Origin of the sequence: Streptomyces sp. DSM 15324 (genome assembly GCF_001514285.1) — a bacterium.
Classification (GTDB): domain Bacteria; phylum Actinomycetota; class Actinomycetes; order Streptomycetales; family Streptomycetaceae; genus Streptomyces.
In genome coordinates this window covers 495,464-551,281 of record NZ_KQ949026.1, presented here as the reverse complement: position 1 = coordinate 551,281, position 55,818 = coordinate 495,464, and the positions used below count along the sequence as shown (strand labels likewise).

Sequence of the window (55,818 nt, the reverse complement as noted above, 5' to 3'; positions counted from 1 at the left end):
GCCGTACGCGATGACGAGCAGCAGCCCGAACCACGCCTGCCCCAGCGCCGCGGCGCCGACCAGCACCACCACGGCGGAGGGGCTGGGGACCATGCCGCCGGCGAAACCGAGCAGGATCGTGCCGCGCAGGGTGGGGGCGACCTCGTGGGTGTGGGTGTGCCCGCCGTGGGTGTGCGTGTGACCGCCGTGCGCGTGGCTGTGGCTGTGGCCGTGCGCGTGGTCGTGCTGGTGGTCGTGGTCGTGGTCGTGGTCGTGCGTGTGTTCCGCGTGGTGGTGGTCGTGTTCGTGCTGGTGGTCGTGGTGCGCGGGGGCCTTCTCCGTGAGGCTGTGCGCGCGGGCGGCGGGGGCGCCGGCGAGGGCGAGCTCGCGGTCGGGGGCGGGGGCGTGGTCGTGCGGACCGCCGTGGCTGTGGTCATGGCTGTGGTCAGGGCCGTGGCCGTGCGCGTGGCCGCCGTCGGGGCCGTGGCTGTGGGTGTGGCCGCCGTGGCTGTGCCCGTGCCCCGGTCCCCGGTTGCGCCAGGCGCGGCGGGCGAGGGTGACGCCCGCGCAGAGCACCAGGGCGCCGCTCGCCAGACCCAGCCAGGCGATCACCGAGGGGGCCGCCGCCGAACCGGCGGTGACGAGCAGGCCGAGGGCGACGACGCCGAGGGTGTGGGTGATGGTGACCGACGCGGCCAGCGGCAGGACGTCCTTCATCCGGGCCTTGCCGCCGCGGGCGGCCGCCGTCGCGGCCATGATGGTCTTGCCGTGGCCCGGGGCGACCGCGTGCATCGCGCCGAGGACGACGGCGATCACCAGCGCCAGCGCGGCGAAGCCGACGGTGAGGTCCTGGCGGGCGACGAGGTTGTCCAGGGCGCGGGTCCAGCGGTCGGCGCCCCGGGGCAGGACGGACGCGGCGGGCGCGTCCCGGTCGTCGTCCGCGGCCAGTGCCGGGCCGCCGGGGCGTACCGTCAGCGCGGCGGTCGCGGTGTCGGCGGGCGAGGAGAGCAGCTCCTTGGGGTAGGTGGTCAGCTCCTCCGACACCGACGTCCGCGGTACGTCGGACCCGGTCAGCGTCATCCGGTCCCCGCGCGCGGTGATCTCGCGCCAGCCGGGGCCGGTCGAGGCGCCCTCGCTGTGGAAGGCGAGGGAGAACGTCCGCTTCTGGGGCAGCTCCGCGGTAAGCCGGCACTCCACCCGGAGGGTGTTCAGTCCGGCCTGGCCCGGCCGCAGCACCGCTTTGCTGCGGCCGGCCGTGAGGGGGACGGCCTCGCCGTCGACGGTGAGCCTGCTGCCGCTCGCGGCGCTCTCGCACCGCTGCCGGGCCCACTCGGTGGTGCCGAGCCGCTTCAGATCGGGCTTGGCCTGGGTCGCCGGGATCTCGGCGAGGTCCTCGACATGCTCGACGCGCAGCTGTCCGGGCGCGGCGACGAGACCGTCGTAGCGGTTGACGGTGAAGTTGCCGAGGGGGTGCGCGCTCGCGCTGGTGGAAGGAGCCAGCGCGAGCGCGACGCCGGCCGTGAACACGGCCGCGCAGGAGGCGAACAGACGACGGGTCCTCACTTGTCCGCCTCCAGCGTCTTGAGCGCGGTACGGGCCTCGCGGGCGCCCAGCGGGGAGAAGCCGGGGTTCAGCTTCAGCGCGGCGGCGAGATGGGTACGGGCGTCGTCGGGGTGAGCGGTGGCCTTCTCGATCACCCCGCGGTGGTAGAGGAAGCTCGCGTTGCGGTAGCCGGTGGCCGTGGCCTGCCGGGCGAAGGCGAGGGCTTCGGCGTCCTTGCCGTTGACGTGCAGGGCCCAGGCCAGGGCGTCCGCCGTGTGCACGGTGTGCCGGCGGGACCAGTCGTCGCGGGCCGCGCGCAGGGCGGTCGCCCGGTCCCCGTGGTCGGCGGCGGCGAGCGCGGTGTCGAGGTCGACGTTGACGCCGTTGGCGCGGGCGATCGCCGTCCAGGCGTCGACCAGGGCGTACTGGTTCTGTGCCTTCTCCTTGTCGCCCTGCGCGCCCCGGGCCTCGTACAGCTCGCCGAGGGCGACGAGCGGGCCGGGCAGCGGGTAACGGGCGACGACGGTCTCCAGCCCCTTGATCGCCTCGGCGCGCTGTCCGCTCGCGGCCTGGGCGCGGGCCCGGCCCTCCAGCGCGGGGAGGTAGGTGTCGTCGGCGGCGAGGGCGCGGGCGTAGTAGGTGAGGGCCTCCTCGTAGCGGCCCTGGTTCCAGGCGAGCTGGCCGAGCTGGGCGGCCACGTAGGAGATGTCGCCGGGGGTGGTGGACGCGGAGAGCGCCCGTTCGAGGACGCGACGGGCGGTGGTGACGTCGCCGCGGAGTTCGTGGACGTACGCGTAGCGGGTGAACACCGGTACGCCGGGGCGCCGTTGGTCCGCGAGGTTCGCGGCCTGCCCGGCGTCGTCGTAGCGGCCGAGTTCCACGAGGGCGTCGATACGGGAGCACAGGGCGCGTTCGCTGTAGGGGTTCTCCTTCAGCGCCTTGTCGGCGTACGTCAGCGCGCCCGCGAAGTCGTGGCGGGCGGCGGCCAGCGCGGCCCGGCCGGCCAGCGCCGCGTCGTTGTCCTTCTTCAGGGACAGCGAGCGCTTCAGCGCCTGTTCGGCCTGGGGGTAGCGGGAGGGGTCGCCCTTGGTGCGGGCCTGCTCGACGTAGGCGAGTCCGAGGGTGGCCCAGCTGCCGTAGTCCTTGGGCTGGGCGCGCAGATGGGTCTGGAGCGCGGCGATGGCGGCGTCGAGGTTCCCGCTCGCGAGGAGGCCGGGGGACACGGCGGCGGCGGTGGCCACGTGGGGGGCCCGACCGTCCCGCACGGCACCGATCGCGACCGCACCCGCCGTCAGTCCCACCGCCATCATGGCCGCGCAGGCGCAGAGTTGCACCCGCCGCCACCGCCGGCCGGCGGCACCGACCCGCCGCACGGCGGCCACCCGCTCGTCGACCACGTCGGCCTCGGTGCCGGTGCCGTCACCCGGGCCGGCATCGGATGCGGTACGGCCATCGGTTCCGGCGTCGGCGGTGGCGGCACTGGAGGGGACGTCGGCGGCGGTCGCGCCCCGGTCGATGTCGACCTCGGCGGCGTCCTCGGACGTGGGTCCGGATTCCGGCCGCTCGTGCTCCGGTTCGCCGTCGTTCGTACGCGGGGACATGCCCTCTCCTAGATCGCCTGGGGTGGATCGGCCTGCGGGTGTGGGGGGAGTGGGGGGAGGGGGTGGCGCGGCCCGCGCCGTGGGGGATGAGTACGCGGGCCGCGCCAGTTCGTGGGGGGAGTGGGGCGGGCCGGGGAGCGCAGGATTCTCCGCGGCCCGCCGGGCGAGGGGTCCGGCCGGTGCCTCAGTGGCGGCGGTAGGACGGACGCTGCATCCGGCGCCACCACATCAGCGCACCGCCGATGAGGAGGATGCCCGCGGCGCCGGCGCCCGCGGACGCGGCGATCAGCGGGGTGTTCTGCGAGGTGGTGGTGAGACCGTCACCGAGGGCGCTCTTGGTGTCGGCGCCGCTCTTGGCGGTCTTGCCGCGCGAACCGGCGGTCGGCAGGGCGATGTAGGGGAAGTAGTTCTCGAACCGCTTGTCGTTCTTGTCGACCGCGTCACCGAGGTCGTTCTTGGAACCGACCAGCTCACCCTCGACGACCTGGAGCGAGGCGTCGATCACGTCGTCGGTGAGGCGGCGGCCGTTCGGGAAGCCCGCGTTGTCGCCGTCGAGCACACCGAGCCGCTTGGGGGCCTTCGCCGGCGGGATCGAGGTGTTCAGGCGCAGCTCCTCCGACGGCGTCACGTACGGCGGCTGGTTGAGCCCCTTGACGCCCTTGAGGAACACGTCGACCAGGTCGTTGCGCGGCTCGGCCGGAGCCTTGATCTTGAAGATCGCCTCGATGAGCTTGGGCAGCTCGGGGTTGGTGACGTTCTTCAGGAACTGGCCGTCGTCCTTGGGCTTGGACGCGTTGAACTTGTCCTTGTCCTTGATGGGGTTGACGACCTCGTTGACCAGCGGGCTGCCGAGGCGCGAGACCTGCTCGTAGTAGCCCTGCGCGTTCTCGCGCTGGATCGTCGACCACATGCCGACGATCGGCTGGTGCTTCGACTCGGTGATCAGGTCGGTCGGCACCTGGAGGGCGATGGTGTTGACGTTGTAGCCCTTGAGGGTGTCCCGGCCGACCTCGGAGAGGTCACCGCCGTACAGCAGGTCGAAGACGCGCAGGTCGGCGAAGAACGGGTCGTCGGCCTGTCCGGCGAACGTCTTGGCGCCGTTGGACAGCTTGTAGATCGCCTGGTCGCGCAGCTTGGAGTACTTCGGCATCGAGGCCTTGCCCACGTTGGACGGCGCCACCGGCACGTCGTCCGCGAGCTTGGTCTCGTGCTCGACCCTGCCGTTCTTCTCCTTGATCAGGGTCAGGTCGTACGTCTGGGTGACGTTCAGGTCGGGGTCGTACAGGCTGTCGACCACACCGGTGTTGTAGAGGAAGGACTTCCGGTTCTTCACGTTCGTCTTGAACGTGTAGCGGAAGACCAGGTCCTCCTTCGCGTCGCCGTTGTTGTCGATGCGCAGGTCGTACTGCGCGTCCTCGGCGAACTGGTAGAAGTTCGGGCCGCCACCGGGCTCCTCGAACGGGATCACGTTCGCGATGATCGTCGTGGTGTCCGGGTGGTCCGGGCTGACGAACGCGTAGAAGTCGGTGTTGTCGTACTGCGGGGTCCCCGAGATGAGGGGAGCCTCGCGGTGGCTGGAGGCGTTCGCCGTTCCGGGAGCCAGAACGGCCACGCCGGCGGCGGTGAGCCCCCCGGCGGCGAGCGCCCCACAAATGAGAGTCGCGACGCCCTTGCGCCCCGAGCCGCTGTTGGAGATACCTGCAGTCATGCCGTCCTGCCGTCCGTCCTCTGTGCCAACTTGCCTGACGGACAGTGATACGGACCGGAGGGCCGATCGGATTGGTCGAAAACAAAAAACTTTTTTTCGCTGCCCGACCCGCGTTTCGGGCGCTCGGATCCGTATCCCAGACGGAGGTGTGTCCGTTGCGAGTGCCTGGTGTGACGGGACGGCCCGGGTGCGGCCGTGGAGAGGGGGACCGGATGGAGGCGGACGAGCTGATGGTGCTCGTCGCTGGCGGGGATCACCGGGCATTCGAGCAGTTGTACGGTCTGGTGTCCGGGCCGGTGTTCGGTCTGGTGCGCCGGGTCGTGCGGGACCCCGCCCAGTCCGAGGAGGTCGCGCAGGAGGTGCTCCTGGAGGCCTGGCGCTCCGCCGCCCGCTACGACCCCGGCCGGGGCAGCGCCCTGTCCTGGATCCTCACCCTGGCCCACCGGCGCGCCGTCGACCGGGTGCGCAGCGCCCGTGCCGCCTCCGACCGCGAGCAGCGCGAGGGCCGGCGCTACCACGACCCGGCCTTCGACCAGGTGGCGGAGGAGGTCGAGGCGGGCCTGGAGCGCCAGTTGGTGCGGCGCTGCCTGGGCCGGCTGACCAATCTCCAGCGGCAGTCGGTCACCCTCGCCTACTACGACGGCTACACGTACCGTGAGGTCGCCGACCGGCTGAAGCTGCCGCTCGGCACGGTCAAGACCCGGATGCGCGACGGACTCACGCGGCTGAGGGACTGTCTGGGAGGCGCCGCGTGAGTGTGTTCGGAAAACTGTTCGGCCGGGGTGACCTGCACTCGCTGGCCGCGCCCTATGCCCTGGACGCCCTGGAGCCGGACGAGCGCCGCCGCTTCGAGAGGCATCTCGACAAGTGCGACCACTGCGCCGCCGAGGTGCGGGCGCTGGCCGAGGACGCCGTCCGGCTGGCCTGGTCCCAGTCGGCGCCGCCGCCGGCCGCGATGCGTGACCGGGTGCTGGCCGCCGCCCGCGCCACCCCGCAGGAGCCCGGGCGTACGCCGGCGCGTGCGTACGAGCCCCAACTGCCCCCACACGTCTGGGGCACGCGGCCGGCACCGGGACGCTCCCGTGCGCCTCGCGCGCGCCGACCGGTGTTCGTGCCGTTCGCCACGGCCACCGCCGCCGCGGCGCTCGTCGTCGCCTCGCTCTTCGGGGTGCAGGCGAACCGCACCCAGGACCAGCTGAACGCCGAGCGCGCCCAGGCACGTGACATCGCCCACGTTCTCGCAGCTCCGGACGCCCGGGCGAACACCGGCACGGACGCCAAGGGCCGCAGTATCGGAGTAATCGCTTCCGCATCCGAGGGGGAGGCGATCATCACCTTGAGCGGATACGGGCAGCCGGCCGGCGGGCGGGTGCACCAGCTCTGGCTCATGCGCCCCCGTGTGCAACCGCGCTCCCTGGGGCTCTTCGAGGGCGACACGCCCTTGGTCGCGACCGGTCTCGACAAGACCGCCACATCACTCGCTGTGACGGTGGAACCCGACGGGGGCTCAGCGCAGCCCACCAGCCAGCCCATTGTCCAACTCACCCTGAAATCGGTCGGATTCGGAGAGTGATCGAAAAGGGTACGTCAACCCCCTTGCGGGGAAGGTGAATCCTGAGAGCTCGATACACGCGTGCCCGGACGGAGCGATAGGGTTACCCTGCCCGGGCCGGGTGGACTCGTACGGGTGGGGAGTGACATGGAACAGATAACGATGCCCAGCAGGGCGAGGGTCCCTGCGATCACCTGCGGGAGCAGCGCGACCAAAGCGCGGCTCGACCGCCATCTCTCGGTGCTGGCGGGTCCCGCCATACCGCAACGGGAGACGGTCGAGGCGACCTCGCTCATGCTCGAACTGACCGCACGCGAACCCGCTCACGCACGCAACAGGACGGCCCGCGTCTCGCTGTTCGCACCCCTGCGACGGCTGCGCCGCTCCCTGTTCGGCGGACACAGGCACTGAGACCCGCGCTCAGCGGACCACACCGTCCCGGCACGGCGCTGCGATCTCCTCGTCCGTCATCCCCGCGGCACGCAGCAGCGTTTCGGTGTGCTCCCCGAGCGCGGGCACGTCCCCCCATCCCCGCCTCCGACCCGCCCGGCAGTGTGATCGGAGGCAGTGGCACGGCACCCCCCGACGGCCCGCCCGGCGATCCCACTCCCCGCCGCCGCTCCCGGGTCGGTCAGACGCGGGGGTGCGCGTAGCGCCGTACGGCGAGCGGTGCGCACACCGCGAGCAGTACCGCGCACCAGAGCAGCGACCCGGCGACCGGATGCGCCACCGGCCAGGCGGCGCCCTCCGGCACGGGCGCGCCGCCGAGCTGACCGGCCGCCTCCTCGCTGCGCGGGAGCAGTCGAGGAAGATCCCGGCCCAGGTGCACGCGAACCGCAGGTGCACGCGAACCGGAAACAGCAGCACGCGCCGGCCGACCGCCGGTGGACGTCCTGCGCCGCCTGGAACACCCCGGTCATGACCCCGCTGGCGGCGGTCGCCACCAGCAGGCCCGGCACCAGGTAGGAGCAGTACGCGGCCCCCGGCATCGCCAGTCATGCCGTGCGGGTTCGGTCGCGGGGGGCCGCCCTCGACCTCACAGCAGCGCGAACTGCCCCTCGGGGCCCTCCTCCTGATGGTCCAGCACGGAGGCGGGGCGCCGGGCGGAGTCCGGCACCGGCAGCACTCCGGCCGCCCGCAGCTCCCCGGCCGTGACCTGATCCGTCACCGTCATCTCCCGCCGTTTGGCGTGCACTTCGGCGAGCAGCGCCAACACCGTGATCAGTTCCAGGAGTTCGGACGTCCACGTCTGCTGCCAGACCGCCGGACGGATCGCCGCCAGCGTGCCCGGCCCGGCGCTCTCGCCGGTCCGGGCCGTGAACCACCGCTCCAGCACCCGGACCCCCGCGCCGGTCTCGAAGTCCCAGGCCTCCGGCGGGACCGGCGAGATCCGGCCTTCGTCGAGACGGAGGGTCTCCTCCTCACGGTCGTAGAGGAGGGTCAGCGGCCGGGCCGGGAGCGGGGCGCGGACGTAGGGGCGGCGGCCGCCGGGCAGCTTGGGGCGCTCGCCGTCGCGGCGCAGCAGCCACAGCACCCGCCGGCCCGCCTCGACACCCCGGGCCCACACGTCGGGGTCCCGGGGGAGCGGGACGGTGAGATCGGGGCGGACCGCCGTCAGGGTCCAGGCCAGGAAGTCCACCGGATCGGGGGAGTGGCCCAGGTGGTCGAGGAGCCGGGGCGTCAGATTCGGCTCCCTGCCGCCCGGGCGCCGGTACAGCGGACGCACCCGGCCGGGCCGGAGCAGCGGCAGCAGGGAGGTGGCGAGGAGCGGGGCCGTCGGCAGATCGGGGGTCTCCACCACGAACACCTGCCGTTCGTCCGCCACCCGCCACAGTTCCGGGCGGGCCGCGTCGATCAGCCGGTGGTCGGGGATCAGCCACTGCTCGTCGAACGGGGCGGCCAGCACCCGCACGGGCTCCGCGCAGGGGCCGGACGCCCGGACGAGGCGTTCGGTGCCGCCGTCACCGCCGGGGAGCCGGCCGACCGCGGTGTGCAGGGTGCGCGCGCGGGTCGGCTCGAACAGGGCCTCGCGCTCCGGGCCCTGGGCCGTCATCAGGGTTTCCCAGCGGGCCTTCAGGGAAGCCGGGTCGGCGGCCGTCGGCCACCCCCGGCCGAGCCGCGGCGGTGCGACGGACCACGGCATGAGGTCCGCCAGCCGCGGAGCGTCGTCGTGCGTCACGCTGGGCATGGTACGGGGTGCTCAGGCCGTGTCGAGGGTCGCGTCGAGGGTGACCGTGAAGGAGAAACGGTCCCCCCGGTAGTGGATGACCGCCGTGTCGAGGACCCGCCCGTCGCCGTCGTAGGTGACGCCCGTGTAGTGCAGGATCGGGCTCAACAGGGGTACCTGGAGCAGCCGGGCGGTCTCCGGGTCCGCGAGCCGGGCCTCCACGGTGTCGGTGATACGGGCGATGTCCGCGCCCACGACGTCCCTGAGCACCTTGGTCATCGGCCAGCGCGCCAGGTCGTCCGGGTCGATCCGGGCGGCCACCTCGGGACGGACGTAGTTGCGGGCGTGGTTGGTGGGTTCGCCCGTCGTCTCGTCGCCGCGCAGCCGGTGGTACGTCGCCACCTCGGCCAGGTCCGGGAAGTGCTCGGCGAGTTCGGCCGGCACCGGGCCGCGTCCGTGCGCGAGGAGCCGGGTCGCCATGCCGGACTGCTGGGCCACGATCGCGTCGACCGAGCCCAGCAGCCGCACCGGCGCGCCCCGCCGCACGTCCGGCTCGATGAACGTGCCGCGCCGCCGGTGCCGGGTGATCAGCCCCTCGTCCTCCAGTTCCTTCAGCGCCTGCCGCATGGTCAGCACGCTCACCCCGTAGTGCTCGGCCAGCCGCTCCTCGGTGGGCAGCCGCAGCGGGTCGCGGGGCGAGCGGCCGAGTATCGAGGCGCGCAGCGACTGCGACACCTGGTACCAGAGCGGCAGTTTGCGGTTGAGGACGATCGAGTCCGGGGCGAAGGAGGTCACGGGCCATCCGTACCGGTCGGCTCGGGCCGGTGCAAGGGGCGGAAGTGACGTTCGAGGCCGTCCCACACGTCGTCGTAGCGCTGCTGCCGATGGTCCGCGCCGGACGCGTGCGGGGTGAGGGTGAGCGGCCACCGTGTCTCGAACATGAACGCGAGGCCGTCGTCGACCCGCTGCGGACGCAGCTCGGCGGCGCTCGCCCGGTCGAAGGTCTCCCGGTCCGGGCCGTGCGCCGACATCATGTTGTGCAGCGAGCCGCCGCCCGGCACGAAGCCGCCTTTTCCGGCCGTCTTCGCGTCGTACGCGCCCTCGATCAGCCCCATGTACTCGCTCATCACGTTCCGGTGGAAGTACGGCGGCCGGAAGGTGTCCTCGCCCACCAGCCAGCGCGGCGCGAACACCACGAAGTCGACCCCGGCCAGCCCCGGGGTGTCCGACGGGGACGTGAGCACCGTGAAGATCGACGGGTCCGGATGGTCGTACGAGATGGTGCCGATGACGTTGAAACGGCGCAGGTCGTAGACGTACGGGACGTGGTTGCCGTGCCAGGCGACCACGTCGAGCGGCGAGTGGTCGTACGTCGCGCTCCACAGGTTGCCGCAGAACTTGTTCACCACCTCCACCGGGCCCTCGACGTCCTCGTACGCGGCGACGGGCGCGCGGAAGTCGCGCGCGTTGGCCAGTCCGTTGGCGCCGATCGGGCCGAGGTCGGGGAGGTGGAAGGGGGCGCCGTAGTTCTCGCAGACGTAACCGCGCGCGGAGGCGTCGAGGAGTTCCACGCGAAAGCGCACCCCGCGCGGGATCAGCGCCACGTCGCCCGGCTCGGCGTGCAGCAGTCCGAACTCGGTGCGCAGCAGCAGCCCGCCCCGCTCGGGCACGATCAGCAGCTCCCCGTCGGAGTCGCCGAAGACGCGGTCCATGGAGGCGTTGGCGTGGTACAGGTGCACGGCCATGCCGGTGCGCTGGGCGGCGTCGCCGTTGCCGCCGAGGGTCCACAGCCCGGCGAGGAAGTCGGTGCCGTCGGCCGGCGCGGGCAGCGGGTCCCAGCGCAGCCGGTTGGGGTCGGGGACCGTCTCGGTGAACGGCCCGGTGCGCAGGTCACCGTTGTCGGAGCGGGTGAAGCGCGGGTGCGCGGCCGAGGGGCGGATCCGGTACAGCCAGGAGCGGCGGTTGCGGGCGCGCGGCTCGGTGAAGGCCGTACCGCTGAGCTGTTCCGCGTACAGGCCGAGCGGGGCGCGCTGCGGTGAGTTCCGGCCCTCGGGGAGAGCGCCCGGCACCGCCTCGGAGGCGTGCTCGTTGCCGAACCCCGAGAGGTAGGACAGTCCCTCGGCGATCTTGCGTGCGTCGTCCCCGCTGGTCATCGTCGCTCCCTTGCGTGGCGGTTCCTGGCGTGCCGGTTCCCGGCGTGGCGGTTCCTTGCCCGGGCCGATTCCTCTGCATCACCGTAGGATTGCGTTTTCGGGGACGCAAGAGGTCCGTCGCTCCTCCTCACTGAGGACGATCACACCCGGCCAGAACCAGACCCCAGGGGGATCCGCGTGTCGGACAGGTGCTCTAATCTCCCGGGCATGTCGTGGAAGCGCGCAGCCGTCGTCGCGCTCACGCTCTGTGTCCTGCCGCTGGCCGGAGCCGTGGGCTGCGGGTCCGGTGATGCCCGGGAACGGGGCACCGTGGTGTCGCCCTCGCCCGTCGGCAAGGTCCTGGACGACACGGACGACGACGGGCGCCACTACCGCGAGGTGGACAAGAAGGGGGCGCCCCGGGTGGGCGTCGAGGTCCAGCCCGACAGCGACGGCAGCTGGGACGTCCGGCTGCGGCTGACCGACTTCCGCCTCTCGCCGTCCGGCGCGCGGGCCGGGGCGGTCACCGGCCGTGGCACCGCCCGGCTCTTCGTCGACGACCAGCCCGTGGCCGAGCTGCGCACCCCGGCCTACCGCATCCCGGCCGGTTACCTCCCGCACGGCACCCACCAGGTGACCGCGCGGCTGTACGCCGACGACGGCACGGTCTGGGCCGTCGACGGGAAGCCCGTGGAGAGCACGGCCGACATCACGGTCTCGGAGCCCTCGCCGGCCCCCTCCGGGTCCCCGTGAGCACGGGTGAGCGCAGGCTTGAGCCACGCCGGCCGCACCGTGTGTGCACCACGACCGCACCGGCCACCTTTCTCCGTACCGAGGGGCGAGGTTCCACCGGGCCCCGTCGGAAAGGCATCATGAAGTCCGTGCCCCAAGCGACATCGCTCCGTCGTGCGCCGGTCCAGCGGCGCAGTGCCGAACGGCTGACCAGGATCCTGGACGCCTGCGCCGACCTGCTGGACGAGGTCGGCTACGACGCCCTGAGCACGCGTGCCGTCGCCCAGCGCGCCGGCGTGCCCATCGGCTCCGTCTACCGCTTCTTCGGCAACAAGCGGCAGATGGCCGACGCCCTCGCCCAGCGCAACCTGGAGCGCTGGTCCGAGCGGGTCACCGAGCGGTTGCAGGGGGCCCGGCACGGTGACTGGCGGGCCGCGATGGACGCCGTGCTCGACGAGTACCTGGCCATGAAGCGCACCGCGCCCGGTTTCTCCCTCGTCGACTTCGGCAACCAGATCCCGGTCGGCGTCCGCCACGCGGAACCCAACCACCGTGTCGCCGACCGCCTCGCCGACCTCCTCTCCGCCTACCTCGACCGCACCCCCGACGACGACCTGCGCCGCACCTTCCTCATCGCCGTCGAAACCGCCGACACCCTGGTCCAGCTGGCCTTCCGCGTGGACCCGGAGGGCGACGCGAAGGTGATCGCGGAGATGCGCGAACTGCTGCGGGCGTATGTGGGCCGCGTACTGGACTGACCCACCTCGGCACCGAGCACCTTGCACGCGCCGCGCCGCGCCGCGCCGCGCCGGGCCTGCGGGCCTGTGCGGCCGCTGCGCCCTGGCGGCCCGTGACGTGCCGGCCCGTGACGTGCTGGGCCGACCTGTACCGCGCTGACCCGTGCCGCCGCGCCGTTCCGCCCGAGCTGTGCCAGGCCGTGCCGCGTTGCGTTGGGCCGTGCCGCCGCCCGATCCAGCCATGCCGCGCTGGCCCGAGCCGTCCTGGGCGATGCCGTCACTGGGCTGTGCCAGGCCGGGCCGAGCCCGCCCAGCGCCACGCCACCCCGCCGGGCCGAGCCCGGGCGTCGGGCCGGCCCGGCCCGCACCGGGCTGTGTCGGCAGTGCAGCCGCTGGATCGAGCCGCGCCGCGCCGGCCCGAGCTGTCCAGGGCGATGCGCCGCAGGGCCCTGCCGGGCTGTGCCGCCGCCAGCCGGGGCCAAGCCGGGCCGTGCCGCCGCCGTGCCGTGTTGCCGCCGCGCCGGGCCCAGCCCCCACCGGGCCTGGTCGGGCGCAGCCCCCACCGGGCCTGGTCGGGCGCAGCCCCCACCGTGCCGGTCGGGGCGGCCCTACCGTGTCCGGGCCGGCCCCCACCGTGCCGGGCCGCGCCGGGTCCAGACCGGCCCGTGCCGTGGCCGGCGCCTGCCGGGTTCAGCCGTGCCCTGTCGCGTCGCGTCCGGTGGTCCCGTCCTCCCCGTGCTCCCCTCTCGGTGGGAGCGGGGCCCTCGCCGCCGCGCATACCGGTCGGTATGCTCGCCCGGGACAAGGCACCGTCGCCCCCTGGAGGACCCGTGTCCCGCACCGCCCTGCGAATCTGCCCCCTGTGCGAGGCCACCTGCGGGCTCACGCTCACCGTCGAGGGGAGCTCCGTCACCGGGGCCCGCGGTGACCGGGAGGACGTGTTCAGCAAGGGGTTCATCTGCCCGAAGGGCGCCAGCTTCGGTGCCGTGGACGGGGATCCCGACCGGCTGCGCACCCCGCTCGTCCGCCGGGACGGCGAGCTGCGCGAGGCCGGCTGGGAGGAGGCCTTCGACGCCGTCGCCGCCGGGATCCGCCGGGTCGTCGAGCAGTACGGGCCGCACTCCGTCGGGGTCGTCCTCGGCAACCCGAACGTCCACACCGTGGCCGGCGCCCTCTACCCGCCCGTGCTGCTCGCCAGGCTCGGCACCCGCAGCATCTTCACCGCCTCCACCGTGGACCAGATGCCCAAGCACGTCTCCAGCGGACTGCTCTACGGCGACGCCCTCGCCATCCCCGTGCCCGACCTGGACCGCACCGACCATCTCCTGATGATCGGCGCCAACCCCCTGGAGTCCAACGGGAGTCTGTGCACCGCCCCCGACTTCCCCGGCAAGCTCAAGGCGCTCAAGGCCCGCGGCGGCACCCTCACCGTCATCGACCCGCGCCGCACCCGCACCGCCCGACTCGCCGACCGGCACATCGAGATCAGGCCCGGCACCGACGCCCTGCTGCTCGCGGCGATGACGTACACGCTGTTCGAGGAAGGCCTCGTGGACCTGGGGGAGTTGGCTTCGCACGTCGAAGGGGTCGACGAAGTGCGGGATGCCGTGAGGGAGTTCACCCCCGAGGCGGTCGCCCTCGCCTGTGACGTCGAGGCCCCGGTCATCCGGACCCTCGCCCGGGAACTCGCCGCCGCTCCCACCGCCTCCGTGTACGCCCGCATCGGCAGCTGCACGGTCCCCTTCGGCACCCTCGGCAGCTGGCTCGTCGACGTCCTCAACATCCTCACCGGCAACCTGGACCGGCCCGGCGGTGCCCTCTTCCCGCTGGCCGCGACGGACCGGGCCCCCCGCCCGGCCGGCCCCGGCCGCGGCTTCCAGCTCGGCCGCTGGCACTCCCGCGTCAGCCGCCACCCCGAGGCGAAGGGCGAACTCCCGCTCTCCGCGCTCGCCGAGGAGATCGACACCGCCACCGACGAGGGCGAGCCGATCCGCGCGCTCATCGCGGTGGCCGCCAACCCGGTGCTCTCCGCCCCGGACGGGAACCGCCTCGACAAGGCGCTGGGCTCGCTCGACTTCATGGTCAGCGTCGACCCGTACCTCAACGAGACCTCGCGCCACGCCGACGTCGTCCTGCCGCCGCCCCCGCCCGCCCAGAGCCCGCACCACGACTTCGCGCTCAACGCCCTCGCCGTGCGCAACCAGGTCCGCTACTCGCCCCCGGCCGTCCCGCTGGAGCCCGGCCGCATGGCCGAGAGCGAGATCCTCGCCCGGCTGGTCCTCGCCGCCACCGGCATGCACGGCGCCGACCCGTCCACCGTGGACGACCTGGTCATCGGCCAGACCCTCGGCAAGGCCGTCGCGGAGGCCCACTCGCCCGTGCACGGCCGCGACCCCCGGGAACTCGCCGCGCAGCTCACCGGTGAGACCGGCCCCGAACGCCGGCTCGACCTGATGCTCCGCCTCGGCCCCTACGGCGACGGCTTCGGCGCCGACCCCGACGGACTGACCCTCGCCCGCCTCCTGGAGCACCCGCACGGCATCGACCTCGGCCCGCTGCGCCCGCGCCTGCCGCAGGGTCTGAAGACCAGGAGCGGCCGGATCGAGCTGCTGCCCCGGCCGATCGCCGACGATCTCCCCCGGCTCGCCGCCGCCCTGCGCGAGCGGCCCGACGGACTCCTCCTCGTCGGCCGCCGGCATCTGCGCTCCAACAACAGCTGGATGCACAACGTCCCCGCCCTCACCGGCGGCACCAACCGCTGCACCCTGCACATCCACCCCGAGGACGCCGAGCGGCTGGGCGTCCGGGACGGGGCCCAGGTCCGGGTGAAGGGCGCGGGGGGAGAGGTGACCGCACCGGCCGAGGTCACCGAGGGCGTGCGCCGGGGCGTGGTGAGCCTGCCGCACGGCTGGGGCCACGACCGGCCCGGCACCCGGCTCGGCCATGCCGCGACGGACCCCGGCGTCAACGTCAACCAGCTCCTCGACGGCAGCCTGCTGGACCCGCTGTCGGGCAACGCCGTCCTCAACGGCGTGCCCGTCGAGGTCACCGCGCTCGTCACAACGCCGTGACCTGGAGTTTTGCGCTTATTGCTCGCACGTCAACGTCTTGTTAACGCCAATTGAACGGACCTAACGTCAACGCACCGCCGACCCCCAGGTGGGATGTTCAAGGGCGAACGTGAGGTATCCATTCATGCTGACCATCCTCGGCTTCGTCATGATCGCGACCTTCCTGGTCCTGATCATGATGAAGAAGATGTCGCCGATCGCGGCGCTCGTACTGATCCCGGCGTTGTTCTGCGTCTTCGTCGGAAAGGGCGCCAAGCTCGGTGACTACGTCATCGAAGGCGTCGGCAGCCTCGCCCCGACGGCGGCGATGCTCATGTTCGCGATCGTCTACTTCGGTGTGATGATCGATGTCGGCCTCTTCGACCCGATCGTCCGGGGCATCCTGAAGTTCTGCAAGGCCGACCCGCTGCGCGTCGTCGTCGGCACGGCGCTGCTCGCCGCGATCGTCTCCCTCGACGGCGACGGCTCCACCACCTTCATGATCACCGTCTCGGCGATGTACCCGCTGTACAAGCGCCTGAAGATGAGCCTGGTCGTGATGACCGGTGTCGCCGCCATGGCCAACGGCGTGATGAACACGCTGCCCTGGGGCGGCCCGACCGCCCGCGCCGCGACCGCGCTGAAGCTCGACGCGAGCGACATCTTCGTGCCGATGATCCCGGCGCTGGCCGTGGGTCTCCTCTTCGTCTTCGTCCTCGCGTACGTGCTCGGCCGCCGCGAGCGCAAGCGGCTCGGCGTGCTGACGCTGGACGAGGCGCTGGAGCCCCAGGAGGCCGAGACCGTCCTCGTGGGCGCCGCCGCCGGCACCGGTGGCGAGGCGAAGGCCACCGGGGGAACCGGCGGCGCGTTTCTCCCCGAGGAGCCGCAGGACGAGGGCTTCCAGGGCCTCGACCCGAACCGGGCCACCCTGCGCCCCAAGCTGTACTGGTTCAACGCGCTGCTCACCGTCACCCTGTTGACCGCCATGATCATGGAGTGGCTGCCGATCCCGGTGCTGTTCCTGCTCGGTGCCGCGGCCGCGCTCACCGTCAACTTCCCGCACATCCCCGACCAGAAGGCCCGGCTCGCCGCCCACGCCGACAACGTCCTCAACGTCTCCGGCATGGTCTTCGCCGCCGCCGTCTTCACCGGCGTCCTCCAGGGCACCGGCATGGTCGACCACATGGCGAAGTGGATGGTCGACGTCATCCCCGCGGGCATGGGCCCGCACATGGCCCTCGTCACCGGCCTGCTGAGCCTCCCGCTCACCTACTTCATGTCCAACGACGGCTTCTACTTCGGCGTCCTGCCGGTCCTCGCCGAGGCCGGTGCCGCGCACGGGGTGACGCCGCTGGAGATGGCCCGTGCCTCGCTCGTCGGCCAGCCCCTGCACATGTCGAGCCCGCTCGTCCCGGCCGTCTACGTCCTGGTCGGCATGGCGAAGGTCGAGTTCGGCGACCACACCCGCTTCGTGGTCAAGTGGGCCGCCCTCACCTGTCTGGTGATCCTCGGGGCGGGCCTGCTGTTCGGCATCATCTGAGCTACCCCATGGAGGACTTCGTGAGGCCCGGCAGGAACCGCGGCTGGCTGCTCCGACTCGTCATCGCCTTCACCTTCGCGCAGGGGGCGGTGTCGATGGCCCGGCCCGCCGTCTCCTACCGGGCCCTCGCGCTGGGCGCCGACGAACGGGCCGTCGGTGTCATCGCAGGCGTCTACGCCCTGTTGCCCCTCTTCGCCGCCGTACCGCTCGGCCGCCGCACGGACCACGGCCGGTGCGCCCCGCTGCTGCCGGTGGGCGTGGTCCTCATCTCCGGCGGCTGCGCGCTGAGCGGCCGCGCGGGCTCGCTGGGGACGATGGCCCTGTGGAGCGGGGTGATGGGCCTCGGCCACCTGTGCTTCGTCATCGGCTCCCAGTCGCTCGTCGCCCGCCAGTCCGCCCCGCACGAACAGGACCGCAACTTCGGCCACTTCACGATCGGCGCCTCGCTCGGCCAGCTCGTCGGCCCGATCGCGGCGGGTGCCCTGATCGCCCGCGACGACATGGCGCGCACCAGCGCGCTCGCCCTGCTCGTCGCGGGTGCGGGCTGCGCGGTCGCGTTCACCTCCCTGTGGCGCCTCGAACACCGCGACACGGCGGCCGCGTCCCGTACGGCACCAGGTGACCGCGTCCCCGTCGGCCGCATCCTGCGCACCCGGGGTGTCCCGGCCGGCATCCTGGTCAGCCTCGCCGTGCTCTCCGCGACCGACATCCTCACCGCCTACCTCCCGGTGGTCGGCGAGCACCGGGGCATCGCGCCCTCCGTGATCGGCGTCCTGCTCAGCGTCCGCGCGGCGGCCACCATCGCCTGCCGGCTCGTCCTCACCCCGCTGCTGCGGCTGCTCGGCCGGGCGCTGCTGCTCGCCGTGACCTGTCTGCTGGCGGCGCTGCTCTGCGCGGGGATCGCGCTGCCGGTGCCGGTCCGGGCGCTCGGCGTGATCCTCGCCGTCCTCGGCTTCTGCCTCGGGGTCGGGCAGCCGCTGTCCATGACGACGGTCGTGCAGGCCGCGCCCGACGGCGCCCGCTCCACGGCCCTCGCGCTGCGGCTCACCGGCAACCGCCTCGGCCAGGTCGCCGCGCCCGCCACGGCGGGGCTGGTCGCCGGGGTCGCGGGGGTGGCGGCGCCCTTCGTGATGCTGGGCGCGCTGTTGCTGCTGTCGTCGGCGGTGGCCCTGCGCTCCCCGGCGAAGCCGGCCGAGCCGCTCGGCTCCGGCCCCGGTAGCGGCACCGGCTCCGCGGTGGGCCGTAAGAGGGAAGTAAAGGGCGCGGTCGACGGGGTGTAGGGCGAGGCTCCCGGCGTTCGGTGCGCGCATGTGACAAAGAGTCAGAAGACGAGTGATTTGTATGAAAATCATCTGACTCAGAGGAGCCTGCATGCACGTCACGCCCCGCCCCCGCCGCGCCGGCGCCCGGATCGCCGCCCTCGCGGCCCTCACCGTCGCGGGGAGCGCCCTGGCCGGGGGGCACGCGTTCGCCGCCACCAACGGAGACGTCAAGATCCACGCGGTCGGAACGCCCGCCTCGGGGCCGGAGAACGACCCCCACGTCTGCCTGTTCTACATCGACGCCTTCAACTTCGACGCGGGTGAGACCGCCTCCTGGGTCATCGAGACCCAGCCGCCGTCCTCGGGGCCGGCCGGCGCCACCGGCCAGATCGTGATCAACGCCGACGGCACGGGGCAGAGCGAGGAGATCAACCTTCCCGACGGCCACTACAAGCTCACCTTCACGACGCCGGACGGTGACGGCGGCCCGGGCAAGCAGAAGGTCTTCTGGGTCGACTGCGCCTCCGGCTCGCCGAGCCCCAGCGGCAGCCCGAGCACCAGCCCCAGCACCAGCCCGAGCGCCAGTCCCAGCACCAGTCCGAGCGAGACCGTCACCGGCTACCCGACCGGCTACCCCACCGGTGACCCGGGCGGCCCGCACGGCTACCCCGGCGGCCCCCACGGCGGTCCCCCCGCCGGCGCCGGCGGGCTCGCACGGGACGCCGCGTTCGGGCCGGTGGCGGGTGCGGCGGCCGTGGGTGTGGCCGCGGTCGGCGGAGTGGTCTGGTTCCGGCTCCGTCGCCGTCCGCATGGCGCCGCGTAGACGGCGGCGCAGGCGCAGGCCCTGGTACCGGACGCGCGCCTACCGCCTGACCCGGACGGTCGTCCTGACCGCCGCGCTGGTCACGGGGTGCGTGCACTGGACCCAGGACGAGGAACCCCCGGGACCGGCGGCGGCCGGCCCCGGGGGCTCCGCCCGGGCGGCGGGAGAGGTACCCGGCGACCCCGCCGACGGCGCGGGCCCGCTCGCCGCGCCCCGCCGCCAGGACGGCGACTCCCGTCCCCGGAGCGCGCCGTCCCCCGGCGAAGCCCGCGCGACCCCTTCGGCGGCCGTCCCCCCGCCCCTGCCGTACGCGCGGGCCGTCCGCCTCCTCATCCCCTACCTCAGCGTGGACGCCCCCGTCATGGACCTCCGGCTCGACGACCGGCGCCGGCTGCCCGCGCCCGCCGAGAACGACGCCCATCGGGTCGGCTGGTACGCGGACGGTCCGGGGCCGGGCGGGCGGGGGACCGCCGTCGCCGTCGGGCACCTGGACACCGACAACGGTCCGGCGGTCTTCGCGGGCCTGTCGGAGCTCAGGCGGGGCAAGCTGATCGAGGTCCGCCGGGCCGACGGCCGTACCGCCGTCTACGCCGTCGACGCCCTCCGCAAGTTCGAGAAGGCACACTTCCCCAATGGAGAGGTGTACGGCGACCGCGGCCGCCCCGAGCTGCGGCTGATCACCTGTGGCGGCACCTTCCACCGCAGGACCGGCTACGACGGCAATCTCGTCGTCTTCGCCCACTTCACCCGCGTCCTCGGCCCGGACCCCCGCCCCGCACCGACCTGAGCGGTCGCCGCCTTCGCCGGCACCCCGCGCATCACCCTCCTGCGCGGTGGCGCGTCTGCCCGGCCCCGGCGCCGCTCCCCACCTGGAGAAGTGAGCAGACGCACTCCCGTACGGTGACGCCGTCCCCCGGCGGCCCCTGGTGCCGGAAAACTAACAACGTTAGTTTAGGGCGCTGATGACCACCACCGCCGGGAGGAACGCGATGAAGGCACACGACGGCATCTATCTCGACGGCGCCTGGCGCCCCGCCGCGGGCCGGGACGTGATCGAGGTCGTCGACCCGGCCGACGAGCAGGTGATCGCCCGGGTCCCGGCCGGTGACGCCGAGGACGTCGACGCAGCCGTACGGGCCGCGCGCGCCGCGCTCCCCGGCTGGGCGGCCACCCCGCCCGCCGAACGCGCCGCACGGCTGACCGCGCTGCGGGACGCCCTGGCGAGCCGCAAGGCCGAGATCGCCGAGACCGTCACCGCCGAGCTGGGCTCCCCGCCGGCGTTCTCCCACGCGGTCCACGCAGGGCTGCCGATCGCGGTCGCCGGCTCCTACGCCGAACTCGCCGCCACCCACTCCTTCGAGGAGAAGGTCGGCAACTCCACCGTCCTGCACGAGCCGATCGGCGTGGTCGGCGCCATCACGCCCTGGAACTACCCGCTGCACCAGATCGTCGCCAAGGTCGCCCCGGCCCTGGCCGCCGGCTGCACGGTGGTCCTCAAGCCCGCCGAGGACACCCCGCTCACCGCCCAGCTCTTCGCCGAGGCCGTCCACGAGGCCGGCGTCCCGGCCGGGGTGTTCAACCTCGTCACCGGCCTCGGCCCGGTCACGGGGCGGGCCCTCGCCGAGCACCCCGGCGTCGATCTGGTCTCCTTCACCGGCTCCACGGCCGTCGGACGGCAGATCGCCGCCACCGCCGGCGCCGCGATCAAGAAGGTGGCCCTGGAACTCGGCGGCAAGTCCGCCAACGTCATCCTGCCGAGCGCCGACCTCGCCCGGGCGGTCAACGCCGGCGTCGCCAACGTGATGTCCAACTCCGGCCAGACGTGCAGCGCCTGGACGCGCATGCTGGTCCACCGCGACCACTACGACGAGGCCGTCGAACTGGCCGCGACCGCCGCCGCCAAGTACGCCGACCGCATCGGCCCGCTGGTCAACGCCCAGCAGCAGGCACGGGTGCGGGGGTACATCGAGAAGGGCCTCGCCGAGGGCGCCCGGCTGGTCGCGGGCGGCCCCGAATCGCCGCGCGAGCGCGGCTACTTCGTCGCGCCGACCGTCTTCGCCGACGTCACCCCCGAGATGACGATCGCCCAGGAGGAGATCTTCGGCCCGGTCCTGTCGATCCTGCGCTACGAGGACGAGGAGGACGCCCTGCGGATCGCCAACGGCACGGTCTACGGCCTGGCCGGCGCGGTCTGGGCGGGGGAGGAGGCCGAGGCGGTCGCCTTCGCCCGGCGCATGGACACCGGCCAGGTCGACATCAACGGGGGCCGCTTCAACCCCCGCGCCCCGTTCGGGGGCTACAAGCAGTCGGGCGTCGGCCGGGAACTCGGCGCGCACGGTCTCGCCGAGTACCTCCAGACCAAGTCCCTTCAGTTCTGAGGAGGTTGCCGCCATGGTCCGCGCCGCCGTGCTCCCCGCCGTGGGTGCCCCCCTGGAGATCACCGACATCGACCTGCCGGAGCCCGGCCCCGGCCAGGTCCGGGTGCGGCTCGCCGCCGCCGGGGTCTGCCACTCCGATCTGTCCCTGTCCGACGGCACCATGCGGGTGCCCGTCCCCGCGGTCCTCGGCCATGAGGGCGCGGGCACGGTCGTGGCCGTGGGCGACGGGGTCGCCGGGGTGGCGCCCGGCGACCGTGTCGTCCTCAACTGGGCCCCGTCCTGCGGGCGCTGCCACGCCTGCGGACTCGGCGAGGTCTGGCTGTGCGCCAACGCCCTGGCCGGCTCCGCCGACGTGTACGCCCGCACCGCCGACGGCACCGACCTCCACCCCGGCCTGAACGTCGCCGCGTTCGCCGAGGAGACCGTCGTCGACGCCTCCTGCGTCCTGCCGCTGCCCGACGGCGTCCCCCTCGTGGACGCGGCCCTCCTCGGCTGCGCGGTCCTCACCGGATACGGCGCCGTCCACCACAGCGCACGGGTCCGCCCCGGCGAGACCGTCGCCGTCCTCGGAGTGGGCGGGGTGGGCCTGGCCACCCTCCAGGCCGCCCGGATCGCCGGCGCCTCCACCGTCGTCGCCGTGGACGTCTCCCCGGAGAAGGAGGAACTGGCGCGGGCGGCCGGCGCCACCGAGTACCTGGTCGCCTCCGAGCAGACGGCCCGCGAGATCCGCGGCCTCACCGGCAAGCAGGGCGTCGACGTGGCGGTGGAGTGCGTGGGCCGTGCCGTCACCATCCGGACGGCGTGGGAGTCCACCCGGCGCGGCGGCCGCACCACGGTCGTCGGCATCGGCGGCAAGGACCAGCAGGTCACCTTCAACGCCCTGGAGCTGTTCCACTGGGGCAGGACCCTGTCCGGCTGTGTCTACGGCAACACGAACCCGGCCGAGGACCTGCCCGTCCTCGCCGACCACGTCCGCGCGGGGCGCCTCGACCTCTCCGCGATGGTCACCGAGCACATCGCCCTCGACGGCATCCCCGGGGCCTTCGAGAACATGCTCGCGGGCAAGGGCGGCCGGGCCCTGGTGGTCTTCTAGGGCGTCTTTCGAAAGTCCCGTCTGACCGGCCGACCGGCACGCCCGGCCGCGTTCCCCGGCCGGGCTCAGGACAGGTGGCGGTGCTGGATGGCGAGCCCGTCCAGCAGGGCCGTCAGGCCGGTCTCGAACGCCCGCTCGTCGATCTTCTCCTGGTGCTCGGCCAGGAGGTGGGCCTGGCCGAGGTGGGGGTAGTCGGCGGGGTCGTAGGCCTCGGCGTCGTCCACGAAGCCGCCGGCGAAGGAGCCCAGCGCCGAGCCCATGATGAAGTAGCGCATCAGGGCGCCGATGGAGGTGGCCTGGGCGGGGGGCCAGCCGGCCGCGACCATCGCGCCGTAGACGGCGTCGGCGACCCGGAGCCCGGCCGGGCGGCGGCCGGGGCCCTGGGCGAGGACCGGGACGATGTTCGGGTGGTCGCGCAGGGCGGCGCGGTAGGAGACCGCCCAGTCGTGCAGCGCGGTCCGCCAGTCGCGGCCGTCGTCGAACATCGACAGGTCGATCTGGGCGCTCACCGAGTCGGCCACGGCCTCCAGGATCTCGTCCTTGGTGCGGAAGTGGTTGTAGAGCGAGGGCCCGCTGACCCCGAGTTCGGCGGCGAGCCGGCGCGTGGAGACGGCCGCCAGGCCCTCCTCGTCCACCAGCGTCCGTGCGGTCTCGACGATCCGGTCGGTGCTGAGAAGGGGCTTGCGCGGTCGGGCCATGGCGCACATAGTAGGGCTGCCACAAAGAAACTAGCAGTGCTAATTTAAAGATGAGGTGATCTCGTGGTGCACCTGGGGCTCGACGACGAGCAGGAGGCCGTACGGCAGCTGGCCCGGGACTTCGTCGAGCGCGAGATCACCCCGCACGTCGTCGCCTGGGACCGCGCCGAGGAGGTGGACCGGGGCATCGTGAAGAAGCTCGGCGAGGTCGGCTTCCTGGGGCTGACGATCGACGAGGAGTACGGCGGATCCGGCGGCGACCATCTCGCGTACTGCCTGGTCACGGAGGAACTGGGGCGCGGCGACTCGTCCGTGCGCGGGATCGTCTCGGTGTCGCTCGGGCTGGTCGCGAAGACCGTCGCCGCCTTCGGCGACGAGGAGCAGAAGCGGCGCTGGCTGCCCGGACTGACCTCCGGCGCGCTCGTCGGCTGCTTCGGCCTCACCGAACCCGGCACCGGCTCGGACGCCGGCAGTCTCGCGACCCGGGCCGTGCGGGACGGCGACTCCTATGTGATCAACGGCAGCAAGATGTTCATCACGAACGGCACCTGGGCCGACGTCGTCCTGCTCTTCGCCCGCTCCACGGACGCCCCCGGCCACAAGGGCGTCTCCGCCTTCCTGGTCCCCACCGACACGCCCGGCCTCACCCGCCGTACCGTCCACGGCAAGCTCGGCCTGCGCGGCCAGGCCACCGCCGAACTGGTCCTGGAGGACGTCCGGGTGCCCGCCTCCGCCCTGCTCGGCACGGAGGGCAAGGGCTTCTCGGTCGCCATGTCGGCGCTCGCCAAGGGCCGGATGTCGGTCGCGGCGGGCTGTGTCGGCATCGCCCAGGCCGCCCTGGACGCGGCCGTGCGGTACGCGGGCGAGCGCGAGCAGTTCGGCCGGAGCATCGCCCACCACCAGCTGATCCAGGAGCTGATCAGCGACATCGCCGTGGACGTCGACGCGGCCCGGTTGCTCACCTGGCGGGTCGCCGATCTGATCGACCGCGGACTGCCGTTCGCCGTCGAGTCCTCCAAGGCCAAGCTCTTCGCCTCCGAGGCCGCCGTGCGCGCCGCGAACAACGCCCTCCAGGTCTTCGGGGGCTACGGCTACATCGACGAGTACCCGGCGGGCAAGCTGCTGCGCGACGCCCGGGTGATGACCCTGTACGAGGGCACCAGCCAGATCCAGAAGCTGGTCATCGGGCGGGCCCTGACGGGCGTGTCGGCGTTCTGAGTACCCTCTGAGTACCCGTACGGATGTGGTGCGCGCCACATCGGCGGAATGCTGTCGCCCATGAGTGACACACCGGTCAAACAGCAGAACACGGCCGCGTATTACGGGCAGGCCGTCGCGTCCTTCGCCGTCGCCATGGCGGCCACGGCGGTCGGGATCTACCGGATGGACGCCGACGCCTGGGTGCGCGCGTTCCTGGCCGTCGCGGTCCTGTACCTGGTGACCTCCTCCTTCACCCTGGCGAAGGTGATCCGTGACCGGCAGGAGGCGGGGACGATCGTCAGCCGGGTCGACCAGGCCCGGCTGGAGAAGCTGCTCGCCGAGCACGACCCCTTCGAGAAGATCTGAGCGAGCCCCGCGCGACGCCACGGGGTTCAACGCGCCCCGTGGGGTCCGAGGGTTTCCCCTACGCTGAGCGGCCACTCTAAGCGGCCGCTCACCTACGGCGGTATGGTGGAGCGACTGTACCGAGAGGGGCGAGCGAGGGATGAGTACGGCTCAGGAGACGGCCGGCGGCGAGACCGAGCCGTGGGACGAGGTCACCCCCGACGCGGCCAGGCGACTGCTCGTCGCCGCCGTGGAGGCCTTCGCCGAACGCGGCTACCACGCGACGACGACCCGCGACATCGCCGGACGCGCGGGCATGAGTCCGGCCGCCCTGTACATCCACTACAAGACCAAGGAAGAGCTGCTGCACCGCATCAGCCGGATCGGCCACGACCGCGCGCTGGACATCCTGCGCACCGCGGCGGCCGGTGAGGGCAGCGCGACCCAGCGGCTCGCGGAGGCCGTGAGCTCCTTCGTCCGCTGGCACGCGGGGCGGCGCACCACGGCCCGGGTCGTCCAGTACGAACTGGACGCCCTCGGTCCCGACGCCCGCGCCGAGATCCTCGGCCTGCGCCGGCAGGTCGACGCCGAGGTCCGCAGGATCATCCAGGACGGTGTGGCGGCGGGGGAGTTCCAGGTCGTCGACGTGCACGGCACCACGCTCGCCGTGCTCTCCCTCTGCATCGACGTGGCCCGCTGGTTCAACGTCGACGGTCCCCGCACACCGGACGAGGTCGGCGCGCTGTACGCCGACCTCGTGCTGCGCATGGTGGGTGCGGCCGGGTAGCGGCCGCACCCGCGGTCCGGACGGTCAGAGGTAGTAGCGGGAGACCGACTCCGCGACACACACCGGCTTGTCCCCGCCCTCGCGCTCCACGCTGAAGGCGATGGCGACCTGGACGCCGCCGGTGACGTCCTCGACACCGGTGATCGTCGCGGTGGCGCGCAGCCGCGAGCCGACCGGCACGGGCGCGGGGAAGCGCACCTTGTTCGTGCCGTAGTTGACACCCATCTGCACGTTCTCGACGGAGATCAGCTGCGGCCCGAACAGCGGCAGCAGGGACAGCGTCAGATAGCCGTGGGCGATGGTCGTCTTGAAGGGGCCCGCCGCGGCCCTCTCCGGGTCGACGTGGATCCACTGGTGGTCGCCGGTGGCCTCGGCGAACAGGTCGATCCGCTTCTGGTCGATCTCCAGCCAGTCGGTGTACCCCAGCTGCTCGCCCACCGCCGCCCTCAGTTCCTCGGCGGACGTGAAGATCCTCGGCTCTGCCATGTCGTCTCGGGCCCTCTCGCGCGGTCTCATCTGCTAAGCGACTGCTTAGCATGGTAGCGGAAGGGGCCGGGTAGGGTTCGAGGGGTGCCCCAGATTCCCGAGAAGGTCCACGAGCTCACGGTCGGCCAGCTCGCCGCGCGCAGCGGCGCCGCCGTCTCCGCCCTGCACTTCTACGAGGCCAAGGGGCTGATCACCAGCCGCCGCACCGCGGGCAACCAGCGCCGCTACCACCGTGACGCGCTCCGCAGGGTCGCCTTCGTGCGGGCCGCGCAGCGGGTCGGGATCCCGCTCGCCACGATCCGCGAGGCGCTCCTCGAACTCCCCGAGGAGCGCACGCCCACCCGGGAGGACTGGGCGCGGCTCTCCGAGCGGTGGCGGGCGGAACTGGACCGGCGCATCCAGCAGCTCAACCGTCTCCGCGACCACCTCACCGACTGCATCGGCTGCGGGTGTCTTTCCCTCGACACCTGCGTGCTGTCCAACCCCGACGACGTGTTCGGCGAGCGGCTGACCGGGTCACGGCTGTTGGCGGAGCGGAGGAGGTAGGGGCGGTCCCCGTCCGCGCCCTACTCGTACTCCGTCCCGCCCTTCCGCGTCAGATAGGCCCCGCTGACCGCCTTGGCGATCGCCCGGCCCCCGGTCACCGCGCTGTAGCGCTCGACAGCGGGCCGGATCACCACGCCCTCGCGCAGATGCAGCCCCCGCCCGGACACGGTCTCCCGCCCCGTCGCGAGCCCCAGGACGACCTCACTGTCGTACGCCCCCTCGAACAGCCGCGGAACCAGCGGCAGTTCGCCCTCCAGCAACCCCGTCACCTCCGCCGTGTCCAGCCAGCGCACCACACCCCCGACATCCACCGACACGTCGAACACCGCGTAGCCGAGCGTCTCGCGCCGCCCGTCCGCGCCGTACGTCAGGTCCTGCACGCCCGCGCCGTACACCTCGCCGAAGACACCGACCCGCCGCGCCCCGAGCCGCTCGGCGACACGGGCCGCCGCCTCGGCGACGCCGTGCCCGCGCACCGCCCGCCAGTACAGATTGCGTGGATCCTCCGCCAGCGCCAGCGACTTCGCGCCGAACCCCTTGGAGGAGACGTAGACCCGCTCCTCGCCCGCGACATACGTCAGCAGGCACGCCGAGCCGTGCAGCTTCTCGGTGAGGACCACGGGCTCACCGGGCTCGAAGATGCCGGGGTAGCGCTGGATGTTCTCGATGTCGACCCACGGCAGCAGATCCGCCGCCGCCTCGACCTCCCCGTTCATGGTGGGCGGGATCGGCGGCACCCACTTCACGATGCCGAGCGGCTCCGCGAAGTCGGTGCCGGCCGCGGCCGCCCCCACGAGATCGACGTCCGCCAGCGCCTTCGGCCGGCACACGATCCCCTGGGACAGCTCGCCCCGCAGCCGCACCGCCTTCACCCGGTCCGACCTGCTGCCCGCCAGGCGCCCGGTCAGCCCCAGCTCCTCGACCAGCGCGAGCGGCAGCACCGCCTGCTCGGGGATGTAGAGGGCGACCTCACCGGTGCGGTACGCGCCCTTGGCGACGACGGCCCGGTACAGGCCGACCTGGGCCAGTTCGAGGGCGTCGGCGTTGGGGTGTTCCTGCACGGTCAGGACTTCGGCGGTGACGCGCAGCGTCGACATCGAGGGACTCCTTCGGCTGCTCAGCTCGGTTTCATCGCCCCCAACTGTCCTTGGGACAAAGGGCTGGAGCGAACCGATTAACGGCTGGTAGCGTCACGCCCTCCGGCCGGCGGCGACACCGTCGCGCGCGGAGTCCCGACGGGACGAACTCATGCGCCGCCTGCTGCCCCAGACCGCCCACGCCGTCGCGGACGGCACCCTGGACGGCATCGGCCGGGGTTTCCCGGGGCTCGCCCGCGTCGCCCGGCGCACCTGGCCGGCCGGACAGGCGGCGGCGATCGAGGCGTTCCTGCTCGCCTGGTGGCACCCGACGCGCACCTGGTGAGCTGCGTCGCCCGGTGGGAGCACGAACTCGTCTTCGACCAGTCGCCGTTCCTCTGGTGGACCCCGGACGGCGAGCCCGCCGTCGCCGCCACGCTCCGGGGCCGGCTCGCCGAGCACGCCCCCGCCCGGCTGCGCGCGGCGGGCGAGCCCGACCTCGCGCTGCGCACCGGACTCCTCGCCCGGACCTACGACGGCCGCTGGGCGCACCCGTACGGGCACCGCCCCTCGCCCGGCGACTGAGCGGCGGCTCCAAGGGGGGTGCGGCATCCCCGACGCACCCCCGGTGTGCTCTCGTGCTCGCGCGCCCCCAGGGGGCTCAGGCGGAGACCGACACCAGCAGCCGTCCGCGCCGGGCGTACGCCAGCGCCTCGGCGGTGAGGACGGGGCGCGGCACGAGGATGCCGCAGTCCGTGCAGACCGGACCCGAGGACGGTTCGTGGTCCAGGTCGTACCTCCACTGCAGGCGTTCACCCCCGCAGACCGGGCAGCAGTGGCCCGGTTCGCGCTCCAGCGCGCTGATCAGCCGGCGCAGCACCTCCGCCAGCGGCGCACGGGGGTGGACCCGCGGGTCGTCGCACCACGCCACCCCGAAGCCGCCCCAGGTCAGCCGGTGCCAGTCGTCGACGCTGCCCGGCCTGCGCAGCCCGTCGTGCTTCTCCTTCTTGCGGCGCTCGGCGAACTCGACCTCGTAGGCCAGCCAGACCGCCCGCGCCTCCTCCAGCTCGTCCAACGCGGCCACGAGCCGCGCCGGGTCGGGGGAGCGGTCCTCGGGGTCGAACCCGGCCCGGGAGCACAGATGGTCCCAGGTCGCCCTGTGCCCGTAGGGAGCGAACCGCTCAAGGCACTTGCGGAGCGAGTAACGCCGCAGTGCCAGATCGCACCGAGCGTCTCGCGCCTGTCTCGCCAGACTCCGGAAACCCGCCATCGCCTTGCACCTCCGTCACATCTGCACCTGTACTTCGGTCACTTCGGCGTCGTCGTACGGACGTCGTCGAATAGACGTATCGACATGCGATTCGGCTCCCCCCGATCTCCATCGCCCTCCAGCTGTCGAAAACTTGACGCATGTTCATCTTCAATCCCGGGGATACCGCCGGTAACCTTCCGCCGACCCCCCAGTCGCTAGGAGCAGCCGATGCCACGGCGCACCCCACGCTTCACTCTCGACAGACTGAGAACTCCCGGCAGATTCCCCGGGTTCCTGAAGACCGCATCCGTATGCGCCCTCATTGCCGGTCTTTTGTCGCCCCTTGCCCAGACGACCGCCGCCGCGGCCGATGTCACCGCGGCGAACGACTACTGCGGCGGACAGTGTTCCGACATCCTGCCGCCCGGCGAGAACGGCAACGCCACCCTCGCCCAGGTCCTCCTCAACCAGGCCTTCGGCGCCCAGCCCGACCACGCCGAGGACCAGCTCGGCCCCTACGCCAACCTGGCCAAGGGCTACTCCGGCCTCACCAACGCCACGATCAACACCTTCTTCAACGACGCGTCGTTCGGTGTCGCCTCCGATCAAGTCGCCTCCACCCTGAGTCCCGCCGGCCGCAGCGATGTGACGATCGTCCGCGACAAGAAGACGGGCGTTCCGCACATCACCGGTACCACCCGATACGGCACGGAGTTCGGCGCCGGGTATGCCGCCGCCCAGGACCGGCTGTGGCTGATGGACGTCTTCCGCCACGTCGGCCGCGGCCAGCTCACCACCTTCGCCGGCGGTGCCCCCTCCAACCAGGGTCTCGAGCAGCAGTTCTGGCGCAACGCTCCGTACACCGAGGCAGACCTCCAGGCCCAGATCGACAACGCCGTCGCGACCAACGGCACTCGCGGCCAGCAGGCCCTCGCGGACGCGAAGGCCTACCTCGACGGCATCAACGCCTACATCGACGCCTCCGACAGCGGTCGCTACTTCCCCGGTGAGTACGTCCTGACCGGCCACAAGGACTCAATCACCAACGCGGGCACCATCGACCACTTCAAGACCACCGACCTGGTGGCGCTCGCCTCGGTGATCGGCGCGCTCTTCGGCTCCGGCGGCGGTGGCGAGGTCAACAACGCCATCTCGCTGCTCGAGGCGCAGGAGAAGTACGGCGTCACCGAGGGCACCAAGGCCTGGGAGGCGTTCCGCGAGCGCAACGACCCCGAGGCCGTCGTCACTGTCCACAACGGCGAGAGCTTCCCCTACGGCGCCAGGCCCGACACCGCGCAGGGCCAGGCGCTGCCGGACTCCGGATCGGTCAGCACCCAGCCGCTGGTCTACGACGCCTCCGGCACCGGCGCCGACCAGAGCGCCTCCGCCGCCGCCGCGGCGGCCACCGCGACCGCCCTCAGCTCGGCCCGGCGCGGGATGTCCAACGCCCTCGTCGTGAGCGGCAAGTACACCGCGAGCGGCCACCCGATCGCCGTCTTCGGCCCGCAGACCGGCTACTTCGCCCCGCAGCTGCTCATGCTCCAGGAGATCCAGGGCCCGGGCATCAGCGCCCGCGGCGCGTCCTTCGCGGGACTGAGCATGTACGTCGAGCTGGGCCGCGGCCAGGACTACGCGTGGTCCGCCACGACCTCCGGCCAGGACATCATCGACACCTACGCGGTCGAACTCTGCCAGGACGACTACCACTACCTGTACCACGGCACCTGCACGGCCATGGACGTCGTCGAGCAGAAGAACTCCTGGAAGCCGACCACCGCCGACAGCACCGGGGCGGGCTCGTACACGATGCGGGTGTACCGCACCAAGTACGGCCCCGTGGAGTACCGGGCGACCGTCGGCGGCAAGAAGGTCGCCTACACCACCCTGCGCTCGTCGTTCATGCACGAGGCCGACTCCATCATCGGCTTCCAGATGCTGAACGACCCGGACTACGTCAAGAGCCCGCAGACGTTCCAGAGCGCGGCGCAGCACATCAACTACACCTTCAACTGGTTCTACGCCGACTCCACGCACACCGCGTACTACAACAGCGGTGACAACCCGGTGCGCGCGAGCGGCGTCGACTCCGAGTTCCCGGCGTGGGCGCAGGCGGCGTACGAGTGGAAGAACTGGGTGCCGGCCACCAACACGGCCGACTACACCCCGGCCTCGGAGCACCCCAACTCCATCGACCAGGGCTACTACATCTCCTGGAACAACAAACAGGCCCTCGACTACACCACGGCCTCCTGGGGCGACGGCTCCGTGCACCGCGGCAACCTGCTGGAGAGCCGGGTCAAGGCGCTGGTCGCGGCCGGCGGTGTCACCCGGGCCTCCCTGGTGAAGGCGATGGCCGACGCCGCCCTCGCCGACCTGCGCGCCGAGGACGTCCTGCCCAACCTGCTGAAGGTGATCAACAGCTCCACGGTCACCGACTCCACGGTCGCGGCGGCGGTCACCAAGCTGCAGACCTGGCTGACCGCGGGAGGCAAGCGCACCGAGACCTCGGCCGGCTCGAAGACCTACGCCAACGCCGACGCGATCCGCATCCTGGACGCCTGGTGGCCGCTGCTGGTCCAGGGCGAGTTCCAACCCGGACTCGGCACCGACCTGTACACCGCGTTCACCGCCAACCTGCCCGTCGACGAGTCCCCGTCGGCGGCCCACGGCCCGACCGGGGCGCACGCAGGCAGCTCCTTCCAGTACGGCTGGTGGAGCTATGTCGACAAGGACATCCGGGCCGTGCTCGGTCAGACCGTGCAGGGCGGGCTGACGCAGAAGTACTGCGGCGGCGGCACGCTCAGCGGCTGCCGTGACGTCCTGCTGAGCACCCTGAAGACGGCGGCCGGCAAGACCGCGGCCCAGGTCTACCCGGGTGACTCCCTGTGCTCGGCGGGCAACCAGTGGTGCGCCGACTCGATCGTCCAGCGCACCCTGGGCGGCATCAAGCACTCCAACATCAGCTGGCAGAACCGGCCCACCTTCCAGCAGGTGGTCGAGTTCACGTCCCACCGCTAGGCGCTACGACGGCGGGCCGCGTCCTGGGCGTGTTTCGAAGCACGCCCTAAGTGATGCGGCCCGCCGCCAGCACCACCCGCGCCAGCTCGGGGTGCACGATGTCGCTGTGCGCCCCGGCCGGCGCCCCGCCCCGCCGGACCACCTCGGCCGCGTCGACGTTCACGCACCCCGAGGCCGGCAGCCGACCGGGGGCCAGCACCTCGGCGAGCCGGTACGCGCGCGTGTCCGGCACCGACTGCACCCCGTCGTGGCCCATGGCGCCCCACTTGGCGCCCAGCACCTCCCCGACCAGCCCCCGGTCGTCCCCGGCCATCCGGGAGGCCAGCGGGTACATCGTGCCCAGCGCCTGGTCGAACCGCGAGTAGCAGCACACCAGAGGGCCGTCGATCCGGTTCTGGTGCCCCTGAAGCACCCCTTGCGCGGCGAACGCGTAGTGCGAGAAGGCGCCCTGGAGCAGCGTCACCGACTTCACGGTGCGCACCCCCTCGGGCAGCCCGCGCAGCGCGAACGCCACCAGCCGTCCGCCGAAGCTGTGCCCCACCAGGTGCACCCGCACGCCGGGCGCCGCCTCGGCCAGCCGTCCGACGAGCGGCCCGAGCCCCCGTTCGCCGACCGTCCCCGCGCGCCGTTTCATCGCGTAGTACGTCGCCTGTCGCAGCAGCTCCTTCGCCCCGTCCCAGGGGTGGGGCAGCGCGAAGCCGCGCACCCCGAGGTCGCCGTCGCCGTCGTCGTCCAGCCCGGCCAGGGCCGTCGCGAACGCGGCGCAGGCCGCCGCCGTCGAGCCGGTGAGCATCTCCGGCCCGTCCTGCGGGACGCCCTCGGCGAGTGTGTCGGCGGCGAACGGCGCCTGCGGGCCGGGCGGGACCGCGTCCACCAGCTCCCGCACCAGCCGCCCGAACTCCTCCAGCTCGCTCGCCTCCCGGGGCCGCTGCTCCAGCAGCCGTGCGATGCTCTCGACCACCGTGGCCCGGCCGGGGAAGGTCTCCAGCAGCGCGTGCCGGGTGCCGTCGTCCAGGCCCCGGGTCGGGGTCGCCGTCGCCGTGTGCGGGAGGTCGGGGATCGGTTCGTCGCAGAACCGCATCGACGGCCACACCACGCCCGCGTAGCCGATCCTCGCGGCCGGCGGGGCGAGGGCGGGGATCGGGGCGAAGAAGCCGCTGTAGAGGCGGGTGGCGTCGGCACGGTCGTTGTTCCAGCCGTGCGAGAAGAGGATCACATCGTGGATCCCGCTCGCTCGCATCCCGGCCAGCAGGCGGTCGCGCTCCCGGGGGTCGATGTCCCCGTCCGCGTCGAAGGTCAGTTCCCAGTACGGGCTCACGCTCATCGTCGGTGGTGCCATGTGGCTTCGCTCCCGTCCCCCGGGCTTGTGCGATGTGCGGCGTATCGTCCTGCTAACCGGTGAACTTGGCCATACGTCATGGGTTGTGTTTCGGCTGCGGGTGTTCGTGCTTGCCTTTCCTCCTACATACCGACCGGTTAGTCTGGCCCTGCTGAGCCGTGTCGCGTCGTGTCGGAGGAGACCGATGGTGGGAGCCGTGCAGGGTGCTGGGGTCGTCGTCACCGGGGCCGGGGGCGGGATCGGGGCCGCGCTGGCCCGGCGGTTCGCCGCCGAGGGGGCCAGAGTGGTCGTCAACGACCTGGACGCGGGACGGGCCCGCGCCGTCGCCGACGAGATCGGCGGGACCGCCCTGCCCGGGGACGCCTCGGCGGTCGTCGGCCCCGCCCGGGAGGCGCTCGGCGGCACCGTCGACGTGTACTGCGCCAACGCCGGGGTCGCCTCCGGTGGTTCCGAGGCGGCCGGCGAGGCCGTGTGGGCGCAGGCCTGGGACGTCAATGTCATGGCCCATGTGCGGGCCGCCCATGCCCTGCTGCCCGACTGGCTGGAGCGGGGCGGCGGGCGGTTCGTCTCGACCGTCTCCGCCGCGGGACTGCTCACGATGATCGGCGCCGCCCCGTACAGCGTCACCAAGCACGGCGCCTATGCCTTCGCCGAGTGGCTCTCGCTCACCTACCGCCATCGCGGGATCAAGGTCCACGCGATCTGTCCGCAGGGCGTGCGCACCGACATGCTGGACGCCACCGGCAGCGCGGGCGACCTGGTGCTCAAGCCCACCGCGATCGAGCCGGAGGACGTGGCGGACGCCCTGTTCAAGGGCATCGAGGAAGACCGTTTCCTCATCCTGCCGCACCCCGAGGTGGCCGGCTACTACCGGGCGCGCGCCGCCGACCCCGACCACTGGCTGGGCAACATGAACCACCTCCAGCAGAAGTGGGAGGCCACCGGATGACCGCCTCGGGGCGAGGTCCGGCCGCGCGAGGTCGAGGACCTGCTGTACCCCCCGTCCCGCCGGGCGCGAGGCCGCCGTCGTCGGCCTGCCGGACGCCTACCGGGGCGAGACCGTCAGGGCCTGCGTCAGCCTGCGTCCCGGCGCACGGGCGGATGCCGATACGCTCGCCGCTTACTGCAAGGACAGACCGGCCCGACCTGCCCAAGACGGCAAATGGGAAGATCCTCCGTCGGGAACCGCGTTCCCGCACGCACGACCGGTAGAACGAGAAGGAAGGCAGGTGGCGGCAGTGCCCAGGACGACGGACGGCTCGGAGGCCCCTGTTCCGCAACGGCTCCTCGCCGCCGCCACCCGGCTCTTCGCCGAGCAGGGTTACGACCGCACCTCCGTGCAGGAGATCGTCGAGGCGGCCGGCGTCACCAAGGGGGCGCTGTACCACTACTTCGGATCCAAGGACGATCTGCTGCACGAGGTGTACGCGCGCGTGCTGCGTGTGCAGCAGGAGCGCCTGGACGCCTTCGCGGACGCCGACGAACCGATCGAGAAGCGGCTGCGCGGAGCCGCGGCCGACGTCGTCGTCACGACGATCGAGAACCTCGACGACGCGATGATCTTCTTCCGCTCCATGCACCACCTGAGCCCCGAGAAGAACAAGCAGGTCCGCGCCGAGCGCCGGCGCTACCACGAACGCTTCCGCGCGCTCGTCGAGGAGGGCCAGGAGGCCGGCGTCTTCTCCACGGCGACCCCCGCCGACCTGGTGGTGGACTACCACTTCGGCTCCGTCCACCACCTGTCCACCTGGTACCGCCCGGACGGCCCGATGGGGGCCCAGGAGGTCGCCGACCACCTCGCCGACCTGCTGCTGCGCGCCCTGCGGCCCTAGGCACGGGTAAGGGGCGGTCGTCCGTTGGCGACCGCCCCTCACCGCGTGCCCTACAGGTACTTCTTCAGCTCACGCCGTGCCAGCGACCGCTGGTGCACCTCGTCCGGGCCGTCCGCGATCATCAGCGTGCGCGCCCCGGCGTACAGCTCGGCCAGCGGGAAGTCCTGGCTGACCCCGCCCGCGCCGTGCAGCTGGATCGCCCGGTCGATGATGTCGACGACCGCGCGGGGCGTGGCGATCTTGATGGCCTGGATCTCCGTGTGGGCGCCCCGGTTGCCGACCGTGTCCATCATCCAGGCGGTCTTCAGCACCAGCAGCCGCAGCTGCTCGACCGTCACGCGCGCGTCCGCGATCCAGTTGTGCACCACGCCCTGCTGACCGAGGGCCTTGCCGAACGCGGTCCGGGACACCGCCCGCCGGCACATCAGCTCGATCGCCCGCTCCGCCATGCCGATCAGCCGCATGCAGTGGTGGATCCGGCCCGGACCGAGCCGCGCCTGGGCGATGGCGAAGCCGCCGCCCTCCTCGCCGATCAGGTTCGTCACCGGCACGCGCGCGTCCTCGAAGACCACCTCGGCGTGACCGCCGTGGTAGTGGTCCTCGTAGCCGAACACCTGCATGGCCCGCCTGACGGTGACGCCCGGGGTGTCGCGCGGCACGAGCACCATGGACTGCTGACGGCGGATGTCCGCGCCCTCGGGGTCCGTCTTGCCCATCACGATGAAGATCTTGCAGTCGGGGTTCATCGCCCCGGAGATGTACCACTTGCGGCCCGTGATGACGTACTCGTCGCCCTCCCGCCGGATGAGCGTGGTGATGTTGGTGGCGTCGGAGGAGGCCACCTCCGGCTCGGTCATCGCGAACGCCGAGCGGATCTCGCCCGCCAGCAGCGGCTCCAGCCACTGCTTGCGCTGCTGCTCGTCCCCGAACTGCGAGAGCACCTCCATGTTCCCGGTGTCGGGAGCGGCACAGTTCAGGGCGGTGGGCGCGAGCTGCGGGGAGCGCCCGGTGATCTCGGCGAGCGGCGCGTACTGGAGGTTGGTGAGCCCCGCGCCGTACGCGGCGTCGGGCAGGAAGAGGTTCCACAGGCCCTGCCTGCGCGCCTGTGCCTTCAGCTCCTCCACCACGGCCGGTGTGTCCCAGGGCGACGCCAGCGCTGCCCGCTGCTCCTCCGCGAGGGCCTCCGCCGGATAGACGTACTCGTCCATGAAGGCGAGCAGCTTCCCGCGCAGTTCCTCGGTGCGCGCGTCGAACGCGAAGTCCATGGCGGTCAGCCTTCCTGCAGAGTGGTCAGTCCGTGCTCGATGAAGACGGGGACGAGCTCCCCGATCCGGTCGAAGCCGCGCCCGACCGTCTGGCCCAGCGTGTACCGGTAGTGGATGCCCTCCAGGATCACGGCGAGCTTGAACCAGGCGAACGCCGCGTACCAGGAGACGGCCGAGACGTCGCGCCCCGAGCGCGCCGCGTACCGCTCGATCAGCTCGGCGGGCGCGGGATGACCGGCGGCCGCGGCGGTCGTGGAGATGGGGGAGTCCGGCAGCCGCAGCGGCACGCTGTACATCACCAGCAGGCCCAGGTCGGTCAGCGGGTCGCCGAGCGTGGACATCTCCCAGTCGAGGATCGCCCTGATCCGGTCGTCGTCGCCGATCAGGACGTTGTCGAGCCGGTAGTCGCCGTGCACCACGGCCGGCGCGGGGGAGGAGGGCAGGGCGCGGCCGAGCGCCGCGTGCAGTTCGTCGATCCCGGCCAGGTCACGGCTGCGGGAGGCGTCCAGCTGCTTGCCCCAGCGGCGCAGCTGGCGGTCCAGGAACCCCTCGGGGCGCCCGAAGTCGGCCAGCCCCACCTCGGCCGGGTCGACCGCGTGCAGCTCCACCAGGGTGTCCACCAGCGACAGCACCGCGCCCCGGGTGCGCTCCGCGCCGATCGGGGCCAGCTCGGCCGCCGTGCGGTACGGGGTGCCCTCGACGAAGTCCATGACGTAGAAGGGCGCGCCGAGCACCTCCTCGTCCTCGCACAGCAGCACCGGCCGCGGCACCGGCACGCTCGTCGGGTGCAGGGCGCTGATCACCCGGTGCTCGCGCCTCATGTCGTGCGCGGTGGCGAGCACATGGCCGAGCGGGGGCCGCCGCACGACCCACGTGCCCGTGCCGTCGCCGACCTCGTAGGTGAGGTTCGACCGTCCGCCCTCGATCAGCCGGCCGGTCAGGGGGCCGGCGACCAGACCGGGGCGCTCGCGCTCCAGCAGGGCGCGCAGCCGGTCGAGGTCGAGACCTGGCGGGTGGTCGGGGCTCATGACATCGCTCCTACGGACGGGTGCAGGCTACCCGCCCTATCATGCCGACCGGTCGGTATGTAGTCCAGTGGTGGCGCGCGACGTGATCGGGCCCACCCTAGGCCGACGGCCGCCCGGGCAGAAGCGGGACGGGCCGTGGCGGGTGATTTCCGGTCCGCCCCGCCCCGGCACCCGGGTTGCGCGGCACGCGATCACCCCGGAGGGTCGGTGACATGAAGGGCATCAGCTACAGCCGCTACGGCGGTCCCGAGGTCCTGGAGTACGGAGAGCTCCGCGACCCCAAGGTCGGCCCCGACTCGGTGCTGGTCAGGGTCAGGGCGGCGGCCGTCAACCCCGTCGACTGGAAGTGCCGCGAGGGGTACCTGGACCCCGTGCTCGACGCCGTCTTCCCGGTGGTGCCCGGCTGGGACGTCTCCGGAGTGGTCGTCCGGCCGGGGGCGGCCGTCTCCGAGTTCACGGCCGGCGACGAGGTCGTCGGGTACGTCCGCGAGGACTTCCTCTCCCGCGGCACCTTCGCCGAGTACGTCGCCGCTCCCGTGCGCACCCTCGCCCGCAAGCCCCGCAACCTCACCTGGGAGGAGGCGGCCGGACTGCCCCTGACCGGCCTCACCGCCCACCAGGTGCTGACCCGGGTGCTGCGGGTCCGGCGCGGCGAGACGGTCCTCGTCCACGCGGCCGCGGGCGGCGTCGGCTCGATCGCCGTCCAGCTCGCCCGGCACACCGGCGCCCGGGTGATCGGCACGGCGAGCGAGGCCCACCACGACTTCGTGCGCTCGCTCGGCGGCGAACCGGTCACCTACGGCGAGGGGCTCGCCGAACGGGTGCGCGGGCTGGCCCCCGAGGGGGTCGACGCGGTGTTCGACACCGTCGGGGGCGACACGCTGAAGGTCTCCGCCCAGCTGCTGGCCCCCGACGGCCGTCTGGCGTCGATCGCCGACGGCGAGGTCGTCGGCTACGGAGGCGTCTACTACTTCGTACGACCCGACGCCGAGGACCTCACCCGGCTGGCGGAGCTGGTCGAACAGGGCGTGGTCTCCGTGCACGTCTCCGCGACCTTCCCGCTGGAACGCACGGCGGACGCGCACCGGCTGAGCCGGCAGGGACGCACCCGGGGCAAGATCGTGGTGACGGTGCCGCCGGAGGACGAACCCGACGACCGGGCCGCCGACTGAACCGCCCGCCGCGCGACGCCGGCCGGCCCCGGTGACCGCAGAGGTTCACCGGCTCGCGAGGCCCGACCTTCCCGGCCACGGCCCACAGCGCTAGACCACCAGCGCCGCCGCGCACACCGCCGTCGCCACCGCGCACAGCACCGCCAGGGCCGCTTGCCGCGGGCGGAGCGCGGTCGGTGCCGGGGCCGTGGCCAGGGCGCGGATCCGGCGGTGGGCGAGCAGCAGGAACGCCAGCCACAGCGCACAGACCAGGGCGCAGGCGAGGATCCCGGTCGCCGAGGTGCCGCCGTGCAGCGCGGTCTTCACGGCGAGCACGGCGGCGACCGTGCTGGACAGGGTCGTCCGCCGCCACGCCAGCCGCGTCCGCTCCGGCTGGAGCCCCGGATCCCGTTCCGCCGCCCCGCTCCGCTCGCTCATCCCGCCCAGCCGAGCAGCACCACGACCACCATCGCCACCGCCACCAGCGCGACGACCACGCTCAGCAGTGCCGGGAAACGGGACGCCGGCAGATCCTCCCCCCGGCGCATCGCCCGCTCGCAGCGCATCCAGTGGTTCACCGCGCGCAGCGCGCACAGCACACCCGCCGCCAGCAGCGCCAGCGCCAGACCGACCCGCCAGCCCCAGCGCAGGTCCGGCAGGAACTGGTCCACCGCGAAGCCCCCGCCGATCAGCGCGAGCGCGGTCCGCAGCCACGCCAGGAAGGTGCGCTCGTTGGCCAGCGAGAACCGGTAGTCCGGGGTGCTGCCCTCCTTGCGCACCTGTTCGGGCGCGAACCACAACCGGGCGTTCCGTACGAAGGCGATCACGCCCAGGACCCTACCCGGCGGCCGGAACGGGGGCGTTGTCAGTGCCTCCCGTTACGGTTTCGGACATGGACCTCCTGGACCACCCCACGGCCCTGGCCGGGTACGCGACGCCCGGGCACGGAATCGCCCCCGCCGAGCACCTCCTCGGCCTGCCCGGGTTCTGGCCCGCGTACTACGGCCCCGTCTGGGACGCCTTCGCGGACGATCCGGAACCCTTCGGTGCCGACCACGCGGACGTCGACGCGGCGGCCGAGGCGCTGTACGAGCGGACGGACGTGTGGCCGGCGTACCGGATACCGCTGCCGCACGGCCGGACGCTATGGGTGGTGCACCGCAACGCCCCCGACGACTCCGGCACGGACTACCTCCTCACCGGCCCCGGCCTGCACCGCGAGCGGGAGCTGGCCGCCATCGAGGGGCACTTCCGCGGCCCGGGGCTGTCCTGGCCCGACCTGGTCGCCCTGGCCCACGCGGCACCGGCGGACACCGACGGGATCCGCGACCCCGACCGGCGGCTGCTCCTGCTGCTGCCCGCCTACGGCGACGCCGACACCCCCGTCGAGGAGGCGCTGGAGCGGATCACGGCCGCGCTGATCGCCGTGGGCGTGGCCCCGCAGGCGGCGCCCGCCGCGGCCGGGCGCTTCCTCGACCACCCCTTCTGGGAGAGCCCGACCTGGCCGGAACCGGGCGGCAGCCCCCTCAGCGGCGGCAGCGGCGCACCCCCACCGATCCGGCAGACCCTGCTCAGCGCGCCGCCCGGAACTCCTTGAGCCGTGCGTACGCCGCGAGCCCGTCCGGCACCCACTCCCACTCCGGCAGCCGCCGCTCCACCTCCTCCTCGGGCAGGAAGGCGTGCCAGGCGACCTCCTCCACCTGAGGGCTGACCGGCAGCTCGCAGCGCACCTCGTACACCGCCGACCACCAGCTCCCCCGGGCGCCGCCGTCGTAGAGGAACTTGAAGAGGAACTCCGGACGGGGGAGCCCGCTCACGCCGAGTTCCTCCTCGGCCTCACGCAGGGCGGCCTCGTCGTAGGCCTCGCCCGCCCCGACCACCCCGCCGACGAACATGTCGTACAGCGAGGGGAAGACCAGCTTGGTCGGGGTGCGCCGGTGCACGAACAGCCGGCCCTCGGCGTCCCGGGCCTGGATGAACACACACCGGTGCCGCAACCCCTCGGCGTACGCCCGCCCCCGCGGGAACTGTCCGACGACCCGGTCGTTCTCGTCGACGATGTCGAGGATTTCGTCAGCAGCGCTCATCCGCCCATCCAAGCAGCCGTCCGCCGACCACGGGAACCGGCCGCCGCCCCCGAGCTACTGCGTCTGCAGGCTGTCGACCCGCTCGCGCGGCGCCACCCCCGAGGGCATCGCCGGGTGCATGCCGAGCAGCACGATGCCCGCGACCACCGCGGCCAGTCCCGCGGCCTCCCAGGCCAGCGCGCCGGTGTCGGTGTGCAGCCGGTCACCGAGGAAGCCCACCCCGCAGACGATGCCGGCGAGCGGCTGGGCCGCGGTCAGCGCGGGCAGCGACATCCGCAGCGGTGCCGTCTCGAAGGCGCTCTGCACCAGCACCAGACCGGTCACACCGAGCGCGAGCACCGCATACGGCTGCCAGCCGGTGAGCAGCTCACCGAGGCCGCCCGCCGAGAAGCGCTGGCCGCTCACCCGGGTCAGGGCGTCCTGGACGCCGTACAGCAGTCCGGCCGCGAGGGACAGCAGGACCGGGCCCGAGCTGAGCCGGGAGCGTTTGGCGTAGGCGGTGAGCAGCAGCGCCAGCCCCACCATCGCACCGGTGATCAGCCAGTGCCGCAGCGGATCGGTGACCGCGGTGCCGCCGCGCGGCTGGCCCGCCACGATGAACGCGGTCACCCCGCCCGCGAGCAGCGCGAGACCCGCCCAGCCCTGGCGGCCCAGCGGCTGCCGGGTCTGGTGACGGGACAGGGCGAGCGCGAAGAGCAGATTCGTCGCGAGCAGCGGTTCGACCAGGGAGACCTCGCCCTGCCCGAGGGCGATCGCGCCCAGCACCATGCCCGCCACCATCAGCCCGATACCGCCCAGCCAGCGCGGCACCTTGATCAGGTCGAGCAGCAGCCGGGGGGACAGGAAGTCGCCGAGCGGTGCCTTCTGGGCGGCGTTCTGCTGGAGCACGAACCCGAAGCCCAGGCAACAGGCGGCGCTCACGGCGAGAACAAGAACCAGAACCGACACAGCTGCGTACCTCGATCATCCGGTCGGGCCACGGACGGGGTGCGTAGTGGCCGACTGTAGCCTCCCAGCGCCCTGCATGCCGCCGGGAGGCCGTAATGCCATGGTGTGCGCTCCCGCCGGGCAGCGCCATGGCGTACGCCACATCGGTCCGCCGCCCACCCCGGCACCGCACTGTCCACCGGCGCAAGCGCGCTCTCAAGTGCCCTGGTCCGTCACGGTAGTCGGCAGCCGTGACAGGTCCCCACGTATTGACGCGGCCGGTGGCGGGGGGTTTGCTGTGCGTGATCGGCCGATCGCGGGTCGATGCCAGAGCCGTCACCGAGGAGGATGAGGAAGTCCCGCGGTGCCCCCGATCCCACCCCCACCCCCGCCACTGCGCCGCGCCCGCCGCGCCGCCGCCCGCACGCCCGACCCGGCCCTCGACGACATCGAACTGGGTGCCGCCCGAGCCGCGTTGTCCCAGGGCCGCCGGCAGCCCGCCCGCTCCCTGCTCGCCCACACCGGCGACGACTGGGACCGCCGCGCCCACCGCGTCAACGTCCTCGCCCGGGAACCGTACGCCGCCGCCTGGGCGCGCGACTGGCTCCTCACCCACCCCGGCTGCCCCGACGGACTCGTCCTGCACGCCCACGCCCAGGTCCGCCGCGCCCTGCGCGGCCGGGAGGACCCGGCCGTCGCCCGCGCGGCCTGCCGCGCCGCCGCCGATCACCTGCCCGCCGACCCCACGCCCTGGCTGGGCCTGCTCCTGCTGGAGCGCGACGGCGGCCCGGAGGCCGTACGGATCTTCGAGGAGATCCGCGCCCGTCACCGCGACCACCACCACGCGCACCACCTGATGATCGCCCGGTTCGCCGAGCGCCGCGCCGCGAACGGCCCCGACCCCCTGCACGAGGTGTACGACTTCGCCGCCTGGGCCGCCGAACAGGCCCCCGCGGACTCCCCGCTCGCGATCCTGCCGGTCGTCGCCCACGCCGAGCGCTACCGCGTCCTGGCCGGCCACGGCTTCGCCCCCGCCGACCCGGCCGCCTCCGGGCACTGGCGCGACGCCCACGCCCGGGACACGATGAAGGCCGCCTTCGACTGGTGGCTGGAATGGGAGCACGACGGCCACCCGCGACGGCTGGTCGACCTGAACTACCTCGCCCACGCCAAGGTCTGCGAGGGCCGGGGGGCCGAGGCGGCCGCCCTCTTCCGGCACATCGGCGACCACCTCACCCCCGAACCCTGGTCCTACCCGGACCGCGCCCCCGGTCCGGCGTTCCGCTCGGCCCGGGCGGCGGCGCTCGGGCCGGTGGCGGGGCTCGGGCCGGTGGCGGGGCTCGGGCCGGTGGCGGGGTGAGAAGTGATGACGGAAGTCTGACGGCTCCGGGGAAACCTGGCCCCGCGCCACCGCCGAGTGTTCGAATGGAGGGGTGAACCCCGAACCGCCCGAGGAACGCGGCACCCCCGTCGGCCGCCGTGTCTTCCTCGGTACCCTCGCCCTCGGCGCCCTGGGGGTCGTCGCCGCGCCCCCGCTCCAACGCGGCCTTGAGGCCTTCCTGGGCAGCGCCGCCGGAAAGGACCCCACCGGCCTGACCGGGCTGCTCCCCAACGGCGGCGGCTTCCGCTACTACTCGGTGGCGGCCTCCGTCCCGCACAAGAACGCCGCCGACTACCGCCTCACCGTCGACGGTCTCGTCGACCGCCCCGCCACCTACACCCTGGACCAGCTCCGGGCCCTGCCGCAGACCCGCATGGTCAAGGACGTCCAGTGCGTCACCGGCTGGCGGGTCCCCGACACCGCCTTCGAGGGCGTACGACTCTCCGACCTCCTCGACGCCGCCGGGGTCCGGGCCGGGGCCGGCGCGCTGCGCTTCACCTGCTTCGACGGCACCTACAGCGAGAGCCTCACCCTCGACCAGGCCCGCCGCGCCGACGTCCTGGTCGCCCTGCGCATGCAGGACAAGGACCTCGGCCACGACCACGGCGGCCCGGTCCGCCTCTACGTGGCCCCGATGTACTTCTACAAGTCCGCCAAATGGCTCTCCGGCATCACGGTCACCAAGGACGTGAAGCCCGGATACTGGGAGGACCGGGGCTACGACGTGGACGCCTGGGTCGGCCGTTCGAACGGGCGGGACGATGAGCCTACGAGCTGAGGCGCCGCCCATGACCCGGATCCCCCGCTTCACCCGCGCCGTGCGGTGGGTCCACCGCACCACCGCGCTCCTCATGGGCGTGTGCGTCCTGACGGCCGCCTTCCTGTACGTCCCCGAGCTCGCGGCACTCGTCGGCCGCCGCGAGCTGGTGGTCCGCGTCCACGAGATCGCGGGCGTCCTGCTGCCGCTGCCGGTGCTCGGGGGCCTCGCCTCCCGCGCGTTCCGCGCCGACCTCGGTCACCTCAACCGCTTCGGCCCGCACGACCGCCGCTGGCTGCGCGCCGCGCTGCGCCGGGACAGACGGCCCGCGTCGCGGCCGGCGGCCAAGTTCAACGCCGGGCAGAAGATCTACGCCGCCTGGATCGCCGGGGCGACGCTGGTGATGCTCGGCACCGGTCTCATGATGTGGTTCACCCATCTCACCCCGATCATGTGGCGCACCAGCGCGACCTTCGTCCACGACTGGCTCGCGCTCACCATCGGCGTGGTCCTCGCCGGCCACATCGGCATGGCCCTCGCCGACCCGGAGGCCCGCCACGGCATGCGCACCGGCTCGGTGACCCGCGAGTGGGCGGAACGCGAACACTCCCTCTGGCGGCCTTAGCGGGGTGGGCGCGCCGCTCGGGTCCGGGCGGAGAGGAAGGGTGCTGACTACGGGTGGCCGTCGGACAGCCCGGCGAGCGCGCGTACGGCCCGGTCGGTGATCTCCTCGGGTGAGCCGGAGACGTCGACGACGACCCCCGCCTCGTCCGGCTGGAGCGGCTGGAGTGTGGCGAACTGCGAGTCCAGCAGAGCCGTCGGCATGAAGTGGCCCCGCCGATGACCCATCCGGTCCTCTATCAGCGTGCGGTCGCCCGCGAGGTGCACGAACACCAGCCCCGGCGCCGTGGCGCGGAGCCGGTCCCGGTACGACCGCTTCAGCGCCGAGCAGCTGACCACGCCGCCCAGCCCGGCCCGCCCCTGCGCCCAGGCGCCGATCGCGTCCAGCCACGGCCACCGGTCCGCGTCCTCCAGCGGGACGCCGGCCGACATCTTGGCGATGCTGGCCCGCGGGTGGAAGTCGTCGCCCTCGGCGTAGGGAACGCCGAGCCGCGTGGCGAGCAGGGGACCGATCGTGGTCTTGCCCGTGCCGGCGACGCCCATCACCGCGACGACGTGAGGGGTACGCATCTCTGCCTCGCTGTCTTCCGACGACACTTCATGTCGACGGCCACTGAAACCGATTAGGTACGACGAATCAAGACTCTGTGATGAATAAGTCTGACCTTTTGGTACGGTGATCCACCCCGTACGCTGAGTGCATGACCACTCCCGGCCGGGGTCTGCACGGCCATGTACTGGACACCCTGGGCCCCTCCATCACCGCCGGCGAGTACCCGCCGGGCAGCGTGTTGCGGACCGACGAGCTGGCCCAGCGCTTCGACGTCTCACGCTCCGTGATGCGCGAGGCGGTCCGGGTCCTGGAATCCATGCATCTGGTCGAGTCCCGCCGCCGCGTGGGCGTGACCGTCCGCCCCAAGGCCGAGTGGAACGTCTACGACCCGCAGGTCATCCGCTGGCGGCTGGCCGGCGCCGACCGCCCGCACCAGCTGCGCTCGCTCACCGTCCTGCGCTCGGCGATCGAACCGGTCGCCGCGGGCCTGGCGGCGCGCCACGCCACGGCCGAGCAGTGCGCGGAACTCACCGAGTGCGCGCTCGGCATGGTGGCCCACTCACGGGGCCACCGCCTGGAGGGCTACCTCCTGCACGACATCGCCTTCCACCGCGTGATCCTCACCGCGTCCGGCAACGAGATGTTCGCCCGCCTCGGCGACGTCGTGGCCGAGGTCCTCGCCGGCCGCACCCAGCACCGGATCATGTTCGAGGACCCGGACCCGGCGGCCGTCACCCTGCACGTCCGGCTGGCCGAGGCGATCCGCGCGGGCGACAGCACCGGCGCCGAGCAGCTCGCCCGCGGGATCATGGCCGGCGCCCTCCGGGAACTGGACGTCCTGGCCCCCTGAACAGGCGTCCGGGGGCTACGCCTCGGGGAACTCCCCGTCCACGTACACCCACGCCCCGTCCACCCGCTCGAACCGGCTCACCTCGTGCAGCGAGCCGCCCCGGTAGGACGCCCGGAACTCCACCGTCCCGCTGCGGTGGAACGCGGAACCGTCCCTCGCCGCGAGGATCTCCAGCCCCGTCCACCGCATGCCCGGATCCAGGTCCAACCGCGCCGGCCGGGTCCGCGGATGCCAGGTCCGCGTCAGATACGCCGCGTCACCGACGACGAAGGCGGTGTAGCGCGAGCGCATCAACGCCTCGGCGGTCGGCGCGGCGACGGGACCGCGGTGGTAGCGGCCGCAGCAGTCGTCGTAGGACTGCGGCAGCCCGCACGGGCAGGAACGCGTGGTCATGGACGCCATTCTGCTAGGCCGTCGCCCGGGTCTCGGCCAGCGGCAGCGGCGGCAGCGCCGGCCGGTACAGCCATGCCTCGAACAGCTCGTCGAGCGGCTCCGGGGTGAACCGGGCCGCGTGCGCCGTGAACATCGCCGTCGTGACCGCGCCGCCCCGGTGCAGCCCGAGCCAGCCACGCAGCATCCGGAAGAACGCGTCGTCGCCGAGCGCGCACCGCAGCGCGTGCACGGCGAGCCCGCCCCGCTGGTACAGCCGGTCGTCGAACATCGTCTTGCGGCCCGGGTCCGCCAGCTTCAGGTCCTGCGGCCGCGAGGACAGCAACCGGTGCGCCGCGGCCGCCAGTTGCTGGGCGCTGCGGCCGCCCGACCGCTCCGACCACAGCCACTCCGCGTACTTCGCGAAGCCCTCGTTGAGCCAGATGTGCCGCCAGTCGGCGATCGACACACTGTTGCCGAACCACTGGTGGGCCAGCTCGTGCGCCACCAGGCGCTCCGAACCCCGGGCCCCGTCCACATGGTTGACGCCGAACAGCGACAACCCCTGCGCCTCCACCGGCACATCGAGTTCCTCGTCGGCCACCACCACCGCGTACTCGTCGAACGGGTAGGGCCCGAACAGCCGTTGGAACAGATCCATCATCCCCGGCTGGCGGGCGAAGTCCCGCGAGAACCGCGCGAGGAGATGCGCCGGTATGTGCCCGTGCATCGGCACCCCGCCCAGCCCGGGATCGCCCAGCAGCACCGTCTGGTACTTGCCGATCGCCAGCCCGACCAGATAGCTCGACGTCGGCGCCGGCTGCTCGTACACCCAGGTCGTCGTGGACGCCTTCGTCGTCCGGGTCAGCAGCCGGCCGCCCGCCACCACCGAGTACGCCGACGGCGTCGTGACCGAGATCAGATACGACGCCTTGTCCGCTGGACGGTCGTTGCACGGGTACCACGACGGCGAACCCACCGGCTGGCTCGCCACCAGCGCGCCGTCCGTCAGCTCCTCCCAGCCGATCCCGCCCCACGGGCTCGACACCGGCTTGGGATTGCCCGACCAGTGCACCTCGACGGTGAAGGCGGCCCCCGCCCGCAGCGACTTGGCGGGGCGGATCCGCAGCTTCCCGCCGCGGTGCGTGTAGTGCGGCTGCCGGCCGTCCACCCGGACCCGCCCGATCCTGAAGTCGGCCAGGTTCAGCTGGAATTCGGCCAGCGGCGCCCGGCCCGCGATCGCGTTGATCCGGGCCGTGCCCGACAGCCGGTTCGGGCCGGGACGGTAGTCCAGCGTGAGTTCGTAGCGATGCACCCGGTAACGGGGATCGCCGTTGTCCGGGAAATACGGGTCCGAACCCACCGACTGCTGCACTGCCACTTCCGCGTCCGCTCCCTGCGCCGTACTCGAACCGCTTCTCGGTGCACCGCCCGCGGCCACCGAGTGGCCCGCGTTCAGGGACGCCATGCCTCGATCGGATTGCCCAGCCAGCGGGTGTCGTCCGGGACGGACTCCGCGGCCATGACGAGCGACGCGGGACCCAGGGTCGTACGGGCCCCGACCGTGCTGCCGGGCAGCACGATCCCGCCAGGGCCCAACGTGGCGCCCTCACGGAGGACCACAGTATCCGTCCGCAAGATCCGGTCGTGGAAGAGGTGAGTCTGCAGGACGCACCCGCGTCCCACCGTGGCCCCGTCCTCCAGTGTCACCAGATCCGCCTCCGGGAGCCAATAGCTCTCCACCCACACGCCCCGGCCGATCCGCGCCCCGAGCCCGCGCAGCCACGCCGTCATCACCGGTGTACCCGGCACCGCGCCCGCCAGCCACTGCACGGCGACCACCTCGACGAACGTGTCCGCCAGCTCGTTGCGCCACACGAAGGAGCTCCACAGCGGGTGCTCACCGGTGCGGTGCCGCCCCACCAGCAGCCACTTCGCGGCCACCGACAGCACACAGGCCGCCACCCCCGTGCCCAGCAGCACCAGCCCGCCCAGCAGCGGCGCCCACACCCCGAGGGCGCACAGCGCGGCCACCGTCAGCACGGCCAGCGCCGCCGAGCAGAACACCGGCACGATCCTGCACAGCTCGACCAGCCCCCGCGCCCACAGCAGCCGCGCGGGCGGGTCGTACGTCCGGCTCTGGTCGCCGCCGGCCGTGCTGCGCGGCAGCTTCACCGGCGGCAGACCCAGGTACGAGCTGCCCTTCTTCGCCTTCTTCGGGGTCGCCGACAGCACCCCGACCAGCCCGCCGTCCGGCACGCTCCGGCCCGGCGCGGTCATCCCCGAGTTCCCGAGGAACGCCCGCCGCCCGATCTCCGCGCGCCCGATCCGCACCCAGCCCCCGCCCAGCTCGTACGGCGCGGTCAGCGTGTCGTCCGCCAGGAACGCACCCTCGCCGACCGTCGTCAGGCTCGGCAGCGCCAGCACCGTCGACACCTCCGCGCCCCGCCCGATCCGCATCCCCAGCAGCCGCAGCCACAGCGGTGTCACCAGCCCCGCGTACAGCGGGAACAACGTCTCGCGCGAGCGGTCCATCAGCTGGGTCACCGTCCACGCCTGCCAGCCCACCCGGCCGTGCGTCGGATGCGTGCCCTCGCGCAGCCCCAGGCTCAGCAGCCGTACGGCGACCAGCAGCGCCAGCGCGTACGCCAGCCCGTAGGCGAGCGTCGCCGGGACCAGCGCCAGCACCGCCCCGCGCAGCGCACCGCCCGGCCCGGCGCCCGGCGTCACGAACACCCGGGCCACCACGAGCGCGGCCACCGCCGCCGCCACCGGCAGCAGATTCAGCGCCAGGCCCGTCACGCCGTACATGATCCGCCAGTACGTGCCCCGCTGCGGCCGCTCCTTGGGCCAGTTCCGCTTGGCCTTGCCCAGCTTGACCGCGGGCGCGCCCGCCCAGCGCTGACCGGTCGGGACCTGCCCGGTGACCGCCGAACCCGGCGCCACCTCGGCGCGCTTGCCGACCCGGGCCCCCGGGAAGAGCATGCTGCGCGTGCCGACGACGGCGTGCGCGCCCACCTTGACCGTGCCGATCTCCAGCCGGTCACCGTCCAGCCAGTACCCGGACAGATCCACCTCGGACTCCACGGCCGCGCCGCGCCCGAGCTTGAGCAGACCGGTCACCGGCGGCAGCGAGTGCAGATCGACCTCCGGGCCGATCTTGGCGCCCAGCGCCCGGGCGTACCGCTCCAGCCAGGACCCGGTGAGCGTGGTCGCCCCGCTGAACTCGGCCAGCCGCTCCGCCGCCCACAGCCGCACATGCACCGCGCCACCGCGCGGATACCGGCCCGGCGTCACCCCGCGCAGCAGCAGCCGCGCCCCGCCCGCCGCCATGGCGATCCGCCCCGGCGGGGTGAAGAAGAGCACTGCTCCGGCGGCCACCAGCCACCAGGACGCGGTCGGCAGCCAGCCGTACCCGGGCAGCACATTGCCCAGCGCCGCCAGCACGACCGTCCACCGCAGCCCGAGCAGGGTGAACAGCGGAAGCAGCAGCAGGAGCTGCACACCCTGCGTCGTCCTCGGCACCGGCGCGACCGTACGGCTGCCGCCCTCGTCGTGCGCCGACTCCTCCAGCCGACGGGCCAGCTTGCGCAGCACCGGCTGCTGGTAGATGTCCAGGACGGCCGCGCTCGGGTAGCGGGTGCGCAGCCGGGTGGTGAGCTGGGCGGCGGCCAGGCTGCCACCGCCGATCGCGAAGAAGTCGTCGGAGTGGCTCGTCACCGGCATCCCGAGGACCGCGGCCCACTGCTCGGCCAGCCAGGCCTCGGTACCGTACAGATGCTCGCCCGCCGGCATCTCGACACCGTCGAGCGGCCACGGCAGCGCGTTGCGGTCGACCTTGCCGGACGTCCGGGTCGGCAGATCGTCCACCGGCGCCAGCAGCGGCACCAGCGCGGCCGGCAACGCGGCGCGCAGCCGCTCCACCGCCTCCGCCCGGTCCCAGCCGTCCTGGGTGACCACATACCCGACGAGCAGCTGGTTGCCGCTGCGCGCGGTCCGCACCGCCGCCGCCGCGCCCGCGACCCCCGGCAGCGCCTGGAGCGCCGCGTCCACCTCGCCCAGTTCGATGCGCCGCCCGCCGAGCTTGATCTGCTCGTCGGCCCGCCCGAGGAAGACCAGCCCCTCGGGCTCCGCCTTGACCAGGTCACCGCTGCGGTACGCCCGCTCCCAGCCCAGCGACTCCAGCGGCGCGTACTTCTCGGCGTCCTTCTCGGCGTCGAGGTAGCGTGCGAGGCCGGCCCCGCCGATCACCAGCTGGCCGCTCTCGCCCATCGGCACCGGCTCGCCGGCCTCGTCCACGACGGCCAGCTCCCAGCCGCGCAGCGGCAGCCCGATCCGGACCGGCTCCTCGCCCGACAGCAGCGAGGCACAGGCCACCACGGTCGCCTCGGTCGGCCCGTAGGTGTTCCAGACCTCCCGGCCCTCCGTCACCAGCCGCTGCACCAGCTCGGGCGGGCAGGCCTCACCGCCGAAGATCAGCAGCCGGACGTCGGTGAGGGTCTCCGGCTCCCAGAGCGCGGCCAGCGTCGGCACGGTGGAGACCACGGTGATCTCCTGCTCGACCAGCCAGGGCCCGAGATCGGCGCCGCTCCTGACCTGCGACCGGGGCACCGGCACCAGACAGGCGCCGTAGCGCCACGCGAGCCACATCTCCTCGCAGGAGGCGTCGAAGGCCACCGAGAGACCCGCCATCACACGGTCACCGGGCCCGATGGGCTCCTCGGTGAGGAACAGCGCGGCCTCGGCGTCCACGAAGGCGGCGGCACTGCGGTGACTGACGGCCACGCCCTTGGGCTTGCCGGTGGAGCCGGAGGTGAAGATGATCCAGGCGTCGTGCTCGACGGTCGGCCGGGCGGCCCGCGTGCGGGAGGCCCCGTGAGCGGTGCTCTCGTGAGCGGTGCTCTCGTGAGCGGTGCTCCCGTGAGCGGTCGTCTCACGAGCGCTGCTTTCGTGGGCGGTGCTCCCGGGAGCGGTCGTCTCGCGAGCGCTGCTCCCGTGGGCAGACCCTCCGTGAGCGGTGCTCCCGAAGGCAGTGCTTCCGTGGGCGGTGCCTCCGTGGGCGGTGATCTCGTGCCCGGCGCCGATCACGGCCCGCACGTCCGCCTCACCGAACACCAGCTCGGCCCGCTCGTCGGGGTCCTCGGCGTCCACGGGCACATAGGCGGCACCCGCCGCGAGCACGGCGAGGATCGCCACATAGAGGTCGTTGGTGCCGGACGGCACCCGCACCCCCACCCGGTCCCCGAGCGCCACCCCGGCGGCGGCGAGCCGGCGCCGCAGCCGCTCCACCTCCACGGCGAGCGCCCGGTAGGTCAGGGGGGTGTTGCCGTCGTCCAGGGCGAGCTCGTCCGGGTACGACCGCACCGACCCCTCGAAGACGTCGACCAGCGTGCGGGGGGAAGCTGCGGGCCCGCCGGAGAAGCGTGCCCTGTCACCGAGTTGTACGCGGATTTCTTCGTCGAGCAGGCCGAGAGCGCTGCTCTCGTCAATCGCTGCCATCGGTCCTCGCGTCTCGATCCCGGAAGCCTCCGGGGTGCCGGCGGGCCCGCAGGTCTGCCTGGGGTTGTCCGGACCGGCTCCGTAACAAGCCGGATATTTTAGTACGACGCTATGCTCGCCCTGTTCGAGTGGCCACACGAAGACGCCCGTTCGGGGCCGCCCGACCCCTCTGACCTGGTGTTCGACGGGGGAATGCGAGACGCGCCACACGCCCGGCGCACAGCCCCCGGGGACAAAGCCGCAGTTCAGGCCGCCTGACCCCTGACGTACCGTCACACACACCCGTGCATCCAGTAATCTCACTGCTCTTCACTCTTCCGGCGGGCCTGTCCGGCCGGGGCGCGAGGGGGCCCGCATGGCGCTGACGGACCGTACGCAACCGTTTCTGCACGCGCTCGCCCCGCCGCTGCGCGCTGACCTGCTGACCCTGGGCGCCGAACGCTCGTTCGCGCCGGGCGAGCACCTGATGCGGGAGAGCGAGCCCGGCCGGACCGTCGTCGTCCTGCTGGACGGCTGGTCGGCGGTCTCGATCAGCACCGGCCGCAGCTCCTACCGGCTGCTGCTGGCGCTGCGCGGACCGGGCGAACTGGTGGGTGAGATGGCCATGGCCGACGGCTCGCCGCGCAGCGCCACCGTCACCGCGCTCGGGCCGGTGCGCGCGGTGGTCGTGGGCATCGGCTCCTTCCGGCGCTTTGTCTCCGTCCACCCCGAGGCCGGCGGTCTGGTCATGGCCCAGCTCGCGTCCCGGCTGCGGGGCGCCGACGAGGAGCGCCGCTCGCTCGTCTCGCTGACCGTGCTGCAGCGCCTGGCGGCGCGATTGCTCGAGTTCGCCGAACTCCAGCAACCGGAGGGTCCCGGCCGGGAGACGGGGGACGCCCTGCCGGTCGACCTCGCGCAGCACGACCTCGCGGACGCCGTGGGGGCGACCCGCGAGGCGGTCGCGAAGGCGCTCAGGCCACTGCGGGACGCCGGTGCGGTACGGACCCGGCCGCGCCGCATCGAGATTCTCGACCGCAGCGTCCTGGAGGTTCTGGCGGCGGGCGCGAGCCTCGATTTCTGAGCCTTGGCCGCCCCTTTGCGGTGTGTGTGCACCCGTGTGCGGAGTGTGTCGCGTGGTCACCCATTCGGGGGGCGCGCGGTAGTGAAAAGAAGGGTGCGTGGTGTGCGCCCCGGGCGTGCGCCCTCGGCGATGCTCCCGGTCGAGCCTCGCAATGTGTAAACGGCTACATCCAGCCCAACCGGATTCCGGAATGCTGAACCCCGTTCATGCGAGCGGGGGGCGATGCAGGTGCCGAACGGCGCTGTCTACAAGTTCTTGATGAGTGTCGACGTACGGGGATCGGGGAGCCTGTCCCATGGCGCGAAACTGCGCATGCGACGGGATGTGTACGAGCTGACCGACCGGTCCTTCCGGGCCGTCGGTGTCGGTTCGGCGCAGATGCACCGGGAGGACCGGGGTGACGGCTTCATCGCCGCGCTCGACGCACGGGTGCCGCCCGCTCATCTGATCGGACCGTGGCTGGCCGAGGTCCACCAGGGGCTCCGGCCCCTCAACGAGGAGCGCAGCCGGCCGCTCGGTCTGCGGGTCGCCCTGCACGTCGGTCCCGTGGAGGAGGACGACAACGGACTGGCCGGCGAGGCGATGGACCTGGTCTGCCGGCTCGCCGACGCCGCCGTCACCCGGGCGGTGCTGGAGCGCTCTGGGCGGGACCTGGTGTGCGTGGCGTCCGAGCGGCTGTACCAGGACGTCATCCGGCACGGCGGGCGCTTCATCGAGCCGTCCGCCTACCGCTCGGCGTCGTTGACCCTCAAGGAGGGTCCGGCCCTCGCCTGGTTCCACGTGCCCGGCGAGCCCCGTCCGGTGGTGCCGGGGGACGAGGGATTCGCGCCTGACCGGACGGCCGGGGCGGTCGGGACGGACGAGTCGCAGGTGCGGGGCGAGCCGGAGCCGGTGGACCCGGCGGACCCGGTTGGCCCGGCGGACCCGGCGGACTCGACGGGTGTCCCGGGGCGCGGTGTCACGGAGCGCCGGGAGCGGCCGGCGCCTGTCGGCACCGGCGCCGACGGCACGCCCTCGCGGGCGGGCCGGAAGGAAGCCGTCCGGGTCCCTCACCGGGGAGGGGACCCGGACGGCGAACCGGGCGCCCACTTCGACATCGACGTGGCGGAGGGCGACAACTTCGTGATCACCGACTCCGTCGTGCGCGGGGGCCACTTCGGCAGACGGGTCTCCCGGGGTCCCCGCGACGGTGACGGAGGCGCCCGATGAGCGCGGACGGCGTCGGCGGGGCGGCGGCCGTGGGCCCCGCCCAGGCGCCGCAGCCGTGGGCCGCCGAGCGGGCCGGGGCACGGGTGCCGGGCGGCGAGCGGTACGACGACCGCGCATCCGGCGGCGGGGGCGCGGAGCACTACGGCGACCGGGACCACCGCTCCGACCGGGACGACCGCGACCGGGACCGGGACCGGGACGGCCGAGGCGACCGGCGCGGTGAGCGGGACGACGACCGCCGTGGCGAGCGGGACAACGGGGGAGGGGGCGAGGACCGCGGGCGGGACGGCCGGGACGAGCGGTCCGACGCCGGCGCTGAGGACGAGGCCGACCGGCGGGCGCGGGCGGAGTGGGAGGAACACCGGCAGCGGGAGGGTGAGCGCTTCCGGGACGCCATGCAGGACCCCCTCGCCTCCGACGGCGCCGCCGGGAGCACCCGGGCCGCCAACCGCGCCCGCTCCGAGGGGCGGGCCCGGTTCAGCATCCGCGGCAACAGCAGCGTGTTCGACCGCACCCGCTTCGGCCACGCCCACTTCGGCAACGTCTACCTGGGCGGCGACGACGGCGGCTCGGCCGTCCTGGGCGAGGTCCCGGAGGCGGAACTGCGCCGTCTGAGCCTGACCTACCGCGCCCCCGACGGCTACCAGCTCCTGAAGGACGCGCTGCGTGAGCGCCGGGTGCTGGTCCTCGTCGGGCCGCCCGGCACCGGACGCCGTACCACCGCGCTGTGCCTGCTGGAGGAACTGACCGGCGCCGGCGCCGGCGACGACGTCAAAGACCCGGGCCCGGGCCCGGACCCGGACCCGGACGCCGACGCCGACGCCGACGCCGACGCCGACGCCGACGCCGATGCCGACGGCGACGGCGACGGCGACGGCGATTTCGCTCCCGGCCGGGTGACCCGCCTGGACGTGTCCTCGCTGGGCCGGATCCTCCGCGACCCGGCCAGGGTCGCCCGACGGGTCGCGCGCGGTGGCGGGTTCGTCCTCCACCTGCCCGACCTGCCCGGTGACTGGACCCCGCCCGGCGAGGCCCACCTGGGTGCCCTCGCCGCGGCCCTGGCCCGGCGGGACGCCTACGCGGTCCTGGTCGCCTCCCCGTCCACCCCGGCCAGCGCCCTGCTCACCGGACGCCATGCCCTGCGCTGCCCCGCGCCCCCCGCCGGGGAACTGCTCTCCTGGCACCTGACCCGGCGGCTCGCGGACGCCGACGACGCGGGCCCGGACGCGCTGGACCGGGGAGAACGGATCCTGCGCCATCCGGCCCTGCGGCAGGCGCTGGGCATCCCGACGGCCCGGCTCCGCCCCGCCGAGACCGACGCGCTGGCGGAGCTGCTCGTACGTCACCTGCGGGGCGACCTGAGCCGGCCCGAACTCCTCGACCGGTGCGGCGACCTGGTGCGAGGTCAGGTCCGGGTCTGGTTCGCCGACGCCCGTCACCGGCCCGTCGTCACGGACACCGGCGAGCCCGGGCGGCCCGGCCGGGAGACGGCCGACGACGCGACCCGCGTCCTGCTGCGGCACCTGGCGTTCCGGGTCGCCCTGGCGGTCCTGGACGGCGAGGCCTTCAGCGCGGTGGCCGACGCGGCCGACCTGCTGACCCGGGAACTGCTGTCCGCCCGGATGCCCGGACGGGAGCACGGACGCCCGGTGTTCGCCGAGGACTGGGACGGCGTGCTCGCGGCGAGCCGCGCCGAGTTCGGGGAGGCCGAGGACGAGAGTCTGGCCGGGGTGCCGCTGCCGGTCCGCACGGTGCACTACCAGGGACCGGCGTTCGCGGGCGCCGTGCTCGCCGAGGTCTGGCAGAGCCACCACGCGGCCCGAGCGCCCGTCGTGCGCTGGCTGCGCGCCCTCGCGGACGACCCCCGGCCGCAGGTCTGGGTCCGCGCCGCCCTCGCCGCCGGCGAACTGTGCAGCGCGGACCCGGGGTACGGCTTCGCCGAACTGGTGGCCCCGCTCGCCTCCGCGCGCTCCCCGCGCCGGCGGTACGCGGCCGCCACGGCACTGGACCAGGCCGGGCGGCGCGAGCCGTACCGTACGGCCGTCCGGGGCGTCGTGGACGAGTGGGCGCACGCGGACGCGGCCGGCCTGCGCTGGACCGCCGCCCTGGTCCTGGGGCACGGCCGGGCCGAACCGGACACCCGCGCGGCCGTGGAACTGCTCGGCCGGCTCGGCACCCGGGACGAG

At 73.2% G+C, this 55,818-nt stretch carries 51 protein-coding genes and 2 pseudogenes (2 of these 53 only partly in view); 30 read left to right on the top strand and 23 right to left on the bottom strand.

Annotated elements, in window-relative coordinates:
- The 3 genes from AQJ58_RS16470 to AQJ58_RS16460 all read right to left on the bottom strand — a co-directional run.
- Positions 1-1,542: the 5' portion of a sulfite exporter TauE/SafE family protein gene (locus AQJ58_RS16470; RefSeq protein WP_067250739.1), read on the bottom strand. 210 nt of this gene lie to the left of the window's left edge; 1,542 of the gene's 1,752 nt are visible here — the first part of the coding sequence; the start codon lies at positions 1,540-1,542; its stop codon lies beyond the left edge, outside the window.
- Complete coding sequence (locus AQJ58_RS16465; RefSeq protein ID WP_107122060.1) at positions 1,539-3,122, bottom strand: tetratricopeptide repeat protein; 1,584 nt, start codon at positions 3,120-3,122, stop codon at positions 1,539-1,541. Before AQJ58_RS16465 ends, AQJ58_RS16470 begins: the two co-directional genes overlap by 4 nt.
- 184 nt (positions 3,123-3,306) lie before the next feature.
- Positions 3,307-4,830, bottom strand: a complete 1,524-nt coding sequence (locus AQJ58_RS16460; RefSeq protein ID WP_199844597.1) for a DUF4331 domain-containing protein — start codon at positions 4,828-4,830, stop codon at positions 3,307-3,309.
- Positions 4,831-5,042: 212 nt separating this feature from the next.
- On the opposite strand from AQJ58_RS16460, the gene AQJ58_RS16455 reads away from it, so the two are divergent.
- The 3 genes from AQJ58_RS16455 (at position 5,043) to AQJ58_RS16445 (ending at position 6,793) form a co-directional block, all read left to right on the top strand.
- Entirely contained in the window at positions 5,043-5,585 is a 543-nt protein-coding gene (locus AQJ58_RS16455) for a sigma-70 family RNA polymerase sigma factor (protein WP_067250736.1), read from the top strand.
- Positions 5,582-6,403 carry an anti-sigma factor gene (locus AQJ58_RS16450; protein WP_067250733.1) on the top strand — a complete coding sequence of 274 codons (822 nt, stop codon included), beginning with the start codon at positions 5,582-5,584 and terminating at the stop codon, positions 6,401-6,403. Before AQJ58_RS16455 ends, AQJ58_RS16450 begins: the two co-directional genes overlap by 4 nt.
- Positions 6,404-6,529: 126 nt before the next feature.
- Positions 6,530-6,793, top strand: coding sequence for a hypothetical protein (locus tag AQJ58_RS16445; protein ID WP_079078963.1), 264 nt, complete (start codon positions 6,530-6,532; stop codon positions 6,791-6,793).
- A 9-nt stretch (positions 6,794-6,802) separates the two neighbouring features.
- On the opposite strand, the pseudogene AQJ58_RS44430 reads toward AQJ58_RS16445, so the two are convergent.
- The 5 genes and pseudogenes from AQJ58_RS44430 to hmgA form a co-directional block, all read right to left on the bottom strand.
- Positions 6,803-7,007, bottom strand: a pseudogene (locus tag AQJ58_RS44430) (CoA transferase); the annotation flags it as partial.
- A gap of 6 nt (positions 7,008-7,013) precedes the next feature.
- A pseudogene (locus tag AQJ58_RS45875) lies at positions 7,014-7,377 on the bottom strand (ABC transporter permease); the annotation flags it as partial.
- A 41-nt stretch (positions 7,378-7,418) separates the two neighbouring features.
- On the bottom strand, positions 7,419-8,570 hold the full coding sequence (locus tag AQJ58_RS16440; RefSeq protein ID WP_067250729.1) for a type ISP restriction/modification enzyme: 1,152 nt from the start codon (positions 8,568-8,570) through the stop codon (positions 7,419-7,421).
- 12 nt (positions 8,571-8,582) lie between these two features.
- Entirely contained in the window at positions 8,583-9,344 is a 762-nt protein-coding gene (locus AQJ58_RS16435; RefSeq protein ID WP_067250726.1) for a GntR family transcriptional regulator, read from the bottom strand.
- Positions 9,341-10,702, bottom strand: a complete 1,362-nt coding sequence (gene hmgA / locus AQJ58_RS16430) for a homogentisate 1,2-dioxygenase (RefSeq protein WP_067250723.1) — start codon at positions 10,700-10,702, stop codon at positions 9,341-9,343. Before hmgA ends, AQJ58_RS16435 begins: the two co-directional genes overlap by 4 nt.
- Before the next feature lie 207 nt (positions 10,703-10,909).
- On the opposite strand from hmgA, the gene AQJ58_RS16425 reads away from it, so the two are divergent.
- From AQJ58_RS16425 to AQJ58_RS16385, 9 genes are all read left to right on the top strand, one after another.
- Complete coding sequence (locus AQJ58_RS16425; protein WP_067250720.1) at positions 10,910-11,434, top strand: hypothetical protein; 525 nt, start codon at positions 10,910-10,912, stop codon at positions 11,432-11,434.
- 119 nt (positions 11,435-11,553) lie between these two features.
- Positions 11,554-12,171, top strand: a complete 618-nt coding sequence (locus AQJ58_RS16420; RefSeq protein WP_067250717.1) for a TetR/AcrR family transcriptional regulator — start codon at positions 11,554-11,556, stop codon at positions 12,169-12,171.
- An 809-nt stretch (positions 12,172-12,980) separates the two neighbouring features.
- Positions 12,981-15,221: a molybdopterin oxidoreductase family protein gene (locus AQJ58_RS16415; RefSeq protein ID WP_067250714.1), complete on the top strand. Its 2,241-nt coding sequence runs from the start codon at positions 12,981-12,983 to the stop codon at positions 15,219-15,221.
- Between the two features lie 124 nt (positions 15,222-15,345).
- A complete protein-coding gene (locus AQJ58_RS16410) occupies positions 15,346-16,740 on the top strand; it encodes a CitMHS family transporter (RefSeq protein WP_067250711.1) in 1,395 nt (464 codons plus the stop codon).
- A 20-nt stretch (positions 16,741-16,760) separates the two neighbouring features.
- Positions 16,761-18,020, top strand: a complete 1,260-nt coding sequence (locus tag AQJ58_RS16405) for an MFS transporter (RefSeq protein ID WP_067250946.1) — start codon at positions 16,761-16,763, stop codon at positions 18,018-18,020.
- A 91-nt stretch (positions 18,021-18,111) separates the two neighbouring features.
- Positions 18,112-18,825 carry a hypothetical protein gene (locus AQJ58_RS16400; RefSeq protein WP_067250708.1) on the top strand — a complete coding sequence of 238 codons (714 nt, stop codon included), beginning with the start codon at positions 18,112-18,114 and terminating at the stop codon, positions 18,823-18,825.
- Positions 18,812-19,612 carry a class F sortase gene (locus AQJ58_RS16395; RefSeq protein WP_067250705.1) on the top strand — a complete coding sequence of 267 codons (801 nt, stop codon included), beginning with the start codon at positions 18,812-18,814 and terminating at the stop codon, positions 19,610-19,612. The genes AQJ58_RS16400 and AQJ58_RS16395 overlap by 14 nt, the downstream gene beginning before the upstream one ends.
- A gap of 202 nt (positions 19,613-19,814) precedes the next feature.
- The gene (locus AQJ58_RS16390) at positions 19,815-21,203 is read left to right on the top strand and encodes an aldehyde dehydrogenase family protein (RefSeq protein WP_067250944.1); all 1,389 of its coding nucleotides are present in this window, start codon (positions 19,815-19,817) and stop codon (positions 21,201-21,203) included.
- Between the two features lie 13 nt (positions 21,204-21,216).
- Entirely contained in the window at positions 21,217-22,296 is a 1,080-nt protein-coding gene (locus tag AQJ58_RS16385) for a Zn-dependent alcohol dehydrogenase (RefSeq protein ID WP_067250702.1), read from the top strand.
- A gap of 65 nt (positions 22,297-22,361) precedes the next feature.
- On the opposite strand, the gene AQJ58_RS16380 is transcribed toward AQJ58_RS16385, so the two are convergent.
- On the bottom strand, positions 22,362-22,994 hold the full coding sequence (locus AQJ58_RS16380) for a TetR/AcrR family transcriptional regulator (protein ID WP_067250700.1): 633 nt from the start codon (positions 22,992-22,994) through the stop codon (positions 22,362-22,364).
- Positions 22,995-23,060: 66 nt separating this feature from the next.
- Between AQJ58_RS16380 and AQJ58_RS16375 the strand changes: the two genes are divergently transcribed.
- The 3 genes from AQJ58_RS16375 (at position 23,061) to AQJ58_RS16365 (ending at position 25,326) form a co-directional block, all read left to right on the top strand.
- Positions 23,061-24,212 carry an acyl-CoA dehydrogenase family protein gene (locus tag AQJ58_RS16375; protein WP_067250942.1) on the top strand — a complete coding sequence of 384 codons (1,152 nt, stop codon included), beginning with the start codon at positions 23,061-23,063 and terminating at the stop codon, positions 24,210-24,212.
- 60 nt (positions 24,213-24,272) lie between these two features.
- On the top strand, positions 24,273-24,560 hold the full coding sequence (locus AQJ58_RS16370; RefSeq protein ID WP_067250698.1) for a YiaA/YiaB family inner membrane protein: 288 nt from the start codon (positions 24,273-24,275) through the stop codon (positions 24,558-24,560).
- 139 nt (positions 24,561-24,699) lie between these two features.
- Positions 24,700-25,326 (top strand): TetR/AcrR family transcriptional regulator, encoded by a 627-nt coding sequence (locus AQJ58_RS16365; protein ID WP_067250695.1) that lies wholly within the window; start codon positions 24,700-24,702, stop codon positions 25,324-25,326.
- A 24-nt stretch (positions 25,327-25,350) separates the two neighbouring features.
- Here the strand turns inward: AQJ58_RS16365 and AQJ58_RS16360 are convergent, their stop codons facing one another.
- A complete protein-coding gene (locus tag AQJ58_RS16360; protein ID WP_067250692.1) occupies positions 25,351-25,812 on the bottom strand; it encodes a MaoC family dehydratase in 462 nt (153 codons plus the stop codon).
- An 84-nt stretch (positions 25,813-25,896) separates the two neighbouring features.
- On the opposite strand from AQJ58_RS16360, the gene soxR reads away from it, so the two are divergent.
- Positions 25,897-26,358, top strand: a complete 462-nt coding sequence (gene soxR / locus AQJ58_RS16355; protein ID WP_067250689.1) for a redox-sensitive transcriptional activator SoxR — start codon at positions 25,897-25,899, stop codon at positions 26,356-26,358.
- 20 nt (positions 26,359-26,378) lie between these two features.
- On the opposite strand, the gene AQJ58_RS16350 is transcribed toward soxR, so the two are convergent.
- Positions 26,379-27,455 (bottom strand): RNA ligase (ATP), encoded by a 1,077-nt coding sequence (locus AQJ58_RS16350; protein ID WP_067250686.1) that lies wholly within the window; start codon positions 27,453-27,455, stop codon positions 26,379-26,381.
- Between the two features lie 151 nt (positions 27,456-27,606).
- On the opposite strand from AQJ58_RS16350, the gene AQJ58_RS43325 reads away from it, so the two are divergent.
- The gene (locus AQJ58_RS43325; RefSeq protein WP_159056254.1) at positions 27,607-27,780 is read left to right on the top strand and encodes a hypothetical protein; all 174 of its coding nucleotides are present in this window, start codon (positions 27,607-27,609) and stop codon (positions 27,778-27,780) included.
- Positions 27,756-28,019, top strand: coding sequence for a hypothetical protein (locus AQJ58_RS16345; protein ID WP_067250683.1), 264 nt, complete (start codon positions 27,756-27,758; stop codon positions 28,017-28,019). Before AQJ58_RS43325 ends, AQJ58_RS16345 begins: the two co-directional genes overlap by 25 nt.
- A 76-nt stretch (positions 28,020-28,095) precedes the next feature.
- Here the strand turns inward: AQJ58_RS16345 and AQJ58_RS16340 are convergent, their stop codons facing one another.
- Positions 28,096-28,704, bottom strand: coding sequence for a hypothetical protein (locus AQJ58_RS16340; RefSeq protein ID WP_067250681.1), 609 nt, complete (start codon positions 28,702-28,704; stop codon positions 28,096-28,098).
- 210 nt (positions 28,705-28,914) lie between these two features.
- Here AQJ58_RS16340 and AQJ58_RS16335 point away from each other — a divergent pair, with 210 nt between their 5' ends.
- Positions 28,915-31,704 (top strand): penicillin acylase family protein, encoded by a 2,790-nt coding sequence (locus AQJ58_RS16335; RefSeq protein ID WP_067250678.1) that lies wholly within the window; start codon positions 28,915-28,917, stop codon positions 31,702-31,704.
- Positions 31,705-31,750: 46 nt separating this feature from the next.
- Here AQJ58_RS16335 and AQJ58_RS16330 read toward each other — a convergent pair whose 3' ends face one another.
- Entirely contained in the window at positions 31,751-33,043 is a 1,293-nt protein-coding gene (locus AQJ58_RS16330) for a serine-threonine protein kinase (RefSeq protein ID WP_067250675.1), read from the bottom strand.
- A gap of 184 nt (positions 33,044-33,227) precedes the next feature.
- Between AQJ58_RS16330 and AQJ58_RS16325 the strand changes: the two genes are divergently transcribed.
- Both AQJ58_RS16325 and AQJ58_RS16320 read left to right on the top strand, forming a co-directional pair.
- Positions 33,228-33,992: an SDR family oxidoreductase gene (locus AQJ58_RS16325; RefSeq protein WP_067250672.1), complete on the top strand. Its 765-nt coding sequence runs from the start codon at positions 33,228-33,230 to the stop codon at positions 33,990-33,992.
- Between the two features lie 289 nt (positions 33,993-34,281).
- A complete protein-coding gene (locus AQJ58_RS16320) occupies positions 34,282-34,875 on the top strand; it encodes a TetR/AcrR family transcriptional regulator (RefSeq protein ID WP_067250669.1) in 594 nt (197 codons plus the stop codon).
- Between the two features lie 50 nt (positions 34,876-34,925).
- On the opposite strand, the gene AQJ58_RS16315 is transcribed toward AQJ58_RS16320, so the two are convergent.
- Positions 34,926-36,140 carry an acyl-CoA dehydrogenase family protein gene (locus AQJ58_RS16315; RefSeq protein ID WP_067250666.1) on the bottom strand — a complete coding sequence of 405 codons (1,215 nt, stop codon included), beginning with the start codon at positions 36,138-36,140 and terminating at the stop codon, positions 34,926-34,928.
- A gap of 5 nt (positions 36,141-36,145) precedes the next feature.
- Entirely contained in the window at positions 36,146-37,168 is a 1,023-nt protein-coding gene (locus AQJ58_RS16310; protein WP_067250663.1) for a phosphotransferase family protein, read from the bottom strand.
- A gap of 212 nt (positions 37,169-37,380) precedes the next feature.
- Here AQJ58_RS16310 and AQJ58_RS16305 point away from each other — a divergent pair, with 212 nt between their 5' ends.
- The gene (locus AQJ58_RS16305) at positions 37,381-38,340 is read left to right on the top strand and encodes an NADP-dependent oxidoreductase (RefSeq protein ID WP_067250660.1); all 960 of its coding nucleotides are present in this window, start codon (positions 37,381-37,383) and stop codon (positions 38,338-38,340) included.
- Between the two features lie 90 nt (positions 38,341-38,430).
- Here the strand turns inward: AQJ58_RS16305 and AQJ58_RS16300 are convergent, their stop codons facing one another.
- Positions 38,431-38,757 (bottom strand): DUF202 domain-containing protein, encoded by a 327-nt coding sequence (locus AQJ58_RS16300; protein WP_067250657.1) that lies wholly within the window; start codon positions 38,755-38,757, stop codon positions 38,431-38,433.
- A complete protein-coding gene (locus AQJ58_RS16295) occupies positions 38,754-39,146 on the bottom strand; it encodes a YidH family protein (protein ID WP_067250654.1) in 393 nt (130 codons plus the stop codon). Before AQJ58_RS16295 ends, AQJ58_RS16300 begins: the two co-directional genes overlap by 4 nt.
- A gap of 65 nt (positions 39,147-39,211) precedes the next feature.
- On the opposite strand from AQJ58_RS16295, the gene AQJ58_RS16290 reads away from it, so the two are divergent.
- On the top strand, positions 39,212-39,916 hold the full coding sequence (locus AQJ58_RS16290) for a hypothetical protein (protein WP_067250651.1): 705 nt from the start codon (positions 39,212-39,214) through the stop codon (positions 39,914-39,916).
- Here AQJ58_RS16290 and AQJ58_RS16285 read toward each other — a convergent pair.
- A complete protein-coding gene (locus AQJ58_RS16285; protein ID WP_067250649.1) occupies positions 39,891-40,406 on the bottom strand; it encodes an NUDIX domain-containing protein in 516 nt (171 codons plus the stop codon). The genes AQJ58_RS16290 and AQJ58_RS16285 overlap by 26 nt on opposite strands.
- 54 nt (positions 40,407-40,460) lie before the next feature.
- Positions 40,461-41,354, bottom strand: a complete 894-nt coding sequence (locus tag AQJ58_RS16280; protein ID WP_067250646.1) for a DMT family transporter — start codon at positions 41,352-41,354, stop codon at positions 40,461-40,463.
- Positions 41,355-41,706: 352 nt separating this feature from the next.
- Between AQJ58_RS16280 and AQJ58_RS16275 the strand changes: the two genes are divergently transcribed.
- The 3 genes from AQJ58_RS16275 to AQJ58_RS16265 all read left to right on the top strand — a co-directional run bounded on the left by AQJ58_RS16275 (position 41,707) and on the right by AQJ58_RS16265 (position 44,096).
- A complete protein-coding gene (locus tag AQJ58_RS16275) occupies positions 41,707-42,693 on the top strand; it encodes a hypothetical protein (RefSeq protein WP_067250940.1) in 987 nt (328 codons plus the stop codon).
- Between the two features lie 73 nt (positions 42,694-42,766).
- On the top strand, positions 42,767-43,492 hold the full coding sequence (locus tag AQJ58_RS16270; protein WP_067250644.1) for a molybdopterin-dependent oxidoreductase: 726 nt from the start codon (positions 42,767-42,769) through the stop codon (positions 43,490-43,492).
- Entirely contained in the window at positions 43,476-44,096 is a 621-nt protein-coding gene (locus AQJ58_RS16265) for a cytochrome b/b6 domain-containing protein (RefSeq protein ID WP_067250642.1), read from the top strand. The genes AQJ58_RS16270 and AQJ58_RS16265 overlap by 17 nt, the downstream gene beginning before the upstream one ends.
- A 47-nt stretch (positions 44,097-44,143) precedes the next feature.
- Here AQJ58_RS16265 and AQJ58_RS16260 read toward each other — a convergent pair whose 3' ends face one another.
- Positions 44,144-44,662 carry a gluconokinase gene (locus tag AQJ58_RS16260; RefSeq protein WP_067250639.1) on the bottom strand — a complete coding sequence of 173 codons (519 nt, stop codon included), beginning with the start codon at positions 44,660-44,662 and terminating at the stop codon, positions 44,144-44,146.
- Positions 44,663-44,793: 131 nt separating this feature from the next.
- Between AQJ58_RS16260 and AQJ58_RS16255 the strand changes: the two genes are divergently transcribed.
- Positions 44,794-45,495 (top strand): FadR/GntR family transcriptional regulator, encoded by a 702-nt coding sequence (locus tag AQJ58_RS16255; RefSeq protein ID WP_067250636.1) that lies wholly within the window; start codon positions 44,794-44,796, stop codon positions 45,493-45,495.
- A 15-nt stretch (positions 45,496-45,510) separates the two neighbouring features.
- On the opposite strand, the gene AQJ58_RS16250 is transcribed toward AQJ58_RS16255, so the two are convergent.
- The 3 genes from AQJ58_RS16250 to AQJ58_RS16240 form a co-directional block, all read right to left on the bottom strand.
- Positions 45,511-45,888 (bottom strand): YchJ family protein, encoded by a 378-nt coding sequence (locus AQJ58_RS16250; protein ID WP_420712156.1) that lies wholly within the window; start codon positions 45,886-45,888, stop codon positions 45,511-45,513.
- Between the two features lie 13 nt (positions 45,889-45,901).
- Positions 45,902-47,245: a M1 family metallopeptidase gene (locus tag AQJ58_RS16245; RefSeq protein WP_067250630.1), complete on the bottom strand. Its 1,344-nt coding sequence runs from the start codon at positions 47,243-47,245 to the stop codon at positions 45,902-45,904.
- Between the two features lie 74 nt (positions 47,246-47,319).
- The gene (locus AQJ58_RS16240) at positions 47,320-51,363 is read right to left on the bottom strand and encodes a Pls/PosA family non-ribosomal peptide synthetase (protein WP_079078961.1); all 4,044 of its coding nucleotides are present in this window, start codon (positions 51,361-51,363) and stop codon (positions 47,320-47,322) included.
- Between the two features lie 355 nt (positions 51,364-51,718).
- Between AQJ58_RS16240 and AQJ58_RS16235 the strand changes: the two genes are divergently transcribed.
- The 3 genes from AQJ58_RS16235 to AQJ58_RS16225 all read left to right on the top strand — a co-directional run.
- Entirely contained in the window at positions 51,719-52,423 is a 705-nt protein-coding gene (locus tag AQJ58_RS16235) for a Crp/Fnr family transcriptional regulator (RefSeq protein WP_067250627.1), read from the top strand.
- 258 nt (positions 52,424-52,681) lie between these two features.
- A complete protein-coding gene (locus AQJ58_RS16230; RefSeq protein ID WP_159056253.1) occupies positions 52,682-53,632 on the top strand; it encodes a hypothetical protein in 951 nt (316 codons plus the stop codon).
- Positions 53,629-55,818, top strand: partial view of a hypothetical protein gene (locus tag AQJ58_RS16225; RefSeq protein WP_067250621.1) — the 5' portion only. It continues 843 nt past the right edge of the window; 2,190 of the gene's 3,033 nt are visible here — the first part of the coding sequence; the start codon lies at positions 53,629-53,631; its stop codon lies off the right edge, out of view. The genes AQJ58_RS16230 and AQJ58_RS16225 overlap by 4 nt, the downstream gene beginning before the upstream one ends.

Coding starts and splice junctions, on each gene's coding strand:
- AQJ58_RS16380 (WP_067250700.1), bottom strand. CDS start 22,994: ATGGCCCGACCGCGCAAGCCCCTTCTCAGCACCGACCGGATCGTCGAG.
- AQJ58_RS16420 (WP_067250717.1), top strand. CDS start 11,554: ATGAAGTCCGTGCCCCAAGCGACATCGCTCCGTCGTGCGCCGGTCCAG.
- AQJ58_RS16360 (WP_067250692.1), bottom strand. CDS start 25,812: ATGGCAGAGCCGAGGATCTTCACGTCCGCCGAGGAACTGAGGGCGGCG.
- AQJ58_RS16465 (WP_107122060.1), bottom strand. CDS start 3,122: ATGTCCCCGCGTACGAACGACGGCGAACCGGAGCACGAGCGGCCGGAA.
- AQJ58_RS16305 (WP_067250660.1), top strand. CDS start 37,381: ATGAAGGGCATCAGCTACAGCCGCTACGGCGGTCCCGAGGTCCTGGAG.
- AQJ58_RS16310 (WP_067250663.1), bottom strand. CDS start 37,168: ATGAGCCCCGACCACCCGCCAGGTCTCGACCTCGACCGGCTGCGCGCC.
- AQJ58_RS16235 (WP_067250627.1), top strand. CDS start 51,719: ATGGCGCTGACGGACCGTACGCAACCGTTTCTGCACGCGCTCGCCCCG.
- AQJ58_RS16285 (WP_067250649.1), bottom strand. CDS start 40,406: ATGAGCGCTGCTGACGAAATCCTCGACATCGTCGACGAGAACGACCGG.
- AQJ58_RS16455 (WP_067250736.1), top strand. CDS start 5,043: ATGGAGGCGGACGAGCTGATGGTGCTCGTCGCTGGCGGGGATCACCGG.
- AQJ58_RS16315 (WP_067250666.1), bottom strand. CDS start 36,140: ATGGACTTCGCGTTCGACGCGCGCACCGAGGAACTGCGCGGGAAGCTG.
- AQJ58_RS16300 (WP_067250657.1), bottom strand. CDS start 38,757: ATGAGCGAGCGGAGCGGGGCGGCGGAACGGGATCCGGGGCTCCAGCCG.
- AQJ58_RS16370 (WP_067250698.1), top strand. CDS start 24,273: ATGAGTGACACACCGGTCAAACAGCAGAACACGGCCGCGTATTACGGG.
- AQJ58_RS16325 (WP_067250672.1), top strand. CDS start 33,228: ATGGTGGGAGCCGTGCAGGGTGCTGGGGTCGTCGTCACCGGGGCCGGG.
- AQJ58_RS16410 (WP_067250711.1), top strand. CDS start 15,346: ATGCTGACCATCCTCGGCTTCGTCATGATCGCGACCTTCCTGGTCCTG.
- AQJ58_RS16425 (WP_067250720.1), top strand. CDS start 10,910: ATGTCGTGGAAGCGCGCAGCCGTCGTCGCGCTCACGCTCTGTGTCCTG.
- AQJ58_RS16440 (WP_067250729.1), bottom strand. CDS start 8,570: ATGCCCAGCGTGACGCACGACGACGCTCCGCGGCTGGCGGACCTCATG.
- AQJ58_RS16385 (WP_067250702.1), top strand. CDS start 21,217: ATGGTCCGCGCCGCCGTGCTCCCCGCCGTGGGTGCCCCCCTGGAGATC.
- AQJ58_RS16330 (WP_067250675.1), bottom strand. CDS start 33,043: ATGGCACCACCGACGATGAGCGTGAGCCCGTACTGGGAACTGACCTTC.
- AQJ58_RS16255 (WP_067250636.1), top strand. CDS start 44,794: ATGACCACTCCCGGCCGGGGTCTGCACGGCCATGTACTGGACACCCTG.
- AQJ58_RS16395 (WP_067250705.1), top strand. CDS start 18,812: ATGGCGCCGCGTAGACGGCGGCGCAGGCGCAGGCCCTGGTACCGGACG.
- AQJ58_RS16265 (WP_067250642.1), top strand. CDS start 43,476: ATGAGCCTACGAGCTGAGGCGCCGCCCATGACCCGGATCCCCCGCTTC.
- AQJ58_RS16460 (WP_199844597.1), bottom strand. CDS start 4,830: ATGACTGCAGGTATCTCCAACAGCGGCTCGGGGCGCAAGGGCGTCGCG.
- AQJ58_RS16365 (WP_067250695.1), top strand. CDS start 24,700: ATGAGTACGGCTCAGGAGACGGCCGGCGGCGAGACCGAGCCGTGGGAC.
- AQJ58_RS16400 (WP_067250708.1), top strand. CDS start 18,112: ATGCACGTCACGCCCCGCCCCCGCCGCGCCGGCGCCCGGATCGCCGCC.
- AQJ58_RS16250 (WP_420712156.1), bottom strand. CDS start 45,888: ATGACCACGCGTTCCTGCCCGTGCGGGCTGCCGCAGTCCTACGACGAC.
- AQJ58_RS16230 (WP_159056253.1), top strand. CDS start 52,682: ATGAGTGTCGACGTACGGGGATCGGGGAGCCTGTCCCATGGCGCGAAA.
- AQJ58_RS43325 (WP_159056254.1), top strand. CDS start 27,607: ATGCGCCGCCTGCTGCCCCAGACCGCCCACGCCGTCGCGGACGGCACC.
- AQJ58_RS16350 (WP_067250686.1), bottom strand. CDS start 27,455: ATGTCGACGCTGCGCGTCACCGCCGAAGTCCTGACCGTGCAGGAACAC.
- AQJ58_RS16335 (WP_067250678.1), top strand. CDS start 28,915: ATGCCACGGCGCACCCCACGCTTCACTCTCGACAGACTGAGAACTCCC.
- AQJ58_RS16240 (WP_079078961.1), bottom strand. CDS start 51,363: ATGGCAGCGATTGACGAGAGCAGCGCTCTCGGCCTGCTCGACGAAGAA.
- AQJ58_RS16340 (WP_067250681.1), bottom strand. CDS start 28,704: ATGGCGGGTTTCCGGAGTCTGGCGAGACAGGCGCGAGACGCTCGGTGC.
- hmgA (WP_067250723.1), bottom strand. CDS start 10,702: ATGACCAGCGGGGACGACGCACGCAAGATCGCCGAGGGACTGTCCTAC.
- AQJ58_RS16290 (WP_067250651.1), top strand. CDS start 39,212: ATGGACCTCCTGGACCACCCCACGGCCCTGGCCGGGTACGCGACGCCC.
- AQJ58_RS16260 (WP_067250639.1), bottom strand. CDS start 44,662: ATGCGTACCCCTCACGTCGTCGCGGTGATGGGCGTCGCCGGCACGGGC.
- AQJ58_RS16445 (WP_079078963.1), top strand. CDS start 6,530: ATGGAACAGATAACGATGCCCAGCAGGGCGAGGGTCCCTGCGATCACC.
- AQJ58_RS16390 (WP_067250944.1), top strand. CDS start 19,815: ATGAAGGCACACGACGGCATCTATCTCGACGGCGCCTGGCGCCCCGCC.